The sequence below is a fragment of the Acuticoccus mangrovi genome (genome assembly GCF_016411865.1).
Lineage (GTDB): Bacteria > Pseudomonadota > Alphaproteobacteria > Rhizobiales > Amorphaceae > Acuticoccus > Acuticoccus mangrovi.
Map to the genome: position 1 here is coordinate 1 of NZ_JAEKJA010000038.1, position 43,769 is coordinate 43,769.

Genomic DNA, 43,769 nt, shown 5'->3' on the forward strand with positions numbered 1-43,769 from the left:
AGCCCGCGAAAGATACCCTCCCCGCGCCGCCAGTGACGGGGGGTGTAACGACCCGCCCTCCCCCTGTCAACAGCCTTTGTGCGCCAGCGGTGGATGATCCCATCGGGCCCGGTCTGCCTGCCCTTTTGATGCGAGCCGAGCGCGAGCATGGGCGCCGCGGCGCAAAAAAATACGGCGCGTCGCGTTGTCGGCCGATGCGCCGTCCCACCGACGGAGATCGGCCTTCGGCGCATCGACACGGATCATCGAGGGATGAGAGCGGGGTGGCGGAACACGGAGCGCCGCCGAAGGGTCGCCGGACGGCTCGGAGCCATCGCAGACTAGCGTGCCGGGACGCCCACGAGGCGCCCCGCCACCCGTGGCGCCGTCAGAGCGCGATCGGCGCCGACCATGCCTGTCGACGCCGCACGCCCCAGTGCTCCGGGATCAGCTCACGCTGTACTCGGCCTTGCCGATGATCATGTCGACCACGGTCGTAATCCAGATCATGTGGACGGCCTCCACCACGTTGTAGGACGCCGAATCCATCCAGAAATTCAGCGTTCCCAGCGCGCGCAGCGGATTGTCGGCGGTCTTGCCCGTGAAGGTCACCACGGGAAGGTCCATGTCCCGCGCCGTCTTGGCCGCGGACACCACGTTGGGCGAGGTTCCGCTCACCGAGATCAACACCACGGCGTCGGCCGGATCGGCGTGATGCTCCAGCGCCTTGGACAGCCACAGCTCATAGCCGTAGTCGTTGCCGTAGGCCGTGATGAACGAGGCATCGCTGAAGGTGACGGAGCGAATGCCGCCCTGCTTGGTGAAATCGAGCGCACAGTGCGACGAGATCGCGGACGAGGCCCCGTTCCCGTTGAAAATCAGCTTGCCGCCGGCGTCCTTGGTCTTGAGCGCAAGATCTTTGAATTCAATGAGGGTATCGTATATCTCTGGAGAAAATCCTTTCTCGTAACGCTTATAATAATCGTCCAGCCAGTTTGCCCAGTTCGTCTCCATGACGATACCCTTCTATCGAACAAGATCCGGAAGTGATGGAACTCTTTGTAGAGAGAGAATATTACCGTATCACGACTCGATCGTCAGAAGGTCGTCATAAACAGTCGTTGATTGATGCCGGTCGACTTCATAAATCGTATCGATGAGCCGCATCACCTGCAGGGCCTGCAGCGAGGAGCCGTATTCGACCGGCGCACCGTCGAGAACACTGCGCAGGAACATCTCGGCCTCGCTGTCCCACGACGAATCGGTCGAGAAGACCATTCTCTCTTCGTCTTCCCACGTCGCGGCCGGGGCCACCGAGCGGTTTTTGGCCCACGTCAGCTCTTCTTCGCCATAGGAATTCGAGGACGTCTTGAGGCCATTGAGCACGATGTAGCCGCGCTCGAGGAAGACCTCCAGGGAAAACAGGTGCCGCCATTGGGTCATCGTCGAGTGGAACGACACGCTGAGCCCACTCCGTGAGTTCCGCAGAAGCGCGAAGACGTTGTCCTCGATGCCCGGCATCTTCCAATACATATTGGACACCATGGCATGGACCTCATCGAACTCGCATTCGGCAATATACTGGAAGAGATCCAGCATATGGATGCCCTGATCGATGAGAATGCCGCCCCCGGCCATGGCCGGATCGGCCCGCCATGTGGAGAGATAGCTCTTGTCGACGCTCTTGCCGTAGCGCCCGCGCATCCAGAGGATGCGCCCGAACCTCTGGCTCGACACAAGCTCCTTGAGCTTGATCACGCTCTGATGATGCCGATGGTTGAAGCCGTACATGAGCACTTTATCGCAGCGCTTCTCGACTTCGATGATCTGCTCCATTTCAGCGGCGTTGAAGCAAGGCGGCTTCTCGCACAGGACGTGCTTCCCCGCCTTCAGGGCGGCCGTCGCGATCGCCATGTTGAAGCGGTTGGGCATGCTGATCACGACAGCATCGATCGCATCGTCTTGGACGATGTCTTGCCACGAAGGGGCCTTGGGATAGGGAACGACGTCGGGATAGTGAATGTCGAAAACGCGGACAATCTGAGCGCCACGCGCAGCGAGTGTCTCGCTGCGAATGCGCCCCATTTTCCCGAAGCCAATGATCCCAACTTTCAACGACATGGCGGTCTCTGGGTGCGGTGTGGAGGACAGGCGCTCTGGAGCTGATAGTGGGATCGAAGCCGTCTGTCACCTGAATTCTGAGAGAGGGTCGGAGGGCTTCATTCAAAGCAACGCTAATATAATAATTGTTTTCATACACGATCGACACGCCCTTGATGCGTCGTGGCATCGTCGTCATCAAGCAATTCGACGCTATTTGCTCGAGGCCTCTGCCGGGCGAGCGATCCGTGGTCCCGTCAGTCGACGTCGTCGACCCAGTCCTCCCGTCGATGGCGCACCCGCACGATGAGCACGCCCCGCTCGTCGACGACATAGATCACGATGTGCGCGCCGCAGGGATGGATCCGCACGGGCGGCACGATCTCGTACCGCAGCCGCGCCATGTCCGGATAGGCCGCGAGCGTCTCGAAGGCGTGGGTCAGCCGGGCGTGGTAGGTCTCGGCCTGCTCGAGACCGAACATCCCGGCCCCTTCGAGATAGATCGCGACGATGTCCCGCTCGGCCGCCTCGGTGAGCCTATAGCCCGCCATCGACGATGCCGCGCGCGCGGCGGCGCAGCGCGTCCATCGATTGATGGCCGTCGCCGCTATCGAGGCCCTCGCTGACAAGGTGCTGCAGCCGGGCGATCTTCTCGCTCCGCTCCTGATCGCGCCGGATCAGGTCGCGCACATAGTCGCTCGCGTTGGCATAGCGGCCCGAGCGGGCCTGATCCTCCACCCACGACTTCATGAGATCGGGAAGGGACACGTTCATCGTCGCCATCGGCGGCCTCGCCTGCGTTTCGAGGCAATGTAACTCTATTGGCAAAGATTGCCATAGCCCGTCCTCACGGGGCGGCCGCCTTCATCCGCTTCGAGATCCTCGCGATCGTCGCCCGGCTGCAGCCCGTCGCATGCTGCACCTCGGACCAGGAGACCCCGCGCCGCAGCATCGCGGCGATCGCGTCGTTGCGCTTGGTGTTTTCCGGCCGGCCCTTGTAGCGGCCCGCCGCCTTGGCGCGGGCCTGGCCCTGGGCCTGCCGGCGGCGGCGGTCCTCGTAGTCCTTGCGCGCGACCGCCGCGAGCATGTCGAGAAGCATGGCATTGACGGCATCGACCATCCGCGCGGTGAAGCTCTCCGGATCCGGATCGATGAACATCGCGGAGGTCGGCAGATCGAGCGCGACGATCCGCACGCGCTTGCGGGTGATCTCGTCCTTGAGCCTCGCCCAGTCGGCCGACGTCAGCCGTGACAGGCGATCGACCTGCTCGACGAGAAGCACGTCGCCGGCGCGGCAATCGCGCAGCAGGCGGAAGAGCTCCGGACGCTCGAGCGTCGCCCCGCTCTCGTTCTCCACATAATAGGAGACGATCTCGAGCCCCCTCCCCTCGGCGAAGGCATCGAGATCGGCGCGCGCCCGATCGGCGTTCTGATCGTCCGTGGAGGCTCTGAGATAGGCGCGAACCGACATCGTGCCGCCTAGTTTCGTTTGGATGGTTTCTTTATTCTTGGTCTCTTTTGGTTTGTCAAACGGGATTTAGTGAACCAGGTTCGGGGGAGTTCACAAAAGGCATACTCAAAAAACACCGGGATCGCCCCTCCCTTAACCGGACGGAAAGATATCGAGATGATATCATCTCGATATCAATCGGATGCCATGGAGGTGTTCCATGATCGTCACCGTCGGCGGCATAAAAGGCGGGTCCGGCAAGACGACCGTCGCCACCAACCTCGCCGTCATGCGGGCCCTCGACGGCCGCGACGTCCTGCTCGTCGATGCCGACGACCAGGAGACGGCGTCGGACTTCACGATGCTGCGCAACGAGCGCATGGAGGGGGGCGCGGGCTTCACCTCGATCAAGCTGACGGGCGCCGCCGTGCGCACGGAGGTGCGGCGCCTCGGTGCCAAATATGACGACATCATCATCGACACCGGCGGGCGCGACACCACCAGCCAGCGCGCCGCGCTGACCGTCAGCAACGTCCTCCTGGTGCCGTTCGTGCCACGCAGCTTCGACGTGTGGACGCTCGAGAAGGTCTCGCAACTGACGGCGGAGATGCGCACCGCCAATCCGGAGCTCTCCGCCTATGCCTTCATCAACCGCGCCGATCCGCGCGGCCAGGACAACAGCGAGGCCGAGGGCGTGATCGCCGAGGCCGAGGAGCTCGTCCTCCTGCCCGTCGCGCTCGGCGCCCGCAAGGCCTTCGGCAACGCCGCCGCGCAGGGCATGGGCGTCGTCGAGCTGAGGCCGCAGGACCCGAAGGCGAGCGACGAGATCGCCCGCCTCTATGGATATCTTTTTGATGTCGAAATGATATCAGAATCCGCTGTGGGAGCGTGAGGATGGCGATCGCCCGCAAACCGACAGCCCGGATCGTTCCCCCCTCCTCCGCGTCCGAGCGCGAGATCGAGGCGCTGATCCGCAAGGGCGGCAGCGTTGCCGTCACCCCCGCGGCCCGACCCAAGGCCGCCGGGACCGCCAAGGTGATCCTGCGCCTTCCCGACGAGATGCTCGCCCGCGTCGACGCGCTCGTCGAAGCCCGCAGCCCCAAGATCCCGCGCCATACCTGGCTCCTGGAGGCCATCCTCGAGAAGCTCGAGCGCGAGACACCAAAATGATATCACTATGATATCTCATAGATGCCAATGTGACGTCGATTCGACATCGATTGGATATCTCCTCGATGTCATCGTGGCATCATACCGACATCACGAAGATATCTCGCTCTGAGAGGCTGCATGCAGGGCCGACGTCTCATCGGAAATCAGTTCGACCTCTTCATCCTCTCCCTCACCGAGCTGAAGCTCCGTGATGCGCGCGAGACGATGGAGCGGCCCTTCTTCTCGCTCGGCAAGCGCAAGCGGCTGCGCCCCATCGAGTACGAGAGCGACGGGGTCTGGGTGAAGGTCGAGCCGCACCAGAACTACGGCATGGCCACCATCTGGGACGCCGACGTGCTGATCTGGGCGGCCTCGGTGCTGATCGACCTGAAGAACCGGGGCGTGAACGACATCCCGAGCGAGCTTCATTTCCAGCCCTACGATCTCTTGAAGGCCATCCATCGCTCGACCGGTGGAGACCATTATCGCCGCCTGCGCGAGGCCCTCTCGCGCCTCAGAAGCACCAACATCCGCACCAACATCCGCGCGCCCCGCGGCAAGCGCTACGCCGAATTCAGCTGGATCTCGGAGTGGACGGACCTTGTCGACGAGACCACGGGGGAAAGCCGGGGCATGAGCATCGTCCTCAGCCAATGGTTCGTGCAGGGCGTCCTGCAGAAGGGCGGCGTGCTCGCCATCGATCCGGAATATTTCGGGATCACCGGCGGGCGCGAGCGCTGGCTCTATCGCGTGGCGCGCAAGCATGCGGGTGGGGCAGGGGACCAGGGCTTCGCCATCAGCCTGCCCACCCTCTTCGAAAAATCCGGCGCAGAAGGACCCTACCGCCGCTTCAAGCACGAGATGCAGAAGATCGTGCAGCGCAACGAGCTGCCGGGGATCTCGCTCGCCTGGGAGGAGGGGGGCAAGGGAGAGCCGCGCATCTGGATGGGGATGAAGGTGAAGGACGCACTCCTCGAGGTCGAAGAGAAAGCGCCCCGACGATCCCGCAAGCGGCGCGCCGCCACGCCGGGCTCGGTGCCGCTTCTGCTTCACACCGAACTCGGCGAGGAGACCATCGCACGGGTTCGCCACGATTTTCCCGGCTGGGACGTCTACGCCATGAAGGCCGAGTTCGACGACTGGATCGCCCAGGACCCCGAGCGCCGCCCGTCCGACTATCAAAGCGCGTTCTACGGTTTCGTCCGCCGCCATCACGCGCGTCAAAGCCCTTGAAGCGTTCCTAATCGGCCGTCACTTCCAAAACCTCTTTTCCACATGCTGAGACACGCTCCCATCACAAACGACGGCCTATTAGGAACAAAGTGACGGCCTATCAGGAACGCTAGCGACGGCCTATCAGGAACGAATCCTCGGCCTATTAGGAACAGAGCACTTACGTAAACGTCTGACACATAATGAGATTTAGCCTCCGATCGAGGCCTTAACTCTTTAACTCTCTTTATAACTTTCTAACAGGCGACCGTCGGACTCGACCGCTTCACCCGCACCCGGTGTTCCCGATCGGCCGATACCCATCCCGTCGAAGCCGAACCGTCCAACCCAAACGTCGGAGACGGGTCGGCGATGCCGATGGCTTCGAAGGATCGATCGGTTGAGCCACCGAGACCTCCGTTCCGAGCGTTCCCTTTAGTCCCACGCCGCAAGGGCGAAGCAGCGGACGAAGGCGGCAGGATGTCGGAACACGAGCGCCGTCGCGTGATCCTCGATGACGGGCAGAGACGCGAACCAAAAAGGCTCACCATTTTCTAGATCGACCGTCACGGCCTCCAGGAAGCCCACCTCGAGGCGAGCCACATCGAGGGACAGTCCCAGCCCCAGGGCCTTCGCGATGGCCTCCTTGCGGCACCACAGGCCGTAGAAAGCAGCCTGTCGCGCATTCGCCGGCCACTCTTCGAGGTGAAGCCGTTCCTTCGGCGTGAAGACGAGCGGCCCGACCTCCTCGACGAGGTCCGTTTCGCCGATCCGTTCGATGTCCACGCCGACCGCGCCGGCGTTCGAAACCGCAAGAAGCGCCCGGTCTCCGCTGTGGGAGAGGTTGAATTCGAGTGGAGGCCGTCCGGAGCCTGCGACGAGGGCGGGCTTGCCATAGGGACCGGCGCTGAAGGTCAGAGCTGCCGGATCCTCGCCAAGATAAGCTGCAAGGATCCGGCGCAGGAGAGAGCGGGCCGCGACGAAGCGAAACCGCAGCCTCGCCGTCCGTAGAAGCGCGGCCCGGCGGTGCTCGTCCGCCGACAGGAGCGCTGATCCTCTGCGGGCAAGCTCCGGAGAAAGCCCGAGCGACCAAACGTCGACGCCGCCCGGGGACAGAAAGTCGCGATCCGGAACGGCCCCGAAGGGGTGCCATTCACCCGCGCAACGTGGCACCGCCGTCGACATAGAGATCGGCCATCGTGATGTGCGAGGCGCGCTCGGAGAGGAGGAAGAGAACCGCCTCCGTCACCTCCTGCGGCGTCGCGAGCTTGCCGAGAGGAATGCCGGCCTTGAACGAACCGAGGTCGCCGGCGATCACTCGGGCGGCACCGTCGGCATCCGCCCACATGCCGGTCTGCATCGCCGTCAGCGTCGAGCCCGGCGCAACGATGTTGCAGCGAACGCCGTGCGGGGCGAGCTCCAGGCCGAGACAACGGGTGAACATCGTCGTCGCCGCCTTCGACGCCGCATAGGCGGCCATGCCATGGCGCGGCACGCCCGCGGCATTGGAGCTGACGACGACGATACTGCCCTTGCGGCGGGGCGTCATGCGCCGCGCCAGCGCCCGGCCAAGGTGAAACACGCCGTGGGTGTTGACCGAGAAGGCATGATGCCAGGCGGCATCGTCCGTTTCGGCGATGAGACCGGTGACGAGCACGCCGGCGATGCTGGCGGCCATGTGGATCGGCCCGTCCTCCTCCTCGATGCGCGCGACGAGCGCCTCCACCGCCGCCGCATCGGCCACGTCGAGGATCTCGTAGCGCACGTCGTCGCTGTCGGGGGTGTCGGCGAAGGCGAGATCGGTTGCGACGATCCTCGCGCCGGCCGCCCGCAGAGCGGCGACGACGGCACGGCCGATCCCGCCCGCCGCCCCGGTCACGAGCACCCTCTCGCCGGCGAATTCTGCCCCGCTCACAACGCGGCCATCAGCATATCGGTGGTGACGGGCGTGCCGCAGACGGCGGCGACGTAGGACAGCGCCATGTCGTGCCTGATGCGCGAGAAGTCGGCGACGGCGTCCGCCACCAGAAAGGGCTCGATATCGCGCATGAAGGCGTCGGCGACCGTGAGGAGGCAGCCGATGTGGGCGTAAACCCCGCACACGACGAGCTGGTCGCGGCCGCGCGCATGGAGAAGCGGCTCGAGGTTGCTGCGTTGAAACGCGCTGTAGCGGTGCTTGACGAGGACGAAGTCGCTTGCTTCGGGAGCGAGCTCGGGAAGGATCGGCGCATGGGCCTCGGGATCCGTCATGCCGGGGCCCCAGAGCTCGGCCTGAAGCCCGCGGTCGCGGCGGTCCTGATCGACGGTCTGAGCGGTGTAGAAGACCGGCATTCCTGCCGCCCGGCAGGCCGCGCCGAGCCGGGCGATGTTGGCGATGACCGGCGCGATCGGCGCCGCTTGCGGGGCGAACGGGCGCACGAAATAGCGCTGCATGTCGTGGATGAGGAGGGCGGCGCGGTCCGGCGCGAAGGCAAAGGCGGCACGCGGCGCCGGCAGGTCGTGGAGGGTGGGCAGCGCATAGGCCGCGATCTGCGGCAGGGTCTTCGTCACGTGACGGGGTCCTTCTGGCGGGCGAGATAGTCCTGGCGAAGCCGGGCACGCAGCGCCTTGCGGCTCACCTTGCCGACGCCGGTCGTCTCGAATGCGGGGACGAGCACGATCTCGTCGGGGATCTTGAAGAAAGCGATGCCGCGCTCGCGCAGGAAACGACGCAGCGCCGCCGGCTTCGGCTCCCGCTCCCGCGCGATGACGAAAGCGCAGCTGCGCTCGCCGAGGCGGTCGTCGGGAACCGAGACGACCGCCGCGTCGAACACGTCGGGATGGGCGAGGAGATGGTTCTCCACCTCCTCGGCCGAGACCTTCTCGCCGGCGCGGTTGATCTGGTCGTTCGCCCGCCCCAGCACCTCGATAGAGCCGCCCGCGGCAAGGCGCACGATGTCGCCGGTGCGATAGAAGCCGTCGGCCGTGAAGGCGCGGCGGTTCGCCTCCGGATCGTTGTGATAGGCGCGGATCGTGTAGGGGCCGCGGGCGAGGAGATGGCCGGGCGTGCCGGCGGCCACGGGGCGGTCCGCATCGTCGACGATCAGCACCTCGTCGTGCGGACTGATCGGGCGCCCCTGGGTGGTGAGGATGACCGCCTCCGGGTCGTCGTGGCGGGTGTAGTTCACGAGACCTTCGGCCATGCCGAACACCTGCTGCAGGCGGCAGCCGAGCGCCGGGCCGATCCGCCGCGCCACCTCCGGGATGAGCTTCGCGCCGCCCACGAGCAGCACCTCGAGGCTCGCGAGCGCGTCCCGCCGCGTCGCCGCCGCATCGATCCACAGGAGGGCGAGCGGCGGGACGAGGCCGGTGATCGTCACACCCTCCCGCGCGATCAGCGGGAAGGCGGTCTCGGGCGAGGGCGCAGGGGCCATGACCACGCGGCCACCGGCATGGAGGGTGCCCATGTAGCCCGGTGAGCTCATCGGAAAATTGTGCGCGGCCGGGAGCGCCACGAGGTAGACGCTGGCCGCGGTGACGCCGCAGATCGCGTTGCTGCCGCGGAAGGAGTAGATGTAGTCGTCGTGGGTGCGCGGGATCAGCTTCGGCAGCCCCGTGCTGCCTCCCGAGATCTGCATGAAGGCGACGCTCGCGGGATCGGGATCGCCCGGCAAGCCATCCGGCTCGCCGACGCACGCCTCGAGGGCGAGGAACTCCTCGGCCTCGCCGACGATGACGACCTCGCGCACCGTCGGCGCCGCGCTGCGCAGCTGTCGGGCGAGGGGGCGATAGTCGAAGCCGCCGTAGAAGTCGCTGGCGATGTAGGCGGCGGCCTCCGCGCGGCGGGCGAGATGGACGATCTCGGCATGACGATGCGCCGGCAGGGCGAAGACCGGCACGAGGCCCGCGCGGAACAGGCCGAACACCACGGAGAGAAACTCCGCGACGTTGCCGAGCTGCACGAGGACGCGCTCGCCCGGCCGCAAGCCGAGGGCGGCGAAGCCGGCCGCGTGGGCCTCGGCGCGACGGGCGAGCTCGCGATAGCTCCAGCGCCGCTCGCCATCGACGACGGCGATCGCCTCGCCGCGCGCCTCGGCCTGGCGGCGCAAGAGGGCCGGGAAGGTTTCGCCGCGCCAATAGCCGGCCTCGCGATAGCGCTGCGCGAACGCTTCGGGGAACGGCTGGACCGCCGGGATCATGACCGCGCTCCCGGCCGCTTCTCCGCGACGGGCGGGATGCCGAGCGCGGCCATCATCGCGCCGAACTTCGCCGCCGTCTCGTCGACCTCGCCCCACGGATCGGAGCCTTCCACGATGCCGGCGCCGGCATAGAGGCGAGCGGTGCACCCGGCGATCTCGGCGCAGCGGATGGTGACGTGCCAGCTGCCGTCGCCGCGACCGTCGCACCAACCGACCGTGCCGGCATAGAAGCCGCGGTCGTAGGGCTCGAGCTCGCCGATCAGGCGCGACGCACGGGTGCGGGGAAGGCCGCACACCGCAGGGGTCGGGTGGAGCAGGGCGGCAAGGGCGATCGCCGGCGTCTCGGCGTCCTTGAGCTCGCCCATGATGCGCGTGCCGAGGTGCCACATGGTGGCGGTGCTGACGAGGGCGGCGCCCTCGGGCCGCCAGAGCCTGCGGCAGTGGGGGGCGAGGGTGTCGAGAATGAACTCGACGACGATCGCGTGCTCGTGGCGGTCCTTTGCGGAGCGCGACAGGGCGGCCGCGGCCGCCGCGTCAGCGCCGAGATCCTTCGCCCGGCGCGCCGATCCCGCGAGGGGATGGGACAGGATGGTGCCGTCCCGCTTCGTCAGCAGCCGCTCGGGCGTCGCGCCGACGAGCGCCCGCGGCGTTCCTTCCGGGGAAGGCAAGGGCATGAGGAAGGCGGTCACGGCCGGGTCGTGCGACAGGCGCGAGAGGAGGCCGGCGAGGTCGATCGGGCGATCCGTCTCGGCGACGAGGCTGCGGGACAGGACGACCTTGCGCAGGGGATCGATCGCGTCGGCGGCCATCAGCGCGAGCGCCCGCTCGACGGCACGGGCATAAAGGGGCGCGTCGGGATCGGGGCGGAGCCGCCAGCGCTCCGAGCGGGGAGGGTCCGCCTTCGCCGGCGGCGGCGCGATCATCTTGCCGCTGCGATGGACGCGCGGGGCGTACCAGAGGCAGGCGGCGGCGCCCGTGTCGAACGGCAGCGCTCCGGCGATGACGCTGTCGGGATCCATCTCCTCGAACACGGCGGCGACGGCTCCGGCGAGATCGGCGCCCGGCTCGGGGACGACGGGCTGAAGCGGGCCGAAGGCCTCGATAGTCTCCTGTCGCGAGCGGAACGCGGCCCTCGGCTCCCCGAACGTTGCCGCGAGGGAGGCCTCGGGCTTCTCGATCTGGGTGATCATGGCTTGTCCCCGTGCAGTGGGCGATCGGATCGCGATGACGGCAGTGATGACGGCATGGGTGGGCTCATTCGTTCGGGGAGCTGGCGGGCGTTCGGGGAGCGGGCGGGGTCAGCCATGGCCCGCGGCAAGGGCCGGAACGCGCGCCGCCGGAGGGGGATCGGCCTCGGCGAGGAGGCGGTCGATCAGCGGGCCGAGGATCTCGAGCGAGGCGGGGGAGATGATGTCGTCGTGCGAGGCGTGGGCGAGCCGATGGATCGCGACGTTCCGCGCAAGGCCCTCCCAGGCCGTGTCGGGATCGATGCCCGGGGGGACGGAGCGGCCGGCGACGAACAGCGTCACCCGCCCCTCATAGGGCGGCGTGGTGGCGGCGGAGAGCAGGCGGACGCTGTCGTTGTAGTTCTCGAAGATGTGGCCGAACATCTCCTCCTTCTCGTGGCGGAAGGCGTCGTCGGCGACGTCGGCCATCGCCGCGTTGATGAACTGCTCCTGCTCGCGCTCGGCGCCGCGGTTGGCCTGCGCGCCGGAAGGGTCGCTCCAGTCGTGGGCCTCGGCGGGATAGGTGTCGAGGAGGCCGAGGAAGCGCACCTCCTCGCCGAGCGCCCGCAGCCGGACGGCGAGGCCGTAGGCGATGGTGCCGCCGAGCGAGTAGCCGAGGAGATAATAGGGGCCTCGGGGCTGCGCCCGGCGCAGGATGTCGAGCTGGTGCGCCACGAGCGCGTCCATGTCGGGGCTCGTCGCGATCGGCCCGTGTGGTCGGGGCGACTGCAGGCCGAGGATCGCCATGTCCTTCGCCAGATAGCGCGACAGGACGCTGTACTGCCAGGAGACGCCCGAGGCCGGATAAATGCACACGAGCGGCCCCCGTGCTCCCGGCCGGAGCGGCACGACGAGGTCGAACCCGTCGCGGGCGAGCGCGCCGACGAGCTCGCCCGCCTCGAGATGCTCGGCGAGGCGTTCGACGGTCGGCATCAGGATGATGTCGCCGACCGAGACATGGCGGCCGAGATCGCGGCGGATGCGGGCGGCGAGGCGCATTGCCAGCAGCGAATGGCCGCCGATCGCGAAGAAGTCCTCCTCCGCTCCCACCCGGTCGCGGCCGACGAGCTCGGCGAAGACGGCGGCGAGGCGGGTCTCCAGCCCCTCGGCCGGCTCGCGCCCCGTTCCGCTCGCACGCTCGGGCCGCGGCAGCGCCTTGCGATCGAGCTTGCCGTTCACCGAGACGGGCAGTGCCGCGATCCCGACGATGTGGGCGGGCACCATGTGCGCCGGCAGTACGGCCTTCAGCAGGGCGATGACGGCGGCGGGCTCCGGCGGTGCCGCCGGGTCGTCCGGCACCACCCAGGCGACGAGCTGGCGCTCGTCGGCGCCGGGATCGGTGCTTGTGGCTCCGAGGACGAGGGCGTCGGCCACGGCCTGGCGCACGCCCTCGAGGCGCTCGAGCTGGGCTTCGATCTCGCCGAGCTCGACGCGTTGCCCGCGGATCTTGATCTGATGATCGCTGCGGCCGAGATAGTCGAGGGCGCCGTCGGGGAGGCGGCGCACCACGTCGCCCGTGCGGTACATCCGCTCCCCCGGTGCGAACGGGTCGGCGACGAAGCGGCTCGCGGTGAGGCCGGGCCGGCCGAGATAGCCGGCGGCGAGCTGATGGCCGCAGAGATAGAGCTCGCCCGGCGCGCCCGGCGGCACGGGGCGCATCAGGTGATCGAGGACGCGCACCTTCGTGTTCCAGACCGGCCAGCCGATGGGGACCCCGCCGCCGGGCGCCTCGATCGGCTCGGCCGTCGCCGGAGCGTAGGTCACGTCGATGGCCGCCTCGGTCGGTCCGTAGAGATTGTGGAGCTCGGCCGACAGCAGCGCGTGGAAGTCGCGCGCGAGGCTCTTCGGCAGTGCCTCGCCGCTGCAGAACACCTTGCGCAACGAGGCGCAGCGTCTTGCCGCCCCGAGCTCTCTCACCGTCGCGAGGAAGACCGCGAGCATCGAGGGCACGAAGTGCAGCAGAGTGATGCGGTGCTCCTCGATCAGATCGATCAGGAGGGCCGGGTCGCGGTGCGCCTCGGGCGGGGCCATCACGAGCTCCGCCCCGGTGACGGCGGGCCAGAAGAATTCCCAGACGGAGACGTCGAAGCCGCACGGCGTCTTCTGCAAGACCCGGTCGCCCGGCCTGAGATCGTAGGCGGCCTGCATCCAGAGGAGGCGGTTCACGATCGCCCCGTGCGGGACGACCACCCCCTTCGGCCGCCCGGTCGTGCCGGACGTATAGATGAGGTAGGCCGGATCGCTCGGATGCAGCGCCGGATCGGGGGTGGGAAGGGGAAGCTCGGCCCCGGCCCCGGCGAGCGCGTCGAAGGTGACGACGGGAAGATCGGCCGGCAGCGCGACGCCGGCCATGCCGTCGGCGATCAGCGCGCGCGGCCGAGCATCGGCGAGCATGAAGGCGAGGCGGTCGGAAGGGTAGGAGAGGTCGAGCGGCAGATAGCTCGCCCCCGCCTCGATGACGCCATAGAGCGCGAGGCTGAGCCTTGCCGAGCGCGGCAGGGCGACCGCGACGACGTCGCCGGTGGTGACGCCGACGTCGGCGAGGCGGCGCGCCAGATGCAGCGCCTGGCGGCGCACTTCGCCGAAGCTGAGGGTCGTGTCGCCGTCGGTGAGGGCGGGTGCCTCCGGGTCGCGTCCGGCGCCGGCGTGGAGGAGGTTGCGCAGCGTCAGAGGCGGCACGGGCTGCTCGGTCGCGTTGATCCTGTCGGCGAGAGCGAGCTCGCTCCGCGTTGCCACGGGCAGCGTCGCCAGCGTCTCCGCCGGCGCGTGCACCAGCGTTTCGAGCAGCGCCGCGATGCGGTCGGCGAAGGCCTGGGCGTCGGCGAGCGCCCCGCGATTCTCGACGAGGAGGGTGAGGCGCTCGCCCGGCAGGACGAGCAGGGCGAGCGGGTAGTGGCTGTGCCCGCGATTGTGGATGTCGCGGACCCTGAGCCCGGCGATGTCACGGTCGAGATAGGCGTTGTCGGGATAGTTCTCGACGACGAGGAGCGTATCGAACAGAGCTTTGCCGCCGGCGAGCGACTGGATGTCGCCGAGCCCCAGCGTGTCGTGCTCCATGAGGTGGGCGTGCTCCTCCTGCAGCCCGGCGAGCTGATCCCAGAGCGACGTGTCGGGGTCGAGCCGCACCCGCACCGGGATCGTGGAGAGGAACAGGCCGATCTGCTCCTCGAGCCCCTGGACCGCGGCGCCGCGTCCGGCGACGGGGGTGCCGAAGACGACCTCGTTCCGCCCTGCGAGGGAGCCGAGGACGAGGGCGAAGACGCCTTGCATGAGGATGTTCAGCGTGACGCCGCGGCGCCGCGCCATCGCGAGAAGATCGCGCGTCGTCTCGCGCGACAGGCGGTGCTCGGCCTCCTCCATGGCGGCGCTCGCCGACCCCTCGAAGAGCCGCGTGGGCGTCGCTTCCCGCAGCGCCTGCGCCCATGCGATGCGGGCGGGGGCCGGGTCGCGTGCGGCAAGGCTCCGCACGACCTCGCCATAGGCATGCGGCAGCGCCGGCAGCGGTGCGTCCGAGGCGTAGGCCTCGAAGAGGTCGCGCAGCAGCAGCGGGGTCGACCAGCCGTCGATCACGAGGTGGTGGACGACGAGGATCAACGCGTGCCGCTCCGGCGCGAGGCGCACGAGGGTCGCCCCGATGAGGTGGCCGAAGGCGTTGCCGAGAAGATTGCGGTTCACCGCCGTCGCCTCGATGCGCGCGAGCGCGAGCACGGCCTCGCCCGCGGGGCGGCCGGTGAGATCGCGCGTCTCGAGGGACCAGAGGTCGCGCGCTTCCGGGGGAAGCGGCGGCACGAGGAAGCGCGGTTCGTCCGTCTCGCGGGCGTCGAACAGGCCGTGGAGCTGCGGGTGGCGGCGCACGACGTGATCGAGGGCGCGTGCCAGACGCTCCGCGTCGAGCGGGCCGTCGAGCTCGAGGCGGGTGAAGGCGTTGTAGGCGGAGCCGCTGTCGCCGAGGAGGGCGTGATAGAGCATCCCCTTCTGGGTCGGCAGGAGCGGGAGCGCTTCGGCGCTGATCCCGTCGCGGACGACGCGGGGGGCCGCAGCGGCCTCGACGCCGTCTCGTGTGGCGGGGGGGAGCGGACGCAGTCGGGCGGCGATGCCGCGAGCGTCGCGGCCGGCGAAGACCTCGCCCGGTCGGAGGTGGAAGCCGTCGCCGCGCAGCCGGCCGCACAGGACGATGGCGCTGATGCTGTCACCGCCGAGCTCGAAGAAATCGTCGCGGGTGCCGACGGCGGGAAGCTTCAGCACCGCTGCCATGTGGTGGACGAGACGCGCCTCCTCGGGCGTGCCCGGCGCCCCGTCGAGCTCGGCCGACGGCCTGGGCAGCCGGCGGGTGTCGATCTTGCCGTTGATGGTGAGGGGGAAGTGGTCGAGCACCGTCACGATGGCGGGGACCATGTGGTCCGGCAGCGCGTCCTTCACCGCGGCGCGCACTTCGCGGGCCGCGCCGCGTGGATCCGCGCTGCCGCCGGCGAGGGTCACGTAGGCGAGGAGACGGTGGCTTCCCTCGACCGGCTCCGCGACGACCCGGGCGATCTCGACCCGGTCGAGCCGCTGCAGGGCGGCTTCGACCTCGGCCACCTCGATGCGGTATCCGCGCACCTTAACCTGGCCGTCGCGGCGGCCGACGAAGGCGACCGTGCCGTCGGCCTCGCGGCGAACGAGATCGCCGGTGCGGTAGATGCGTCCGCCGGAGCCGAAGGGGTCGGCGACGAAGCGCTCTGCCGTCAGCCCGGGCCGGCCGAGATAGCCGTCGGCGAGACCCGCTCCGGCGAGATAGAGCTCGCCCACGGCGCCCGGCGGCACCTCGTTCAGCGTGCGGTCGAGCACGCGCGCCGTCGTCCCCCCGATCGGCCGGCCGATGACCGGCCGATCGCTCGCCGCGATCGGCGCCCGCAGCGCGTCGACGGTGTATTCGGTCGGGCCGTAGAGATTGTGGCTGGCGACCTCGGCATGGCGGGCGAGGGCGGTCCAGAGGGCCGGCGGCGCCGCTTCGCCGCCGATGAGGACGACGCCCGGCCGGTGCGGCCCTTCGAGGAGGCCGCAGGCGATCATCTCGGCACAGATCGAGGGGGCGAGATCGAGGGTGTCGATCCCTTCCGCGCGGATCCACTCGACGAGGGCGAGCGCGTCGCGGCGCAGCGTCTCGTCCACGATGTGGAGCTCCTGGCCGGCGAGCATCCAGAAGATCTGCAGCCAGGAGGAATCGAAGGCGAAGGAGTGGGTGTGGGCGGCCCGGAGCGGGCGGCCCGCCTCGGAGCGGTTCGCGATCGCCGGGCCGTAGATCGTCGGCCAGTGCGCGGCGTAGAGGTTGAGGAGCGCGCGGTGCGGGACCATGACCCCCTTCGGCCGGCCGGTGGAGCCCGAGGTGAAGATGATGTAGGCGGTCCCGTCCGGCGCCGGCCCGCCGATCGCGGCAGGAGTGGGTAGGTGCGCGGCGACGGCGGCGGCCGTCTCGGGCGCATCGAGGGCGAGGAGAGAGATGCCGGCCGGCAGGCGCGAGGCCGCGTCGAGGGTGGTGAGGATCGCCGCCGGGCTCGCGTCGGCGCACATGTCGGCGAGGCGGGCCGGCGGATGGTCGAGATCGAGCGGGAGGTAGGTCGCGCCGCTCGCGAGGACGGCGAGCATGGCGATGACCGACTGCTCGCTGCGGGGCACGGCGACGGCGACGACATCGCCCTCTCGGACGCCTTCGGCGAGGAGATGGCGGGCGAGACGGTTGAGCGCCGCCGATACCGCGGCGAAATCGAGGGTCCTGTCGCCGTGGACGAGCGCGGTGGCGGCCGGGTCTCGCGCCGCGGCCGCCCTGAAGAGGTCGACGAGGCTGCGCGCGGCGCAGAGGGGAGCGGCGACGGGCGGCGTGCTCGAGGCCGTGGTGAGGGCGCGCTCCTCCGCTTCCGTCATCACCGGCAGCGCGGCGACGGCGAGCGCGGGGTCGGCGGCGATCGCCAGGAGAAGGCGCTCGAGCCGCTCGGCGTGGCGCCCGAGCGTCGCCTCGTCGTAGAGCGCGCTGTTCGCCCGCAGCTCCAGCGTGATGCGCGTGCCCTCGATCGTCAGGCCGAACTCGATGTCGTCGATCGGGCCGGTGGCGAGGTGATGGGTGCGGCCCCGCACGCCGGCGAAGTCGAGCGCCTCGTCGAACATGCGGTAGTTGATTACCGGTCCGTAGAGGCCGCTGCGTCCCACCCGGCCGAGATCGCGCTGGATGGCTTCGGCATCGTAGCGCTGATGACGCCGCATCTGGCGCATCGCCGCCCGGGTGGCGTGGGCGAGATCGTGAATGGTGGCGCCGGGCTCGACGGCGAGCCGCAGCGGCAGAACGTTGACGACAGGGGCGGTCGAGGCCGCCGCGACCGAGCCCATGCGCCGCATCAGCGGCATTCCGACGACGAGGTCCTCCGCCTCCGTCAGGCGGTGCACGTAGGCGCAGATCGCTGCGACCAGGAAATCGAGGAGGGAGTGGCCGGCGGCCTCCGCTGTCGCGGCGAGGGCGGCCGAATGGTCGGGCGCGAGCGGGTGAAGATGGCCGATCGCCGCCGGCCGGGACGCATCGCCGTCCGCCTGCGGCGTCCTGCCGGGCGCGAGTGTCGTCGGCGCGGGCAGGTCGCGGCAGTGGTCGCGCCAGAAGGCGGCGTCGCGCTCGCGGGTCGGGGAGGTGTCGTAGGCGCGATATTCCTCCACCACGGCGGCGACGCTCTCGAAGGGCGAGGGCCCCTCCGCACGGCCGCTCCGGCGGGCACTGTAGATCTCGGCGATGCGCCGGGTGAGGGCGGTGAAGCTGAAGCCGTCGAGCATCAGATGATGGTGGCGCTGATACCAGATGACCGACGGCGTCCCCTCCCTATCCTCGAGGTGGATCAGGAGCTCGCGCGTCAGCGGCCGCTCGCCGTCGACCGGCAGATCGGCGGCGACGTCCTGCGCCATGATCGCCCATGCGGCCGCCTCCGGATCGGGCACGACCCTGAGATCCAGGATCTCGGGATCGGGGATGTCGCCTTCCCGGAGGGGGCGCAGCAGCTGCCAGAGGCCGTCGGCATCCTCGACATAGCGGGCGGTGACGGTGTCGGCCTCGGCGAGACCGGCCCGGATCGAGGCGGCGAGAACGTCGAGATCGACCTCGCCGTGCAGCTCGACCGCATGGGCGATGACGTAGGCGTTGCGGTTCGTCGCGATCTGGTCGGCGAGGACGATGCCGAGCTGGGTGCCGAGGAGGGGGACCTTGCGCATGGGAGATTGTCCGGACGTCTAAGAGGCCTGCCGCGCGGGGTCGGCGGGGCGGGCGCTGGGCAGGAGATCGGTCCATGCATCTTCGACGTAGTCGAAGCAGGCCGATCGCTCGGCGGGACCGAAGACGACGGTCCAGCCGCTCGGGGGGGAACGGAAGGTCGGCCACAGGCTGTATTGGCCGACCGCATTGGTGAGGACGGCGAAGGCGTAGCGCTCGTCGTCGAAGGGGTTCGTCTTGGTGTCGTCGTTCATCATGTCCGTCGGTGCTCCGCGTCAGCCGTGGCTCCGGCTCCGCTCTGTGAAGAGCGCGCAGATCCCGGCGATGGTGGGGTTCTTGGCGAGGTCGACGAAGCTCACGGCGTGTCCGGCCGCACGCCATTCGCCGACGAGCTGCATGGCGGCGATCGAGGTGAGGCCGAAATCCATCAGGTTGTCGTCGTCCTCGGGGACGTCGTCGAGGAAGGGCGCCAGCGCCTCGCGCAGCGCGTCCGTGGTCGGGGCGATGGGCGTGGGGGAGGTCATCGAAGCTCCATGATGCGGGGGGACGTCGGGGATTGCGGGGCCATCGCGCTACTCCGCGGCGAGCGCGCGCACCGGATCGAGCCGGGCCGCGCGCCGGGCGGGCATGAAGCCGAAGACGAGCCCCATGCCGGTCGCGACGGCGAGCGCGAGCGCGACGGCGCTCACTTCGAAGATCACGGTGACGCCGAGAAGGAGAGCGGCGCCGATGCCGATGGCGAGGCCGAGGGCGAGCCCGACGGCGCCGCCCACGCCCGAGATCAGCACCGCCTCGGAGAGAAACTGGCCGAGAATGTCCGTGCGGCTCGCGCCGACGGCCATGCGGATGCCGATCTCGCGCGTGCGCTCGGTGACGCTCATGAGCATCACGTTCATGACGCCGATGCCGCCGACGACGAGCGAGATCGCGGCGATCAGCGCCAGGAGCAGGGAGAGGCTCGATTGTGTCGCGGCGAGGCTCGCGATGCGCTGGGCCATGTCGTTGATGAAGAAGTCCCGCATCCGATGGCGTGCGAGGAGGGTCTCCTCGACGAGGGCCTTGGTCTCCGCCATGCGGGAGGTGTCGGCGACGGTGACCTGGATGCCGCCGAGGTCGGTGTCGCCGGAGAGGCGGGTGGCGCCGGTCAGGAACGGGATCACCACGCGATCGTCGCGGTCCATGCCGCGCTCGTCCGGCCCCTTCGCCTCGAGAACGCCGATGACGGTGAAGGGGATGTTGTTGAGGAGGATGTCGGTGCCGACGGGATCGGCGGGGCCCGGATAGAGCGCCTCGGCGACGGTGGCGCCGAGCACGGCGACGGGAGCGGCGGCCCGGTCGTCCGCCGCGGTGAAGAAGGCGCCGTACTCGGTCTCCCATCGGAAAGTTTCCGGGTAGAGCGCCGAGGTCGCGAAGGCTTCGCTGCGCACCGTCGCGGCCGGTGAGGTGAGGGTGACGGGGCTCCAGCGGCCCGGGTTGGCGTGGCGCACGTTGGGAAGGGCGGCGAGCGCCTCGGCGTCGGCGAGCGTCATGCGGCCGCCCGGCTGCCCCGGATTGTCGCCGTCGGGCATCACGACGATCCAGTCGGTGCCGGTCGCGCTCGCCTGGGCCATGACGCTGTGGCGCGTCCCTTCGCCGATGGCGAGCATGGCGATGACCGAGGCGCCGCCGATGACGATGCCGACGAGCGTCAGCGCGGTGCGCACCCGGTTCTGGGCGAGGGCGCGTCGGGCGCTGCGGGCGATCTCGACCGCGACGCGACCCGGCCGGCGCGACCCGCGCTTGGGCGGCGGGACGGGACGTGGCGCGGCGGCCGTGCCGGCGGCCACGATCATCCCGTCGGCGATCCGGATCGTGCGGTCGGCCCGCTCCGCGATCGTGCGGTCGTGGGTGATGAGGATGACGGTGCGCCCCTCGGCCGCGACCTCGGCGAGGAGGTCCATCACCGCCGCTCCGGTCGCGCTGTCGAGCGCGCCGGTCGGCTCGTCGGCGAGGATCACGCTGCCGCCGTTCATCAGCGCCCGGGCGATCGAGACGCGCTGCTGCTGGCCGCCGGAGAGTTCCGCCGGCCGCCGCTGTGCAAGGCCCGTGAGGCCGAGCCGGGCGAGGAGGGCGTGCGCCCGCTCGGTCCGCTCCGCCGCCGCCACGCCGGCATAAAGCGCCGGCAGCTCCACATTCTGCAGCGCCGTCAGCCCCGGCAGGAGGTGATAGCGCTGGAAGACGAAGCCGAACGCGTCGCGGCGCAGCGCCGCGCGCGCATCGGTCGAAAGCGTCGCCATCTCGCGCCCGGCGAAGACGTAGCGGCCGTCCGTCGGCCGATCGAGGAGGCCGAGGATGTTCATGAGGGTCGACTTGCCCGACCCGGACTGTCCGACGATGGCGACGAACTCGCCGGCGGCGATGTCGAGGTCGATGCCGTGCAGCACCTCGGTGGCGCGGGCACCTTCCCCGAAGCGGCGCGTCAGGCCTCGGCAGGCGATGAGGGGGGCGACGGCGCCGCTCATGGGACGAACCGGATGGGCGAGGCGTCGGCCGTGTCGATCTCACCGGTGATGAGATGCTCCCCTGCGGCAAGGCCGGCGACGATCTCCGCCTGGAAGCGGGTGCGGACGCCGAGGCGCACGGTGCGCGCTTCGGGCTTGCCGCCGGCGCCGAGGATGCGGGCCGTGAACAGCGCGCCATCGTCCGCATGCGGGGTGAGGGCCGTGGTCGGCGCGAGAACGACGTCGTCGGCGGACGCGGTGACGAAGCGCACCTGCGCGCTCATTTCGGGTAGCAGCAGCCCGTCGCCGTTGCCGACGTCGAAGAGGGCGACGTAGAACACGACGGCGTTGCTCGGGGAGGCCGGCGTGTCGGCGTCCTCGCGGCGCGAGGGAGCAGGCAGGATCTGCCGGAGCCGCCCCTTCCAGCGCCGCTCGCCGTGGCCGAGCGTGGTGAACCAGACGGGCATGCCGGGCGAAAGGCGGGGTACGTCCGCCTCGGCGACCTCCGTCCACACCGTCATCTCGGAGAGGTCGGCGATGCGCATCAGGCGCGGCGTTTCGTAGGTCGCGATCAGCGTCTGCCCCTCGCGCACGTCGATCGAGACGACCGTGCCGCCCATCGGGGCGTGGATCCGGGTGTGGGCGAGCTCGGCCTCGTGGGCGGTGAGGGTCGCCTCGGTGCGGGTGATCCTGGCGTGCACCGCATCGATCTGCGCCGCCGCCGCGGCGGCCTCCATCTGCGCCGCGTCGTTGCTCTGGCGGCTCGCGACATTCTTGAGGGCGAGGGCCGCGGTGCGCTCGGCAAGCCGTGCGGCATGCTCGGCCCGCACGTCGAGGCCGCGCAGCTCGGCCCGCAGCTCGGCGATCTCGGCACGGTCGGCGGCGACCTGCGCCATCTGCGTGGCGGGGTCGATCTCGGCGACGAGATCGCCGGCTGCGACCCGGTCGCCCTCGCGCACGTGGAGCCGCACGAGCTGGCCGGAGGCCTGGGCACCGACGTCCACATAGTCTCGCGGGCGGATCTTGCCGAAGGCCGAGATCGTCTCCTCGAGGTCGCCGCGCACGATGGCCACGGTGGCGAAGGCCGGGGCCGCGCGCGGCTCGATGCGGGTGGCGGCGATGCCGACGCTGCCGGCGAGAAGGAGCACCAGAAGGAAGGCTTCCCAGCGGCCCTTCATGGGTTCGCGCCCTCGATCTCCTGCGCGCGCGCCACCTCGCCGAGGCCGACGGTGCGCATCAGGAGCGCGAGCCCGACGCCGAGGGCGAGGGCGGCGAGCCCGGCGACGAGGATCGCCGTCGCGGGCAGGAGGGCGGTGGCGATCGTGCCGAGGGCGGCGGCGCCGACGATGTCGCCGAGGGTGTCCTGGGCGGCCCACAGGCTGTTGACGCGGCCGAGGAAGTTGTCGGGCGTCGCCTTCTGGATCAGCGTGTACTGGATGAGCGAGGCGATCGCGACGGCGTAGCCGTAGACGATCAGAGCGGCGAGGGCGGCGACGAGGCTGCCCGAGGCGCCGAGGACGATCACCGCGACGAAGGCGAGAAGGCACATCGCCACCATCACGTGGTCCGGTCGCTCGAAGCGCTGCGGCCAGCCGCTCACCACGGCGCCGAGCGTCGCGCCGAGGGGGACGGCCGAGTACATGAGGCCGGTCGCCACGCTGCCGCCGGCGAAGGCGCCGTCGATCAGCGCGGGAAACAGGACGCGGATGCCGCTCGTCACCGTGAGGAGCGTGCCGAGGGCGAAGATCGCGAGGAGCACGCGCCGGCCGAGCACGAAGGCGAAGGCTTCGGCGAGGAGGCGCAGCGGGTGGTGCTCCTCCGAGCGCTGGGGCACGAGAGGCGGCAGGCCGAGGAGGGTGAGGACGGTGACGAGGGTGCCGACGGCGGTGAGCGCATAGGCCGAGGTCACGCCGCCCGCGGCGATGACGAGGCCGCCGAGCGACGGCGCGACGACGTTGGAAAAGCGTGCCGTGATCATGCCGAGGGCGCCGGCATGCATCAGGTTCTCCCGCCCGACGATCATCGGCATGGCCGCCATCAGCCCCGAGACGCCGAGGGCGCCGAAGAAGCCGTCCCAGAGGGCGAGCCCGTAGATCGCGCCCAAGGAGGGGTGCGGCAGGGCGCTGTTCACGGCGAGGGCGACGAAGCCGATGCCGCAGATGCTGCGGGCGAAGAGGATCAGCCGCCGCCGGTCGTAGAGGTCCGCGAGGACACCGCCGAGGAGGAGGCCGGCGAACAGGCCGACCCCTTCGACCGCCGAGACGAGCCCGACGTGCACGCTCGCTCCGGTCAGGCCGTAGACCTGGATCGGGATCCCGACGGTCAGCATGCCGAGCCCGACCAGCGAGACGGTGCGGGCGATGAGGAGCTGGCGGAACGCCGGGTTGGTGAGGAGCAGTGAGACGTCGACGAAGTGGCTCGGCTTGCTCATGGGCGGACTGCCTCGTGCTGGAGACCCGCCGCGGCGCGGACGCGAGCCGGCACCCACTCTCGTGCGACGTCGATGACGACGGTGCCCGAGGGGCGGGCGGAGAGGTGTTGGCAGGGGTCGAGGATCGGACTGCGGAGGAGGGGCACAGGCCGGGCCGGGTCGTTCGGACGCAGACAGGTGACGATCGGCTCGGCCATGGATCTCCTCTTTCGGGCGGCACGGCCTTCTCCCGGCCATGCGGACATCCGCGGTGTGGGCAGCAAGGCGAGGCGTCGCTCCAGCAAGCCGGGGACGGCGCGATGACACCGGCCCTCGCGCGGCGGGCCGACGCCCCGGGCGATCCCTTCCCCTCAGGAATGGGGATCACTCACTTCGGAGCGGAAAGTATTTTTGAGAGATGTCCGAATCAATTGCGCTGTTTTTCGCGCAAAAGGCGCATATGTTCTCAGCAACGGCAGAGATATATAAGCACAAAGTCAATTTGAAATCGAAATGATTACAGTTAAAACTAAGGATATTGTGGCGAATATAGGGCAAAACTGGTGAAGAATTTGGAAAAAGAGTGCGATGGGCACGCCGAAAGAGACACGCGTCGGCAGCGTGCCGGAGGCGGCATCGGGGATCGGGCGCTCAGGAGGGGGAAGAGGGGCTAGCGCGGGAGCAAGCCGGTGAGGGCGATCAGGCCGTCGCCGAGGGCGCCGCGCCAGATGAGATAGTCGTGCCCTCCGGCATATTCCCCGTAGCTGACGCGATAGCCCTTGGCGCGCAGCACGTCGCAGAGATGCCGCGTGGTGTCGAGGATCCCGGCGGCGTCGCCGTGCGGTCGTTCGAAGAGGCCGGCGGTGAGGTGGAAGCGGACGGTCTTCCGCGGCTCGCGGGCGATGCGTGCGGCGAGGCCGTCCGGGGTGCCGTCGTGCCACCAGAAGGAGCCGGAGAGGCTGAGGACGTTGCCGAACACCGCCGGGTGACGGAGCGCCGCCGTCGCGGCGGCGAGGCCGCCGAAGCTCGATCCGCCGAGGATGACGCGCTCGGGCGGAATGGCGGCGCCGAGCCGGGCGGTGAGGAGCGGCATCAGCTCCGTCGCGAGGGCGTCGGCAAAGTCCGGATTGTCCGGCAGTTCGCGTGAGCGGGTCGCGCGATCGATCGTCGGGACGAACACCGCGGCGGTCGGCGGGATCCGCTCGGCTGCGATGAGATCGTCAAGGATCTGCGGCGTCGGCACGCGCGTCTGGTAGGCCTCGCCGTCGAAGAGGATCAGGAGGCGGCTGTCGGGTGCCGCGGGGTCGAAGCCGGCGGGGCGGTAGAGGACGATCTCGCGGGTGTTGCCGAGGATCCCGCTCGCGAAGTGGAGCGGGGAGAGCGTTCCCCGGGGCGCGCCGAGGGGGGTGGCCGTGGCGAGGCCCGGCTGGGGCGGCGCCTCGGAGAGGATCAGGATGGATTCCTGATTATAGGCATCCGGCGCGTCGGCAGGCTCGCGCGCGGGGTTGAGGGGATCGGCCTTCGCCGTGGCGAGGATGGCGACGCGGCGGGCGCGTGGGCCGAGCGGCAGCTCGGGAATGTCGACGGCGATCTTGTAGGCGAGGCGCGTCGTGCGCGGCACGACGAAGCTCTTGAACCAGACGTCGGAGGTGCCGAGCCGCTCCATCCATTCGTGGTCGCCCGAGGGGGCGCCCAGGATGCGGGCGTTGTGCCGCGCACCGCGCGCGAGGAAGGTGACGATCGCCTCGCCGTCGGGCCCGGGCTCCACGAGGGGGGCGCCCGAAGCCTCGATGTCGACCCAGAAGGCCGCGCTGGAGCCGCCCGCGTCGAGGGCTTCGGCGAGCGCGGCGATCCGCGCGCTGAGGAAGTGCCTCGGCGGCGCGACCTGCTCCGACGGGGGCAGGCGATGGACGAGGTCGAGGCCGAAGACGCTCGGCTCGGCCGCCGAGGCGCGCAGCATGAGGCCGGGCTCCTCGGCGACGAAGCGGAAGACGGTCGTGCCGACGGCATCGGCGGCGAGGCGGCGGCGGTGGGTTCCGTCGGCGCCGACGAGATCGAGCCCGACGCGCCCGCTCTCGACGGCGAGGCGGCCCTCGACGTAGTCGCCCGGCCCGGCTCCGGGGGAGACGGCGACGCTTTCGCCGGCGTCGAGCGCCTGCGTCACCGTCTCGTCGGGTGCGAGCGTCTGCGCCGCGGCGACCGCCGTCTCCATGGCAAGGACGATCGCGACAAGGAGGCGGGCGGGACCCCGCCTCACCACTGGTAGGCGAGCGAGGCGAGGATGGTCCGCCCCTCGCCGTAGAAGCAGGCGTAGGCGCTGGCGCAGGAGGCGACGTACTTGGTGTCGGCGATATTCTTCACGTTGACCTGCAGCTTGAGCCCTTCGAGATCGGAATCGAGAGCGCCGAAGTCGTAGGATGCCATCGCATCGAACAAGGTGACGCCGTCGACCTGGAAGGTGTTCTCGTTGTTGCCCTGGCTGGTGCCGATATAGCGCACGCCGCCGCCGAGCTCGAGGCCGTAGAGGCGGGGGTTCTTGAAGGCGTACTTCGCCCACAGCGAGGCCTGGTGCTCGGGGATCCGGGCCGGGGTCTTGCCGACCTCGCTCGCCGCCACCGACTTCTCGATCTCGGAGTGGATGTAGGAGTAGCTCGCGATCAGCGACAGGCGGTCGAAGAGCTCGCCGCGTGCCGACAGCTCGACGCCGCGATTGTGGATCTCGCCGATCTGCCGGTAGACCGTCTGGGCGAGGGCCGGGTCCCATGTTCCCTGCACCACGTTGCGCTGGGTGATGTCGTAGTAGGCGGCGGTGAGGAGGAAATCGTAGCCCTCCGGCGCATACTTGACGCCGACCTCGAGCTGATCGGCCGTGGTCGGCTCGAACGCGCTCTCGCCGGCGGGCGGGGCGTAGAGGGAGGGCTCGAACGAGGTCGAGTAGCTCGCATAGGGCGAGATGCCCCAGCCGAGATCGTAGATCGCCCCGACGCGCCAGGTGAAGGCGGTGTCGTCGTAGGAGGTCGAGGTGCCGGCGAGATTGTCGTCGATGTCGGTGGAGGCGAAGTCGACGCGGCCGCCGGCCATGACGTTGAGCCGGCCCCACTCGGCCTGCTCCTGCAGGTAGAGGCCGACCTGCTGGGCGGTGAGGTCCTGGTCGTCGGAGGTGGTGAGCGCGACGCTGTCGTAGTCGATGGTGCCGTAGGTGGGATTGGCGAGATCGATCGTCGGCACGTCGCTGTTGCGGCCCCAGATGTAGTCGCGCACGCGATAGCGGTAGTCGAGGCCGCCGAGGAGGGTGTGGGAGACGGGCCCGGTGGTGACGTCGACCTGGGCCTGGTTGTCGATGACGAACTGATCCCAGGATTCGTCGCCGCCGCTCGCGGTGCGGTGGACGATGGTGTCGGCGCCGGTCGTCGGGCTCGCCGAGGTGTAGCCCCAGATCAGCGTGTGGTGGGTGTGGTCGACGTGCTGATAGCGCGCGTTCTGGCGCACGGTGAGGATGTCGTTGAACTCGTGCTCGAACTTCGAGCCGATCCAATATTGCTCGCGCGTCAGCTCCTCGTAGTCGGGGTCGGAGACGAAGAAGTCGCGCGGAACATAGCCGTACCCCGCGATGGGTGAGACGGTGCCGGCGGCGTCGAGGAAGTTGCGGAAGCCCGCGTCGGGCTCGTACTGGTAGCCGCCGAGGATGGTGAGGCTGGTCGTGGCGTCGGGCCGCCAGGTCACCGAGGGGGTGATGCCGAGGAGGCTTTGCTTGGTGAACTCCTCCTGCAGATCACGCCGGAAGCCGGTTCCCACGAGGCGGTAGGAGAGGGTGTCGACGCCCGGCACCGGTCCGCTGACGTCGAACGAGGCGCCGACATAGTCGCCCGAGCCGAACGTCGTCCTGACCTCGCCGCGCGGCGTCTCCGTCGGCAGCTTGCTCGTCATGTTGATGATGCCGCCGGGGTTGGCCTGACCGTAGAGCACCGACGACGGGCCCGACAGAAGCTCGATCCGCTCGAGGAAATAGGGGTCGATCCGGGCGTAGGACAGGTCGCCGCCGAAGTAGAGGCCGTCGAGATAGCGCGGCACGTAGTAGAAGCCGCGGACGAAGACCTCGTCCCTGAGGTTGGAGGCGCCGCGATATTCGGAGAAGACGCCGGGCGTGTAGCGCAGGGCCTCGGCCACCGACTGGGCGTCCTGGTCCTCGATCTGCTCGGCGGGCACCACGGCGATCGACTGCGGCGTCTTGGTGATGGGCGTGTCGGTCTTCGTTCCCGTGAGGCTTTGGGAGGCGACATAGTCGCCGACGGGACCGTCGCCGCTCTCCGTGCCGTCGCCGGTCGCGCCCTCCACGACCACCTCGTCGAGCGGAATGACGCCTCCGGCGTTTTGGGCGAGGGCCGGGCTCGCCGTCAGGATGCCGGCTGCGGTCAGCAACAGGCACAGTTTGGAATTAGAAGAAAGGAGGTATTGAGGGGTCATTCGTCCGACTCTGAACGAGGGAAATTATACTTGACCTTAGTGATCAGGATTATACACCCCTTTGTCGACATGGCCTGTTTTGTGCAAACGGCGAACGTTTAGGCGAGACGGTCAAATCGATGCTCTGAATCGTGGTTATGGTGGCAGTCATGCAACACTTTACCATCGAACCTTTGATGCCTCAGTTCCTGAGTGTGGGAACTCTCGATGGAGTCCTGACTTGTACGCAGGATGAGCAAATCCATCAGATCTGGCCCAAGTTCATGGTTATGGTTTTGCTTCAAGGGTCGCAGCATTTTCTGATCGATGACCGACAATTTCGGATCGATGCCGGAACGGGCGAGACGAGTACCCCGGTCGCTTTGATGCTGAACGTGGCCAAATATGCGCGGCTGCAATTCGTCAACAGCAACACCGTGCCGCTGCGGAAGGTGCAGATGTCGGCCCCCCGGCCCTGGGTCGAGTGGTTGACCGGGCAGGAGGAGCACGGCGTCGACCTGCTGCGGGGCTTTCTGGCGCGCCACCTCGCCCATTTCGAGTTCACCCCGAGCCGCCACATCGTCGGCCTCGCCGAGCAGATGCTCCGGCCGCCGCCGAGCCTCACGGGCGAAATCGCCACCATGCATCGCAGAGCCCGCGGGCTCGAGATCATGAGCCTCGCCTCGGCCGCCTTCGTCGCCCAAGGGGGTGGCCATCAGCGGCCGCAGCTCATGAATCTGCGCCAGAGCGAGCGGGCGCGCGAATATGTCCTCGACCATCTGGAGGAGGAGCTGACGATCGAGGGCATCGCCCGTGCGGTCGGGGCCAGCGTCTCCGCGCTGCAGCGTCACTTCAAGGAGCACTTCGGCGAGACGGTGTTCGACTTCATCCGGGCGCAGCGTCTCGAGCGGGCGCGCGATGCGCTGGAGCGGGAGGGCGTGACGATCAGCCAGGCCTCCCACCTCGCCGGCTATGCGAGCGCGTCGAGCTTCACGACGGCCTTCAAGCGGGCCTACGGCATGCCGCCGGGCCGCAGCCGCCGATAGGGAGCGGCGCGGTTCAGACGAAATGCAGCGCGATCCGGTGGCCGTCCACCTCGGCGACGGGGATGGTGTCGCCGAAGACGCGTTGAAGGGTCGCCGTCGTCATCACCTCGCCCGTCGGCCCGTCGGCGACGAGACGGCCCTCCCTGAGGGCGACGATGCGGTCGGCATGGGCCGCGGCGTGGTTGAGGTCGTGCAGGACGACGACGATCGTCCGGCCGCGGTCGTCGGCGATGCGACGCAGCGTGCGCATCAGCGCGCGGGCATAGATGATGTCGAGGCTGTTGAGCGGCTCGTCGAGGAGCAGATAGTCGGTGCCCTGGCAGTAGGCCATCGCGACCCGCGCCCGCTGGCGCTGACCGCCCGACAGGGTGTCGACGAAGCGATCGGCCAGGGCTTCGAGGTCGAAGAGGGCGAGGGCCTCGGCGACCGCCGCCTGGTCCTGCGCGCGCGGCCGGCCGCGATGATGGGGGAAGCGGCCGAAGCCGACGAGCTCCTCGACGCGCAGCCGGCTCGCGACGGATCCCTCCTGTGCCATCACCGCGAGGCGCAGCGCGAGGGCGCGCGTCGGCGTGCGGTCGACGGGAAGGCCGTCGAGGGTGATCGTGCCGGACGAGAGCGGCAGAAGGCGCGCGATGAGCGACAAGAGCGTCGACTTGCCCGCCCCGTTCGGTCCGATCAGCGCGGTGACGCCGCCGCTCGGAATCGCGAGATCGATGTCCTCGAGAATGGTCGTGCCGGCAATCGCGTAGGACACGTTCGAAATCCGGATCATCGTCGCCGCCGGGTGATGAGGATGAGGAAGGCGAGGCCGCCGAAGAACTCGATGACGATGCCGAGCGTCAGCACGTTGTCGAGCAGTTGCGCCAGGATCGTCTGGCCGCCGACGAGGAGGATGACGGCGAGGAGCATCGCGCCGAGGAGGAGCGGGCCGTGCCGTACCGTGCCGACGGTGCGCTCGGCGAGGGCGACCACCAGCAGGCCGAGGAAGGCGACGGGCCCGACGAGGGCGGTCGAGGCCGCGGTGAGCGCGCCGACGAGGACGAGGAGTGCCGTCGCCGAGCGGCGCCAGGCGACCCCGAGCCCGACCGCCGCCTCCCGCCCGAGCGCCATGACGTCGAGGACGTGTCGCGCCCGCCACACGAGGAGCGTTCCGAGGCCGGTGAGCCCCAGGCAGGGGACGAGCAGGGTGGCGTCGAGGGTGTTGAAGTCGGCGTAGCGGGCGGACTGGACGATCGCGAACTCGTTCGGATCGATCAGCCGCGCCACCATCAAGGACAGGCTGCGGAAGAGCACGCCGAGCACGACGCCGGCGAGGAGCAAGGTGGGGATGTCGCCGCGCCGGCTCAGAAGCGGCAGGAACAGCGCCGTGCCGAGGAGCGCCATCAGACCCGCCTCGCCGAGAAATTTCGCCGTCGCCGGCAGCATCGCGTAGCCGAGGCCGCCGAGGGTGAAGACGGCGAGCGCCTGAAGGAGGCTGTAGAGCGCGTCGAGGCCCATGATCGACGGGGTGAGGATCCGGTTGCCGGTGATCGTCTGGAACACGACGGTGGAAACGGCGACGGCGACCGCGACCTCGACGAGGGCGGCGAGGCGCACTGCCCTGAGCTCCAGCGCGAAGGCGAGGCCGCCCTTCAGCCCGACCGTCATGAAGGCGAGCACCGAAAGGGCCGCGCCGGCCGCGAGAAGGAGGAGCCGCGCCTTCGGCGAGGTCCAGCCGCGCTCAGCCAAGGCGCGCCCGCCGCAGCACGATGGCGAGGAAGGCCGCGGCGCCGACGACCCCGAGGACGGTGCCCACGGGGACTTCATAGGGATAGCGCAGCAGCCGGCCGAGGATGTCGGAGCCGAGCACCAGGCCCGCGCCGAGAAGCGCCGTCAGCGGCAGCGCCCGCCGCACGTCGTCGCCGACGCGGCGGCCGATGAGCGCCGGCACCACGAGCCCCACGAACGGGATGATGCCGACGGTGACGACGGTGACGCCGGCGATCAGCGCGACGATGACGAGGCCGAGGCGGAGCATGGCCGCATGGTCGAGGCCGAGGCCGACGGCGGTGGCGCGGCCGAGGGAGAGGATCGTCAGGCGGTCGGCCGCCCAGAAGGCGACCGCGCCGAGGAGGGCGGTGACGAAGAGGAGCTCGTAGCGACCCCTGATGACGCCGGAGAATTCCCCGTTCATCCAGACGTCGAGGAACTGGACGAGGTCGGCCTCCCAGGCGATCGCCGCGGCGATCGCGCCGACGACACCGCCATAGACGATCCCGAAGAGCGGCACGAGGAACGGCTCCGTCGGCGGCAGGTCGCGGGCGAAGCGCAGGAAAAGCAGGGTGCCGAGGAAGGCGACGGCGCTGCCGGCGAGCGCTTTCAGCGCGATCGGGGCGCCCGGGGCAAGGAGGGTGACGAGGAGGATGCCGAGCGCCGCGGAGGATCCGGTGCCGGCGGTCATCGGGTCGACGAAGCGGTTCTTGGCGAGCGTCTGCATCACCGTGCCGGCGATGGCGAGGGCGGCGCCGGTGAGGATCGCGGCGAGGGTGCGCGGCAGGCGGCTCGCAAGGAGCAGCATCAGGCCGGAGACGCCCGACGTTCCATCCCTTGCGAAGAGGTCGCCGACGCCGATCACGAGGCTCGCCGCCGCGAGCGCTGCGAGGAGGAGCGCCGTCCCGAGGATGGCCGGCGCGGGGAGAAGCCGCCGCATCAAGAGGTGGTCAGTCGGCCGAGAAGCCTGCGGTGAGGGCGGTGAGGAGGTGCCGTGTCGCGCGGGCGCCGCCGGCGGCGATGTAGAAGTCGGCCGCCGGCAGATAGATCACGTGGCCCTCGCGCCAGGCGGTGGTGGCGCGCACCAGCGCGTTGTCGAGCGTGGCCTGGGCGCTCTGCTCGCCCGAGCCGATGGCGGCGGCGCGGTCGAGCACGATCAGCCAGTCGGGATCGGCGGCGGCGATGAACTCGAACGTCACCGCCTCGCCGTGGATCGACGGCTCGAGATCGTCGACGGCGGGAGGGATGGCGAGCTCGTCGTGGATCCAGCCGAAGCGCGAGCCGGGGCCGTAGACCGAGATCTTCGGCCCGTTGGTGAGGACGACGAGGGCGTCGCCCTTGCCGGCGGCCGCCTGACGCGCGGCGGCGAGATCGGCCTCGAGCGCCGCCGTCAGTGCCGCTGCCTCGCTCTCCTTGCCGAAGAGGGTGCCGTAGTCGTGGATGCGTCGGCGGGCGTCCTCGAGGAGGCGCTCTCCGTCGATGGTCATGTCGATGGAGGGGGCGACGCGCGCGGTGGCATCGAGCTGCGTCGCGGAGCGCCCGCCGACGATGACGAGGTCGGGGGACAGCGCGTTGAGCGCCTCGAGATCGGGCTCGAACAGGGTGCCGACGGGCTCGGCGGTGGCGGCGAGCGTCTCCAGCGAGGGCAGATAGACCTTGCTCGGCACGCCCGCGACGGGCACGCCGAGCGCATCGAGGGTGTCGAGCGCGGCGATGTCGTAGACGGCGACGGTCTCCGGGGTGGTCTCGACCGTGACCGGGCCGCGCGCGGTCTGGACGGTCGCCGCGCCGGCGGCGGTCGTGAGGGAGATGCCTAGGAGTGCGGCCGCACACAGACGCGTCATCATCGGCCAATACCTTGATTTATCGGCCCAAGCGGCAGGCCGGGCCCGAGGATCGAACCTCGTCTGTTTAGACGCATCCTGCGCTTTTGTGAATGTTTACTTGAAATTTCTATAAGAAAATGTAATTGTACTGATTACAAGGTGCGTCAATTGGCGAGTGAACTCGTTCGTCTCAATAAATGCGTTTGAAATGGACTATGGGGTAATCGTCAGGCCTTGACGCAATGCACGGTGCCGTGCGCTCGGCGATCAGGGGCAGTAGGCCGCGGCGGCATTCTTGAGTATCCCTCGTTCACGCATCGATGCCCCATAGTGAGGGGATGGTCATCACCGCAGTGCCTCCGTGAGGAGGCGAAGGATGATGGGAAGAGGGGGCATATGCTCCGGCGTGTCTTTCTCCGGGAACCGATCATAATTGACTCGGAGAAAATCATCCGTCGGGTTGGAAAGGAACTGTTTAAGAGAGAGGTTATCTTCATGAAAATGAGCCATGAAGGCTTTCGCTTTCTCTCTGGACGGCAGGCGGCCTTTGTCGTGGATGTCCGGCAGTGCCTCCAGAAGGTTCAGCAATTTGACCCGAAGGCGGGCGCCGTCCTTGATCGAATTTTCATGAAAAAATTTATTCATCTTACGTAGAAGTGTTTGTCCTTCTACCGACAAAGACGTATTCATTTCCTCGAATGGTGGAAAATCATCATTAATATCAAGAAATTTAATGAAATCTCGAACGGCGTCGCTCTTGAATAATTTGCTGCGATGGAACTCGCGTATGATGAAGTTCCCTTTGTGAGGGGTTAGAGCGCCGTTCCAGCTCTTAGCTTTAGTCAGATAATCGAAGCGCGGGTGATGACGGGAGTACCATTTCTCCGGTATAATTTCGGGGAAGCGCTCACCGCTGCGTAAATGTTGAGTGTATAAGCTTGTTGCGAGATCAACTTGAGGTCTGACGTAAAGAATGACAGTGATGTTCTTAAAATATTTATTGAACAATTCAATTAATCGAAGAATTTCCTCTTGTTCGAGGAGCTCGGCGGCTTCGTCGATGAACACGGCGGTCGAGCCTGCGGCGGCGAGGCTTGCGAGCCGTGTTTCAAATTGAGCTCTATATTGATTGATGCTGGCCGTATCTGTTTCTTTATTTTCAATGCGGTAACGGAAAAGCTTGCTGTCGTTGGCGGCGTAGCGCATCAGCGTGCCTGTCGAGCAAGACAGGTATTTGTCTAATTGTATTCCTTTCTCTCGGAGAGTCTCCGCCTCTTTTGCAAAGAAATTCTGGATGGTGGTCGTGCCCGTCTTGTGGGTGCCAATGTGCAAAACACACGATCCATCAGGGTAGTTGCGTGCGCTCACCGTTCTTCTTCACTCCGAAAGGTCGCTGACCGGGCGGCCCTCGTACATAGGACAGGCTGTCGGCTGAGTGACGAGACGCGCCGTCACAAGAATATGAGGTTCATAAGATAGGGTGAACAATTCAGCCAAAACAGTTTTATCCGATCCCCGATCCTTCGCCGCTTTCCTTTTAGATGGCCGAAAGGGAAGAGGGCGTCAATGAGAGCGTCGGTCCGAGGGCCGGCGGCTCGTGGGGGAGCCGGGTCCGTGTCGTCTGCGTGTCGTGATCGCCATCCCACGGTGCGGGGTCCGGACCGCAGCGCCCGAGGGCATTCAATCGGCCTTGTTCTTCTCCCGCTAGGATGCATACCTTCTCGGCAGAGCGAGAAAATGATGCGGTGCAGCAGCTGGGGCCGATGAGAACGCGAGTGTCGACATGATGGACGGCGGATTGGCCGCGCAATTGACCGCGATGAGAGCCGCCGGCGAGGCGCGGGCCTTCGATGCATCCGACGGTCTGCCGCAGACGGTGGAGGAGGCCTACGCCGTCGCGCGGCAGTGTTTCGACGCCAAGCATGCCGTCGACGTGGCCTCCTACAAGCTCGGCGGCACCACGCCGGGGACGCAGGCGGCCTTCGCCACGGAGACGGCCTATTTCGGCGCGCTCGCCGCGTCGGAGATTTGGACCTGCGGCGAGGCGCGCCCGATCTTCCGCCTGCCGGATTTTCGGGGCGAAGCCGAGATCGCCGTGCGCCTCGCCCGAGACGTGTCGGCCGAGGAGGTTGCCGATCTCGTTGCCGACGACACCCTCTTCGACGCCTTCGCGCCAGCGCTCGAGGCGCCATGGTCGGTGGTGCGCAACCTGCCCGAGGCGGGCCTGCCGGCCCTGCTCATGGATTGCTGTGCGGTGGGGCTCCTTTTCCTGGGGACGCCGCGTCCCATCGATGCGGCCGCGATGGAAGCCCCTCTCGCCATCGTCGTCGAGGGTGAGATCCGGGCGGAAGGAAAGGCTGCGACGGGTTTGGTGATGCCGCCCATGGCTGCGGCGCTTGCGGGGATGAAGGAGATGGCCCGCTACGGCATGAGGTTGGCGGCGGGCCAGTGGATCTCGACGGGGGGCATCACGCCCTGTGTCGACCTGCCCCATGGTGTGCCGGCCGAGCTGCGCTTCGGCGGCGTCCCCGAGTTCCAGGTCGTCGTCGAACGGCCATGACGGGATCTCGGACGATGGCAGACGGCAGCGCTCTCGCCCAGCTCGGAGAGATCGTCGGGCAGGCGGCGCAGACGGTGCGCACCGCGCGTCCTCGCTCGATGGAGCGCAAGGCGCTGCAGGACTACGTGACCGATATCGATCGCCGTCTGGAGGACGAGATCCGAGAGGCCCTTCAGAAGGCCTTTCCGGGCGCTGCGGTGCTCGGCGAGGAGAGCGTCCAGGAGGGCGAGGCGGTGCCGTCGGGGGCCTTCCTCGTCGACCCTCTCGACGGCACTTTGAACTATATTTCCGGCCTTTCGTTCAGCGCCATTTCGGTCGCGCTGCTCGATGCCGACGAGACGGTCCTCGCCGCGGTCGCCGACATCTGGCGAGGCCGTGTCTATGGGGCCGCGGCCGGGCAGGGGGCGTTTCGGGACGGGGAGCGCCTTCCCCGGCTCGATGGCGCGGAGCCGGCGGAGATCATCGCGCTCTCCTCGGGCGTCATGGAGCGCCTCATGGAGCGGCCGGCGGCTTTCATGGCGCTGCGCCGGCTCGGCAAGATCCGCAATCTCGGCGCGCAGGCTCTGCAGCTCTGCCTGGTGGCCGACGGCACGCTCGCCGCCAATCTTTCCGAAGAGGCGCGGCTCTGGGACGATGCGGCGGGCCGTTTGATTGTCACCGAAGCGGGAGGCTGCTACGCAGCGGCGGTGGCCGACGCGGATCGTCGTATTGCGTCGACGTGTCAGCGAAGCCTCGCTGTTCATCCTGCTCTCCTGAAACGGGTGCAGGCTGTTGTTGCGGATGGTCTTAGGTTTTGACGCCAGGGGGACGGAAAATGGTAAGAACCGTTGCAATGATTCCTGCACGCATGGGATCACAACGGTTGCCGAAGAAGAATCTTCGTGAACTCGCCGGAGTTCCCCTCATCGTTCATGCTATCCGCAAATGTAAAACCGCTGGATGCTTCGATGAGATCGTGGTGAATTCAGAAGATGCCGGCTTCGCTCCGTATGCCGAAGCAGAGGGTGTGCGCTTCTATCAGCGACCGGAGAAGCTCGGCGACAACAACGCGACATCGGAAGATTTCGTCGGGGACTTCTTTCTCAATGAGCCGTGCGACCGTCTGGTCCAGGTCCACTCCATTGCGCCGCTGCTGACGGCGGAGGAGGTCCGGGACTTCGTCAAGGCATGGGATGCGGCGGGCACCGACGTGATGCTCTCGGCGATCCTCGATCAGATCGAGGTCGCGTACAAAGGAGAGCCGGTCAACTTCACCTTCGCCGAGAAGACGAACAGCCAGGAGCTGACCCCCGTCCAGCGCATCACGTGGTCGATCACAGGCTGGACGCGCGAGACCTTCCTCGCGGCGCGCGCGGCGGGACGGGCCGCGACCTATGCCGGGACGATCGGCTATTTCCCGGTCAGCAGCGTGTCCGGCTACGTGGTGAAGACGGCGGAGGATCTCCAGGTGGTGGAGGCCCTTTACGGCATCCTGCGTCAGGGAGAGGCCGCGTGAGCGAGGCGCCGCGGGTTCTCGTTTCCAACCTGATGATGCTGAAGGAGCGCGAGCGCTTCGACGCCGCGCTCCTTGAGATGGGGGTGGTGCCCGTCTGGGCGGACGTCAACCAGTATCTGAGCGAGGCGGAGTGCCTCGCCTATGCCGGCACCGTCGATGCGTGGCTTGCCGGGGACGACCGGGTCACACGGGGCGTCTTGGAGGCGTTCCTGCCGCGTCTGCGCGGCATCTCCAAGTGGGGCACCGGCCTCGACAGCATCGATCTCGACGCGGCGAAGGCGCTCGGCATCCCCGTCCACAACACGGCCGGGGCCTTTTCGGAGGCGGTGGCCGAAGTGGCTCTCGGCTACATGCTGATGCTGACGCGGTACCTGCTGGTCGTGGACCGTGCGGTGCGCGAGGGGGCGTGGCCGAAGCCGCAAGGCCTCGGTTTGCACGGACGGACCCTCGGATTGGTCGGCTATGGTGCCATTGGCCAGGGAATTGCACGCCGAGCCCGCGGATGCGGGATGCAGATCATGGCTTATGATCCATGGATGGCGACCAAGGGTGGCCACGAGGACGTGGAATTCGTCGATCTTCCGGCCCTGGCGACGGCGGCGGACGTCCTCTGCCTCGCCTGCGCGCTGACGCCCGAGACGCACCACCTGATTGACGCTTCGATATTCGCCCTCATGAAGGAAGAGGCGGTTCTCGTGAACGTCGCGCGGGGGCCGGTGGTCGACGAGACTGCGCTGATCGCGGCGCTCGGCGAGGGGTCGATCGGCGGTGCCGGGCTCGATGTGTTCGAGGTGGAGCCTCTGGCGGCCGACAGCCCTCTGCGGGGCTTCGGCAATGTCGTCCTCGGAAGCCACAATGCCAACAATCTGCGCTCGGCGGTCGAGGCGGTGCATGCCAATACACTGAGTAACCTGAAGCGTATACTCACATGATCCAGTTGCCGTAGGCAAATCAGCCTTCTGCATCAAGTATCGATCTTTTTGTCGATCGGGTTACCTCACTGTTGTTGTGTCTATCAGGCCTCCACTCACTTGAGGCGACGTTAATGACGACCGATGGCAATCTCTCTAGGCGACCCTTCTCCCCCGGAGCAAGATAATGAAAATTGCCATCATTACTACGAATAATGACAAATTCTATTCAGGGGGGCGTTACCACGGCCTCATGTTGGCGGCGGCCTTGGCGAGTCGGGGGAACAAAGTTGACTTCATAACAAACAAAACTCCCATCTTCTTAAGGGATTTGAGCGAGGAGGGGATCCCTCTTCCAAACATAATTAAATATGATGGATTTCGGAATATTTCAGGGACGGATGACTACGATTGGGTGCTGGTCATCCCCACGGGTATTTTTCTGCCGGCGTTTTACGAAGGGGCCTTGGACGTCATCCGCAAAACGCGGGCGCGTGTCTGTCTGCTGAATTTCGAGGCGGGCAATTGGTTCAACACCTATGCGCCGGTCCGGCGCGATCTTCGACTGTGGGACTATTGGCGGCGCATGGTCGAGGGGGGGGGTCTGGTCCTGTCCTCGGCCCGCGAATCGCAGAAGCACGCGCAGACGTTCTATGAAGCGACGCAGGGTTCCTTGCGGTTCGAGGTGGTGTCGCCGCCGATCAACAGCCTCGCGGCCGACAGCGTGGGGGCGCCTGCGAAGGACGGCAGCATCGTCGCCTTCCTGCGCTCATCCGACGTCCACAAGGGCGGCGCCGATCTTCTCGACATGGATCCCGCTCTCTTCAAGGGGCGGACCTTGCGTCTGATCTCCGGCGGGGGGGTCGAAGACCGCTTCCTCACGGCGCTCAAGGCGCATCTGGCGCCGGAGGGGGCAACCGTCGCCCTCCACTCCGCCGTGTCCGACCGGGTGAAGTTCGATCTGTTGGCACGGGCCGACGCCCTCATTTTCCCCAGTCGCTTCGAAGGTTTCGGCTACCCTCCCGTCGAGGCGGCCTATGTGGGCACCGAAATCGTCGGCTACGATCTTCCCGTCATTCAGGAAACGGTCGGCGACGTCGCCTACCTGGCGCCTCGCGGCGAGACCAGCGCGCTCGGCGAGGCTCTGCGCCAGGCGCTGCAGTCGCCCCACACGCGGCAGGAGCTGCGCGCGGCCGTCGAAAAGCGAGTGGCCTTTCCCGAGGTCGCTCTGCGGTTCGAAGACGTTCTTCTGCGCAGCTATGCGGCTCTCGAGCCTGCCGCCTTTCCGGCGCACCGCATCCAGTGGGGCCCATGGGAGGGGGTGGCGACGGACCCCAACCGCTACAGCAAGCATCGCGCCCTGCCGGTGATGCGGGTGTGTCGCTGGACGCGGGCAAAGGACCTGCTGATCCAGCTCGAGGTGGTCACGCCGGCTCCCATTGCCGGGATCGTCGTGAACGGCGATCCCGATTTGGCGCAGGGGGTGTTCCTGCAGCCCCTCGAGGCGTCGGGTGGCGCCCGGGCGACCACGCGGGCGACCTTCTCCCTGCCCGGTACGCTGTTCGGTCGGCATCTGGAGCTCGCGATGACCGACGCGAGCGGCAAGATCCAGGATGTCGTGTTCCTGCAAATCGACGAGGCGGCCGACGTCTCCGACGAGATCCATCTCAATATGGCGATGGAGGGGGACGGATCGCCGGGGGTCGTCCTGCGGCTGCAGGGCGCGGCCAAGGACATCGATACGCTGTATATCTACGATCCCTCGGACGGGACTTTCGTTGCGAGTCCGCGGCGGGCGAATGGAGACTTTCTATTCGAAAGTACTACCGATCCGAAGGCAGACTATTTCTGGTATATCTACCTGTTCGCCGGCGACACGGTCGTCAGCAAGGCGTGCGGGGTGCCGCCGATGGAGGAAGGCCGCTGGCTCGTGCAGCGCCAAACGTCCTCCGTGTACCCCAGGCTCAAGCTGACCAACGAGAAGTGGTGCAACGGCGTCTACCGCTATCCCGTCGGCGACTGCTTCGGCGTGCTGGGCTTTCCGCGGTCCGCCCAGGGGCGTCTGCCGGGCAAGGGCGCGCTCGTGCGATTGGGGGACGAGGTCCTGATCGTCGAGCGGGAAGAGACGATCGACAAGTTCCCCACTCTGCTTTTCAAGAAGGCGATCAATCCCTTCCGGATCAGCTGGACCGACCCTCTGGAGCTGTTGAGCTCGGCCGGCCAGAAGGGAGAGATCTTTCCTCTGGCAAGGCCGGGCTGGGCGTCCGGGGTGTTTCGCGACCCGATGTCCGCGACGCGGTGCGCCATCTTGGTCGGCGCCAAGGTGGAGATCTATCCCGGCGATACGCTCGTCTTCGAGAACGGGACGCGGCGTGATGTGATCGCCGTCATCGACTGCGCACGATGGAATATCGTGTGGCTCGCCGGCACGCTGACGACACCCTGGATGTCGCCGGCCTTCGAAGTCGTGCCGAATGCCATGGGACCCATCCGGTGGTTCGAGGCCCATCGTCACGAGAGCGCCGTGGAGGGTCCGTGCACCACGATCAGCGTCTCGCACCAGGATGGCCCGTTTGCGCCGGGGCAGATGGTGGTCACCGAAGAGGGCGACGCCCGCTGCATCCTGGCCGTGAATGCCGAAGGGGACACCGATCGGATTGATCTCGATGCGGCGCTGAGCGGGTTTTCCGGCGCCGGCGGCAAGATCTGTCTTCGCCACACGACGGAGCGGGAAGCGGCCGAGTGGATCGGCACCACCAATGTCGTGCCCCGCACGGTGTCGGTGCCGTCGAACGGGCTGTTCCAGTCTGCCATGGACCTGTGCTTCTCGCGTACGGCGATGCCCATGGTCCCGACGCAGCGCGCCGACCGGCCGCGTATCCTGTGTGCCTCGATCGTTCCGCCCTTTCCGGCCAATCAGGGCAACCGCGTCGTCACCAAGAATCTGATCTCTCACCTCGTGAACATGGGGTTCGACGTCGATCTCGTGCTCATGGGCAACGTCAAGAGCGCGGAAGTCGCCGCCGAATACGGCGATCGGGTTCGTATCTATCAGTCACCGTTCCCCAACTGGGAAAAGGACCCCGTCGTCCAGCAGCGTAAGGATATCTTGGCGCGCATCCGGGACGATGGCACGGCGGGCGACAACCTGATGCAGGACACGGTTCGCAGCCTGAATATTTACGATCCCTTCTTCATCGCGACGAGCAGTGTCGTCAATATCGCGAAGAAGCTGTTCAAGACGTACAAGTACGATGGGATCGTGTGCAACTATACGCACATGGCGCGTGTCGCCGTCGAGCTCTCCGCGATCGCGCCGCTTCCGCCCGTCGCCATCATCACGCACGACGCCCTGTCGCGCCTGCCCGACACCATCGTCGGCAAGGGCGTCGACCTGATGTATCGGTACTGTACCGTGGAGATGGAACGCGACGTCCTCAACCGGATCGAGGGCGCCGTCATCGTCGCGATCTCCCAGAGTGAGGTGGACTACTTCACGAGCATCGGCGTCACGAACAGGATCGTCCTCTCCGAATTCGACGCCTATGCGGAATTGTACCCGTTCCGCATCATGGCCTCAGCCTTCCGATCGAAGCAGGTGGTCTTCCATGCGAGCGGCAACGTGATGAACGTCGCCGCGATCTACTGGTTTCTCGAAAATTGCTGGGGGGCCATTCGCAGTGCCGTCCCCAACGCCGAGTTGGTGATCTGCGGCCGGATCTGCCGCGAGATCCCCTCCGTCCCGCAAGGGGTGCGGCTCGAGGGGGAGGTCAGCCGTGGCGACCTCTTGAAGATTCTCAGCGGCGCGACCCTCTCCATCAACCCGACGCTCGCGGGCACCGGCTTGAAGATCAAAACCGTCGAAGCGGTGTGCCTGGGGCTCCCCAGCGTGTGCCTGCCCGCGGCGGTCGAAGGTCTGGAGGAGATCGTCGAGAGGATCGGCATCGTCGCGGACGACGCCAACGCGTTCCAGGAGGCCTGCATCAGCCTTCTGTCCGACCAGAGCCGCTGGCAGAGCGTGCACCAAAGCGCTCTGGACGTCGCGCTGGAGCGTTTCAGCGAAGGGCCCGTCTATCGCGGGCTCGATGAGGCCATGGGCTGGGAGGGGGTGGCGGAGCGCACCGCCGCGCCCCGCATGCGCTATGCGAGGGAAGGCGAGGAGGCCGCCGAGCCCGACGCCGCTGGGCCGGTGATCGAGCTCGTCCGTGGACTAGAGCGCGCGGGCGTATCCAAGGGCCTCGGCGGGGTCATCCTGTCCGGCTGCTCCGCGCAGGCGATGTGGAGCCGGACGGATCAACATCAGGCCATCGCGGCGGCGCTCGAAGAGGAGCTGCCGGCCTGGGCCCTGATCCAGGCGATGCAGCTCGTGGGCTCGGATCCCGAGGACGCGCAGGCCTGGTCCTATGTGATCCAGGCGCTGCGCATGATTCCCAATGAAGGTCACTCCGTACACGCTGCCGTCGAGGCCAAGAAGCTGGCCCTCCCCCTTGGCAACATCTCGGAGTGGGCCTCGGTTGCTGATGAGCCTGTCTATCCGTTGACGACGACAGAGCTCCTGGCGCCGTCGGATCTCACGACGATCGGAGACCATTTCGGTTTCGGATGGGGAGCTGTCGAGGCTTGGGGAGGCGTGTGGATCGAAGGACGTTATGCGCGTCTTTGGGCGGCGGTCGAGCCCGGTTGCACCAACCTTGGCCTTCGCTTGGCGGCGACGCAGGGCGGCACCGATGACGAGCAATCCGTCGACATCCGTGTGGATGGTGTGCACGTGGGTCGCCACGACATTCTAAGAGATCGCCGTCGGCGCATGGTTTGGCTACCCTTGGAGGCACGCGAGGAAGCATCGCTCCGGCTGATCGAGTTCGAGGTGCAGGATCCGTCGCCACTGCGGTCGAATGCTGGCATCATCAGCAATATTCGGCCGCTTGGGATATCCTTGTCCGGTCTTCGTCTGCGGCGCGACGTGTCCGTGCCCGCGACGACGGCAGCGTAACCTCGCCCTGCGCGAGCAAGAGAAGGTGATCATCATGGATGGCATCACGCCAGCTCTTTCAGTGACGTTTCCGCGCTGCACGTACAATGCGTTCACGAGACTTTACGATGCGATTGTCCAGCTCTCCGGGGACGAGAGCATCGCAGTCGACGAGCTCGACATGGACGTGGCGTTGTCCGACGGCACCCCCCTCGACAATGCCTGGGCCATCTACCTCTCCGGCCGTGGGTCGACGGTGCAGTTCCGTATCTCCGCGATCGTTCCCGAGCCCTATCGGCTCGAGGACCTGAGCGTCTCGGTGATCCTGCCCGACGGGACGGCGTGGCGGCTGGATCACACGGCCTCTCTGGAGCACGAAACCGCCGGCATCATCGCCGTGGAGGTGAGCGATCCGGACGTCCAGATCGACTATTGGTCATGCCGTGCCGATTGCCGGCTGCAGTTCGGCAAGAAGGACGCGGCGAGCGCGCCCGTCATGGTCGCCGACCCGGAGACGAGCCCGTCCGTGTTCCGCGCCGCGGCGTCCTGGCCGGCCAATCGCGAGACCATCACCGCCATTCCTGCGGAGGGATTGGGTCAAAAATATACGCTCTTCTCCTCGATCGCTCCCCAGGCGCATCCCAGCACCGCCCGCCTGCAGGCCCTGAAGGACACACTGGCGGGGCAGACCGCATGGATCATCGGCAACGGACCGAGTGTGCGCCTCGAGGATTTGGACCGTCTGGGCGACGCCGTGACGTTCTGCTTCAACCGCTTCCATCTGGCGTACGAGAACACCACCCTGCGCCCGCGCTTCACCATCTCCGCCGATCAGCAGATGATCGAGGATTTCGGCGATGAGATCCTCGATCGGTCGAGCGGGACGGTGTTCTTCGCCCACAGCAGCCCCCCGTCGCTGACGGGCGACTATCTCTGGCTGCGGCAGGTGCCGGGCTTCCCCTCGCTGTTTTCGAAGAATGCGCCCTATCGCGTGGCGCCGGGGGGCGCGTCCGCCTACGTGGCCCTGCAGGTCGCGTACTACATGGGCATTCGGAAGTTCTATTTTTACGGGACCGACTTCAAGTTCACGTTCGACAAGAACGGCGACAGCAAGGACCGGTTCCGGGCGGCGACCGGCGACGGCAATCACTTCATCAAGAACTATCGCAGCGGCAAGGCGTGGTGCCCGCCGTCGATTCAGAACATCTTGCCGTCCTTCTATGCGGCGCGGCTGCTGATGGAGGCCGAAGGCGGTTTCATCAAGAACGCGACCCGTGGGGGTGTTCTCGAGGTTTTCGAGCGCATCGACTTCGACGAGGCTCTCGCCGCCCCGGCGTGAGGGCGGGGGCGCGGGGAGG

General features: G+C 67.7%; 33 protein-coding genes. 10 read left to right on the forward strand and 23 right to left on the reverse strand.

What is annotated here, in order from left to right:
* Nucleotides 1-426 precede the first annotated feature (426 nt).
* The 5 genes from JCR33_RS23820 to JCR33_RS23840 all read right to left on the reverse strand — a co-directional run bounded on the left by JCR33_RS23820 (nucleotide 427) and on the right by JCR33_RS23840 (nucleotide 3,550).
* Entirely contained in the window at nucleotides 427-993 is a 567-nt protein-coding gene (locus JCR33_RS23820; RefSeq protein ID WP_198884649.1) for a D-sedoheptulose-7-phosphate isomerase, read from the reverse strand.
* A 69-nt stretch (nucleotides 994-1,062) separates the two neighbouring features.
* A complete protein-coding gene (locus tag JCR33_RS23825) occupies nucleotides 1,063-2,100 on the reverse strand; it encodes a Gfo/Idh/MocA family protein (protein WP_198884650.1) in 1,038 nt (345 codons plus the stop codon).
* Nucleotides 2,101-2,336: 236 nt separating this feature from the next.
* Nucleotides 2,337-2,630, reverse strand: a complete 294-nt coding sequence (locus JCR33_RS23830) for a type II toxin-antitoxin system RelE/ParE family toxin (RefSeq protein WP_198884651.1) — start codon at nucleotides 2,628-2,630, stop codon at nucleotides 2,337-2,339.
* Nucleotides 2,617-2,862 (reverse strand): type II toxin-antitoxin system ParD family antitoxin, encoded by a 246-nt coding sequence (locus JCR33_RS23835; protein WP_198884652.1) that lies wholly within the window; start codon nucleotides 2,860-2,862, stop codon nucleotides 2,617-2,619. The genes JCR33_RS23830 and JCR33_RS23835 overlap by 14 nt, the downstream gene beginning before the upstream one ends.
* 64 nt (nucleotides 2,863-2,926) lie before the next feature.
* On the reverse strand, nucleotides 2,927-3,550 hold the full coding sequence (locus JCR33_RS23840; RefSeq protein ID WP_198884653.1) for a recombinase family protein: 624 nt from the start codon (nucleotides 3,548-3,550) through the stop codon (nucleotides 2,927-2,929).
* 199 nt (nucleotides 3,551-3,749) lie between these two features.
* Between JCR33_RS23840 and JCR33_RS23845 the strand changes: the two genes are divergently transcribed.
* From JCR33_RS23845 to JCR33_RS23855, 3 genes are all read left to right on the forward strand, one after another.
* A complete protein-coding gene (locus JCR33_RS23845; RefSeq protein ID WP_198884654.1) occupies nucleotides 3,750-4,421 on the forward strand; it encodes an AAA family ATPase in 672 nt (223 codons plus the stop codon).
* Between the two features lie 2 nt (nucleotides 4,422-4,423).
* Complete coding sequence (locus tag JCR33_RS23850) at nucleotides 4,424-4,699, forward strand: hypothetical protein (RefSeq protein ID WP_198884655.1); 276 nt, start codon at nucleotides 4,424-4,426, stop codon at nucleotides 4,697-4,699.
* A 120-nt stretch (nucleotides 4,700-4,819) separates the two neighbouring features.
* Complete coding sequence (locus JCR33_RS23855) at nucleotides 4,820-5,914, forward strand: replication initiator protein A (RefSeq protein WP_198884656.1); 1,095 nt, start codon at nucleotides 4,820-4,822, stop codon at nucleotides 5,912-5,914.
* Nucleotides 5,915-6,328: 414 nt separating this feature from the next.
* Here JCR33_RS23855 and JCR33_RS23860 read toward each other — a convergent pair whose 3' ends face one another.
* From JCR33_RS23860 to JCR33_RS23920, 13 genes are all read right to left on the reverse strand, one after another.
* Nucleotides 6,329-7,078, reverse strand: a complete 750-nt coding sequence (locus tag JCR33_RS23860) for a 4'-phosphopantetheinyl transferase family protein (RefSeq protein WP_198884657.1) — start codon at nucleotides 7,076-7,078, stop codon at nucleotides 6,329-6,331.
* Nucleotides 7,047-7,808, reverse strand: coding sequence for a 2,3-dihydro-2,3-dihydroxybenzoate dehydrogenase (locus JCR33_RS23865; protein WP_198884658.1), 762 nt, complete (start codon nucleotides 7,806-7,808; stop codon nucleotides 7,047-7,049). The genes JCR33_RS23860 and JCR33_RS23865 overlap by 32 nt, the downstream gene beginning before the upstream one ends.
* A complete protein-coding gene (locus tag JCR33_RS23870; protein WP_332461261.1) occupies nucleotides 7,805-8,443 on the reverse strand; it encodes an isochorismatase family protein in 639 nt (212 codons plus the stop codon). Before JCR33_RS23870 ends, JCR33_RS23865 begins: the two co-directional genes overlap by 4 nt.
* The gene (locus JCR33_RS23875) at nucleotides 8,440-10,071 is read right to left on the reverse strand and encodes a (2,3-dihydroxybenzoyl)adenylate synthase (RefSeq protein ID WP_198884659.1); all 1,632 of its coding nucleotides are present in this window, start codon (nucleotides 10,069-10,071) and stop codon (nucleotides 8,440-8,442) included. Before JCR33_RS23875 ends, JCR33_RS23870 begins: the two co-directional genes overlap by 4 nt.
* Nucleotides 10,068-11,261, reverse strand: coding sequence for an isochorismate synthase (locus JCR33_RS23880; protein ID WP_198884660.1), 1,194 nt, complete (start codon nucleotides 11,259-11,261; stop codon nucleotides 10,068-10,070). Before JCR33_RS23880 ends, JCR33_RS23875 begins: the two co-directional genes overlap by 4 nt.
* 108 nt (nucleotides 11,262-11,369) lie before the next feature.
* A complete protein-coding gene (locus JCR33_RS23885) occupies nucleotides 11,370-18,521 on the reverse strand; it encodes a non-ribosomal peptide synthetase (RefSeq protein ID WP_198884661.1) in 7,152 nt (2,383 codons plus the stop codon).
* An 18-nt stretch (nucleotides 18,522-18,539) separates the two neighbouring features.
* On the reverse strand, nucleotides 18,540-18,776 hold the full coding sequence (locus JCR33_RS23890) for an MbtH family protein (RefSeq protein WP_269751259.1): 237 nt from the start codon (nucleotides 18,774-18,776) through the stop codon (nucleotides 18,540-18,542).
* Between the two features lie 18 nt (nucleotides 18,777-18,794).
* Nucleotides 18,795-19,043, reverse strand: a complete 249-nt coding sequence (locus JCR33_RS23895) for a phosphopantetheine-binding protein (RefSeq protein WP_198884662.1) — start codon at nucleotides 19,041-19,043, stop codon at nucleotides 18,795-18,797.
* A gap of 48 nt (nucleotides 19,044-19,091) precedes the next feature.
* On the reverse strand, nucleotides 19,092-21,020 hold the full coding sequence (locus tag JCR33_RS23900; protein WP_198884663.1) for an ABC transporter permease: 1,929 nt from the start codon (nucleotides 21,018-21,020) through the stop codon (nucleotides 19,092-19,094).
* Nucleotides 21,017-22,177 (reverse strand): efflux RND transporter periplasmic adaptor subunit, encoded by a 1,161-nt coding sequence (locus JCR33_RS23905; RefSeq protein WP_198884664.1) that lies wholly within the window; start codon nucleotides 22,175-22,177, stop codon nucleotides 21,017-21,019. Before JCR33_RS23905 ends, JCR33_RS23900 begins: the two co-directional genes overlap by 4 nt.
* Nucleotides 22,174-23,430, reverse strand: coding sequence for an enterobactin transporter EntS (gene entS, locus JCR33_RS23910; RefSeq protein ID WP_198884665.1), 1,257 nt, complete (start codon nucleotides 23,428-23,430; stop codon nucleotides 22,174-22,176). The genes JCR33_RS23905 and entS overlap by 4 nt, the downstream gene beginning before the upstream one ends.
* A 649-nt stretch (nucleotides 23,431-24,079) precedes the next feature.
* Nucleotides 24,080-25,621 (reverse strand): alpha/beta hydrolase-fold protein, encoded by a 1,542-nt coding sequence (locus tag JCR33_RS23915; protein WP_198884666.1) that lies wholly within the window; start codon nucleotides 25,619-25,621, stop codon nucleotides 24,080-24,082.
* A 41-nt stretch (nucleotides 25,622-25,662) separates the two neighbouring features.
* Nucleotides 25,663-27,828 carry a TonB-dependent siderophore receptor gene (locus tag JCR33_RS23920; protein ID WP_198884667.1) on the reverse strand — a complete coding sequence of 722 codons (2,166 nt, stop codon included), beginning with the start codon at nucleotides 27,826-27,828 and terminating at the stop codon, nucleotides 25,663-25,665.
* Between the two features lie 410 nt (nucleotides 27,829-28,238).
* On the opposite strand from JCR33_RS23920, the gene JCR33_RS23925 reads away from it, so the two are divergent.
* Complete coding sequence (locus tag JCR33_RS23925) at nucleotides 28,239-28,898, forward strand: helix-turn-helix domain-containing protein (protein ID WP_198884668.1); 660 nt, start codon at nucleotides 28,239-28,241, stop codon at nucleotides 28,896-28,898.
* Between the two features lie 13 nt (nucleotides 28,899-28,911).
* Here JCR33_RS23925 and JCR33_RS23930 read toward each other — a convergent pair whose 3' ends face one another.
* From JCR33_RS23930 to JCR33_RS23950, 5 genes are all read right to left on the reverse strand, one after another.
* Nucleotides 28,912-29,670: an iron ABC transporter ATP-binding protein gene (locus JCR33_RS23930; RefSeq protein ID WP_198884669.1), complete on the reverse strand. Its 759-nt coding sequence runs from the start codon at nucleotides 29,668-29,670 to the stop codon at nucleotides 28,912-28,914.
* The gene (locus JCR33_RS23935; protein ID WP_232372803.1) at nucleotides 29,667-30,545 is read right to left on the reverse strand and encodes an iron chelate uptake ABC transporter family permease subunit; all 879 of its coding nucleotides are present in this window, start codon (nucleotides 30,543-30,545) and stop codon (nucleotides 29,667-29,669) included. Before JCR33_RS23935 ends, JCR33_RS23930 begins: the two co-directional genes overlap by 4 nt.
* Nucleotides 30,546-30,618: 73 nt before the next feature.
* On the reverse strand, nucleotides 30,619-31,587 hold the full coding sequence (locus JCR33_RS23940) for an ABC transporter permease (protein WP_198884671.1): 969 nt from the start codon (nucleotides 31,585-31,587) through the stop codon (nucleotides 30,619-30,621).
* Between the two features lie 10 nt (nucleotides 31,588-31,597).
* Nucleotides 31,598-32,494, reverse strand: coding sequence for a siderophore ABC transporter substrate-binding protein (locus tag JCR33_RS23945; RefSeq protein ID WP_211110553.1), 897 nt, complete (start codon nucleotides 32,492-32,494; stop codon nucleotides 31,598-31,600).
* Between the two features lie 324 nt (nucleotides 32,495-32,818).
* Nucleotides 32,819-33,841 (reverse strand): hypothetical protein, encoded by a 1,023-nt coding sequence (locus JCR33_RS23950; protein WP_198884672.1) that lies wholly within the window; start codon nucleotides 33,839-33,841, stop codon nucleotides 32,819-32,821.
* Nucleotides 33,842-34,271: 430 nt separating this feature from the next.
* On the opposite strand from JCR33_RS23950, the gene JCR33_RS23955 reads away from it, so the two are divergent.
* The 6 genes from JCR33_RS23955 (at nucleotide 34,272) to JCR33_RS23980 (ending at nucleotide 43,750) form a co-directional block, all read left to right on the forward strand.
* Nucleotides 34,272-35,033 (forward strand): hypothetical protein, encoded by a 762-nt coding sequence (locus tag JCR33_RS23955; RefSeq protein ID WP_198884673.1) that lies wholly within the window; start codon nucleotides 34,272-34,274, stop codon nucleotides 35,031-35,033.
* 14 nt (nucleotides 35,034-35,047) lie between these two features.
* Nucleotides 35,048-35,830 (forward strand): inositol monophosphatase family protein, encoded by a 783-nt coding sequence (locus tag JCR33_RS23960; RefSeq protein WP_198884674.1) that lies wholly within the window; start codon nucleotides 35,048-35,050, stop codon nucleotides 35,828-35,830.
* A 35-nt stretch (nucleotides 35,831-35,865) separates the two neighbouring features.
* The gene (locus tag JCR33_RS23965) at nucleotides 35,866-36,528 is read left to right on the forward strand and encodes an acylneuraminate cytidylyltransferase family protein (protein ID WP_269751260.1); all 663 of its coding nucleotides are present in this window, start codon (nucleotides 35,866-35,868) and stop codon (nucleotides 36,526-36,528) included.
* Nucleotides 36,525-37,460, forward strand: a complete 936-nt coding sequence (locus JCR33_RS23970) for a phosphoglycerate dehydrogenase (RefSeq protein WP_198884676.1) — start codon at nucleotides 36,525-36,527, stop codon at nucleotides 37,458-37,460. The genes JCR33_RS23965 and JCR33_RS23970 overlap by 4 nt, the downstream gene beginning before the upstream one ends.
* Nucleotides 37,461-37,854: 394 nt before the next feature.
* Nucleotides 37,855-42,432 (forward strand): glycosyltransferase, encoded by a 4,578-nt coding sequence (locus JCR33_RS23975; protein ID WP_198884677.1) that lies wholly within the window; start codon nucleotides 37,855-37,857, stop codon nucleotides 42,430-42,432.
* Nucleotides 42,433-42,466: 34 nt separating this feature from the next.
* Nucleotides 42,467-43,750 carry a motility associated factor glycosyltransferase family protein gene (locus JCR33_RS23980; RefSeq protein ID WP_198884678.1) on the forward strand — a complete coding sequence of 428 codons (1,284 nt, stop codon included), beginning with the start codon at nucleotides 42,467-42,469 and terminating at the stop codon, nucleotides 43,748-43,750.
* The last annotated feature ends 19 nt before the right edge of the window (nucleotides 43,751-43,769 follow it).

Bases quoted from the DNA above. Each gene is read 5' to 3' on its own strand.
- JCR33_RS23940 (WP_198884671.1), bottom strand. From the start codon at position 31,587: ATGCGGCGGCTTCTCCCCGCGCCGGCCATCCTCGGGACGGCGCTCCTC.
- JCR33_RS23895 (WP_198884662.1), bottom strand. From the start codon at position 19,043: ATGACCTCCCCCACGCCCATCGCCCCGACCACGGACGCGCTGCGCGAG.
- JCR33_RS23830 (WP_198884651.1), bottom strand. From the start codon at position 2,630: ATGGCGGGCTATAGGCTCACCGAGGCGGCCGAGCGGGACATCGTCGCG.
- JCR33_RS23855 (WP_198884656.1), top strand. From the start codon at position 4,820: ATGCAGGGCCGACGTCTCATCGGAAATCAGTTCGACCTCTTCATCCTC.
- JCR33_RS23945 (WP_211110553.1), bottom strand. From the start codon at position 32,494: ATGATGACGCGTCTGTGTGCGGCCGCACTCCTAGGCATCTCCCTCACG.
- JCR33_RS23980 (WP_198884678.1), top strand. From the start codon at position 42,467: ATGGATGGCATCACGCCAGCTCTTTCAGTGACGTTTCCGCGCTGCACG.
- JCR33_RS23905 (WP_198884664.1), bottom strand. From the start codon at position 22,177: ATGAAGGGCCGCTGGGAAGCCTTCCTTCTGGTGCTCCTTCTCGCCGGC.
- JCR33_RS23935 (WP_232372803.1), bottom strand. From the start codon at position 30,545: ATGACGGTCGGGCTGAAGGGCGGCCTCGCCTTCGCGCTGGAGCTCAGG.
- JCR33_RS23885 (WP_198884661.1), bottom strand. From the start codon at position 18,521: ATGCGCAAGGTCCCCCTCCTCGGCACCCAGCTCGGCATCGTCCTCGCC.
- JCR33_RS23845 (WP_198884654.1), top strand. From the start codon at position 3,750: ATGATCGTCACCGTCGGCGGCATAAAAGGCGGGTCCGGCAAGACGACC.
- JCR33_RS23900 (WP_198884663.1), bottom strand. From the start codon at position 21,020: ATGAGCGGCGCCGTCGCCCCCCTCATCGCCTGCCGAGGCCTGACGCGC.
- JCR33_RS23915 (WP_198884666.1), bottom strand. From the start codon at position 25,621: ATGGAGACGGCGGTCGCCGCGGCGCAGACGCTCGCACCCGACGAGACG.
- JCR33_RS23965 (WP_269751260.1), top strand. From the start codon at position 35,866: ATGATTCCTGCACGCATGGGATCACAACGGTTGCCGAAGAAGAATCTT.
- JCR33_RS23890 (WP_269751259.1), bottom strand. From the start codon at position 18,776: ATGATGAACGACGACACCAAGACGAACCCCTTCGACGACGAGCGCTAC.
- JCR33_RS23860 (WP_198884657.1), bottom strand. From the start codon at position 7,078: ATGTCGACGGCGGTGCCACGTTGCGCGGGTGAATGGCACCCCTTCGGG.
- JCR33_RS23875 (WP_198884659.1), bottom strand. From the start codon at position 10,071: ATGATCCCGGCGGTCCAGCCGTTCCCCGAAGCGTTCGCGCAGCGCTAT.
- JCR33_RS23850 (WP_198884655.1), top strand. From the start codon at position 4,424: ATGGCGATCGCCCGCAAACCGACAGCCCGGATCGTTCCCCCCTCCTCC.
- JCR33_RS23880 (WP_198884660.1), bottom strand. From the start codon at position 11,261: ATGATCACCCAGATCGAGAAGCCCGAGGCCTCCCTCGCGGCAACGTTC.
- JCR33_RS23840 (WP_198884653.1), bottom strand. From the start codon at position 3,550: ATGTCGGTTCGCGCCTATCTCAGAGCCTCCACGGACGATCAGAACGCC.
- JCR33_RS23820 (WP_198884649.1), bottom strand. From the start codon at position 993: ATGGAGACGAACTGGGCAAACTGGCTGGACGATTATTATAAGCGTTAC.
- JCR33_RS23825 (WP_198884650.1), bottom strand. From the start codon at position 2,100: ATGTCGTTGAAAGTTGGGATCATTGGCTTCGGGAAAATGGGGCGCATT.
- JCR33_RS23925 (WP_198884668.1), top strand. From the start codon at position 28,239: ATGCTGAACGTGGCCAAATATGCGCGGCTGCAATTCGTCAACAGCAAC.
- JCR33_RS23930 (WP_198884669.1), bottom strand. From the start codon at position 29,670: ATGATCCGGATTTCGAACGTGTCCTACGCGATTGCCGGCACGACCATT.
- entS (WP_198884665.1), bottom strand. From the start codon at position 23,430: ATGAGCAAGCCGAGCCACTTCGTCGACGTCTCACTGCTCCTCACCAAC.
- JCR33_RS23960 (WP_198884674.1), top strand. From the start codon at position 35,048: ATGGCAGACGGCAGCGCTCTCGCCCAGCTCGGAGAGATCGTCGGGCAG.
- JCR33_RS23835 (WP_198884652.1), bottom strand. From the start codon at position 2,862: ATGGCGACGATGAACGTGTCCCTTCCCGATCTCATGAAGTCGTGGGTG.